Here is a 57,671-nt window from a genome sequence, read left to right on the forward strand (position 1 = left end):
GTGTTTGGCGAGGAAACACTGACCTACGCGCAGCTGGATGCACGCGCCGATGCACTGGCCGATCGCTTGTACACCGCCGGCGTCGGCCTGGAAGACGGCGTGGCGATCCTGATGGAACGCTCGCTGGACCTGGTCGTAGCCGTGCTCGCCACGCTCAAGGCCGGCGGTTTCTATGTGCCGCTGCATGCGCAGTATCCGGATCGGCGCATCGAACAAGTGCTGGCCGATACGCGCTCACGCGTCTTGCTCGCCGACTACAGTATCGAGGCCCGCGGCTTGCTGCATCCTTTGCCGGTGATCCGCATGGACCGGCTGGACAAGCTGGCGCCGGTATCGCCGCAGCCGCGCCTGCCGATATCGCCGCAGCAACTCGCCTATGTGATGTACACCTCCGGCTCCACCGGCCTGCCCAAGGGCGTGGCGGTCAGCCAGCATGCGGTGATCGCATTGGCGCAGGATCGCCGCTACGAACACGGCCACGAATGCGTGCTGCTGCATTCGCCGCAGGCCTTCGATGCGTCGACCTATGAAATGTGGGTGCCGCTGCTGCGCGGCGGCCGCGTGGTGATCGCACCGGCCGGCGAGCTGGATCTGGATCGTCTGGCGCACACCATTGCCGAACAGGGCGTCAGCGCGCTGTTCCTCACCACAGCGCTGTTCAACCTGCTGGCCCAGGATCACCCGCACTGCTTGCGCCAGGTACGCGTGGTGATGGCCGGCGGCGAGGCCGGCGATCCGGCGATGTTCCAGCGCGCGCTGGAACACAATCCCACTACCGCGGTGGTGAATATCTACGGCCCCACCGAATGCACTACCTTCGCCACGGCCTATCCGATGCAGGCACCGCATCGCGTCGGTGCCAGCGTGCCGATCGGCATGCCGATGGACAACAACCGCATCTACGTACTCGACGCGCTGCTGCAGCCGGTACCGCCCGGCGTGCCTGGCGAGCTGTATATCAGCGGCGACGGCCTCGCCTACGGCTATCTCAACCAGCCCGCGCGCAGCGCCGAACGCTTTGTCGCCAATCCGCACGGCGCCCCAGGCGAGCGCATGTATCGCACCGGCGACCTGGTGCGCTGGCTGGCCGACGGCAACATCGACTTCGTCGGCCGCGCCGACAACCAGGTCAAGATCCGCGGCTTTCGCATCGAGCCGGACGAAACCGCGGCGAGCCTGCGCAAACATCCGCAGGTGGCGCAGGCGATCGTGATCGTGCGCGAAGACCGGCCTGGCGAACGCCAGCTGGTGGCCTATGTCGTACCCAGGCAGATGCCGGCCAGTCCGGAATTGCCGGTGGTGCTGCGCCAGTTTGCCGGCGAGCAATTGCCGGGCTATCTGGTACCGGCTGCGATCGTGCTGCTGGAGAGCCTGCCGCTGAACCAGAACGGCAAGGTCGACCGCAAGGCGCTGCCGATGCCCGAACTCGCCGCGCGCAGCTATCGCGCGCCACGCAACGCGCAGGAAGAAATCCTCGCCGGCCTGTTCTGCACGGTATTGCGCCTGCCACGCATCGGCATCGACGACAACTTCTTCGACCTGGGCGGCCATTCGCTGCTGGCCACGCGGCTGGTCAGCCGGATCCGCGCCAGTTTCCAGGTAGAATTGCCGATCCGCGCCGTGTTCCAGCATCCCACCGTCGCCACCCTGGCTACGCAGCTGGCCACCGGCGGCACACTGCGGCCGGCACTGCATGCGCAAACGCGGCCGGCGCTGTTGCCGCTGTCGTATGCGCAGCGGCGCCTGTGGTTCCTGCACCAGCTGGAAGGTCCCAGCACCACCTACAACATGCCGTTCACGCAGCGCCTGCGCGGCAAGCTGGACAGCGTAGCGCTGGAACAGGCGATCGGCGACGTGGTGGCGCGGCACGAATCCCTGCGCACCGTGTTCGACGAGACCGACGGTATCGCCTGCCAGATCGTGCGTGAAGATGCGCAGCTGCTGCTGCATCGGCAGGATATCGATGCGGCCGGCAGCGAAGAGGCCTTGCAGGCCGCGGCCGCACATCGTTTCGACCTGACGCAGGAACTGCCGATCCGCGCCACGCTGCTGCGGCTGGGCGACGATGAGCATCTGCTGCTGGTCAACCTGCACCATATCGCCAGCGACGGCTGGTCGACCTTGTCGTTGTGGCGCGATATCGAACGCGCCTACCGTGCCCGGCTGCAAGGCCGCGCACCGGACTGGGCGCCGCTGCCGGTGCAATACGCCGACTACACGCTATGGCAACGCCAGCTGCTGGGCGAAGAAAACGATCCCGGCAGCGTGCTCAGCCAGCAGCTCGCCTACTGGCGCGCCCAGCTGGATGGCCTGCCCGACGTGATCGCCCTGCCCACCGACCGGCCGCGTCCGCCGGTGGCCAGCTATCGCGGCGATCAGGTACTGCTGCAAATTCCGGCCGAACTGCATGCCGGCCTGCGTGAGCTGTCGCGCCGGCATGGCGCGAGCCTGTTCATGGTGTTGCAGGCAGCACTCGCCGTGCTGCTCGGCCGCCTCAGCGCCGGCGACGATGTCGCCATCGGCAGCCCCGTGGCCGGCCGCACCGACAGCGCGCTGGACGAGCTGATCGGCTTCTTTATCAACACGCTCGTCCTGCGTACGGATCTGTCCGGCGCACCGGACTTCGACAGCCTGCTCGAACGCGTGCGCGAAACCGCCCTGGCGGCGTACGCACATCAGGACGTGCCGTTCGAACGCCTGGTCGAAGCGATCAACCCCGTGCGTTCGCAGGCACACCAGCCGCTCTACCAGGTGATGCTGGTGCTGCAGAACAATGCCGAATGGACCTTGTCGCTGCCGGATCTGCGCGCCGAAAGCAGCCTGCCGGAGCTGGGCATTGCCAAGTTCGACATGACCTTCGGCCTCACCGAGCAATGGCACAACAACCAGCCGGCCGGCCTGATCGGCCAGATCGAATACGCCACGGATCTGTTCGATGCGAACACCATGGACAAGGTGGCCGCGCGCTTCGTCCGCGTGCTGGAAGCGGTGGTGGCTGACCCGTCGCGGCCGGTGCAGCAGATCGAACTGCTCGACGCATCCGAACGCCAACACCTGCTGCAACACTGGAACGACACCGCCCAGCCGCTGCCGGACCAAAACATCGCAGCGCTATTCGCCCAGCAGGCGGCACGCACGCCCGATGCCGTGGCGCTGGTGTTCGGCGAGGAAACGCTGACCTATGCGCAGCTGGATGCACGTGCCGAGGCCTGGGCCGATCGCCTGATCGAAGCCGGCGTGGGCCTGGAAGACGGCGTGGCGATTCTGCTGGAACGTTCGCTGGATCTGGTCGTAGCCGTGTTGGCCACGCTCAAGGCCGGCGGTTTCTACGTGCCGTTGCATGCGCAGTATCCGGACCGCCGCATCGAACAGGTATTGGCCGATACGCGCGCTCGCGTACTGCTTGCCGATCACCGCATCGCATCGCGCCCGCTGACATATCAGGCCACCCTGCTGCGCATGGACCAACCGGCGAATGCACCCGCCAGGCAGGCGCGCCCGACCATCGATGCGCGCCACCTCGCCTACGTGATGTACACCTCCGGCTCTACCGGCGTGCCCAAGGGCGTGGCGGTGTGCCAGCAGGATGTCGTAGCACTGGCGCTGGACCGGCGCTTTGCGCACGGCCATGAATGCCTGCTGCTGCATTCGCCGCAGGCCTTCGATGCATCGACCTACGAAATGTGGGTACCGCTGCTGCGCGGCGGCCGCTTGGTGATCGCGCCGCCGGGCCAGCTCGATGCTGCCGATCTGCAGGCGCTGATCGCACGTCACGGCATCAGCAGCCTGTGGCTTACCGCCGGTCTGTTCCACGAACTGGTCAATGCCGCACCGGGCATGTTCGAAACCTTGCAGCAGGTCTGGACCGGCGGCGATGTGATTGCGCCACATGCCGTGCGCGAACTGCAGTCGCTGCATCCCGCGCTGCGCATCGTCAACGCCTATGGGCCGACCGAGACCACCACCTTTGCGCTGAGCCATGCCGTGCAGCCGCTGGCCGACACGGCAGCCAGCGTGCCGATCGGCGAGGTGGCGCTGGACAATATGCAGGTGCATCTGCTCGATCCGGCATTGCAGCCGGTGCCGCTGAACGTGGTGGGCGAGCTGTATATCGCCGGTGCCGGACTGGCACGCGGCTATATCCATCGACCCGCGCTCAGCGCCGAGCGCTTCGTCGCCAATCCGTTCGCCGCCGGGCAGCGCATGTATCGCACGGGCGATCTGGCACGCCGCATGGCCAATGGCACGATCGAGTTCGTCGGCCGGGTGGATGGGCAGGTCAAGCTGCGCGGTTTCCGCATCGAAACCGGCGAAGTGGAAGCCGCATTGATCCGCGCCGGCTATGCACGCAATGCCGTGGTGGTGCGCGCCGATCCCTCCGGCCACAAGCAGCTGGTGGCCTATCTGGTGGCCGATGCCGTGGACGCGGCAGCCCTGCGCACGGCGCTGTCGGCGGAATTGCCCGACTACATGCTGCCCTCGGCTTTCGTGGCGATGCCGGCGTTGCCGCTGACCGTCAACGGCAAGCTCGACCGCGCGGCGCTACCGCAGCCGAGCCGCGTCGCCGACAGCAGCGAGCAGCCGCGCAACGAGCAGGAACGCATTCTGGCGGGATTGTTCTGCGAAGTGCTGGAGCTGCCGCAGGTCGGGCGTGACGAGAATTTCTTCGAACTGGGCGGGCATTCGCTGCTGGCCACGCGGCTGGCCAGCCGGATCCGCACCGTGATGGAACGCGACGTGTCGATCCGCGCGCTGTTCGATGCGCCGACCGTGGCCGGGCTGGCGATCGTGCTGGAGCAGGCGCCCAAGGCGCGCCCGTCGCTGCGCTCGCTCGCGCAGCGCAACAGGAGTCCCGCATGATTCCATTGTCGTTTGCACAGCAGCGGCTATGGCTGGTGCAGCAGCTGCAGGGGCCCAGCGCCACCTACAACATGCCGTTCGCCTTCCGTCTGCACGGCAGGCTGCAGCCGCAGGCGCTGCAGCAGGCACTGCACGACGTGATCGCGCGTCATGAAAGCCTACGCACGCTGTTCGCCGAAAGCGGTGCCGAGGTGCAGCAGCATATCCTCGCTGCCGAGCAGGTGCAGCTGGCGTTGCCCGTCACGCCAGCTGACGAGGTAACGCTGCCGGACCTGCTGGAACAGGCCGTGCACAGTCCGTTCGACCTGACGCGCGAGATTCCCCTGCGCGCCCATCTGTTCCAGCTGGACGAAACGCAGCACGTGCTGCTGCTCCTGCTGCATCACATCGCCGGGGACGGCTGGTCGCTGCCGCCTTTGTTCGGCGACCTGGCCCAGGCCTATGCCGCCCGCTGCGCCGGGCAGGCACCGTCGCTGCCGCCGCTGCCCGTGCAATACGCGGACTATGCCCAATGGCAGCGCGAACAGCTGGGCGACGCAGCCGATCCATCCAGCTTGCTCGCGCAGCAGCTTGGCTATTGGCAACAGGCGCTGCACGGCCTGCCCGAACAGCTGAACCTGCCGACCGACCGTCCGCGCCCGGCCCAGGCCAGCTACCGCGGCGACGATGTGCAAATCGAACTGGATGCACAGGTGCACCAGCGCCTGCTGGCCGTGGCGCAAGCCAGCCAGGCCAGCCTGTTCATGCTGCTGCACGCGGCGCTGGCGCTGCTGCTGACGCGGCTGGGCGCCGGCCACGACATCGTGCTCGGCACGCCGGTCTCGGGACGCAACGACGAAGCGCTGGACGAACTGGTCGGCTTCTTCGTCAACATGCTGGTGCTGCGCGTGGATACCTCTGGCAATCCGCGCTTCGACGCATTGCTGGCGCGCGCCCGCGCCGCCGACCTGGATGCATATGCGCACCAGGAGCTGCCGTTCGAACAACTGGTCGACGCGATCAATCCGCTGCGCTCGCAGGCACAGCACCCGCTATTCCAGGTCGCCCTGTCCAGTGCCAGCGAGGACGACGGCGAACTGCAGCTGGCCGGCCTTGCGGTCAGCCAGCAAGCACTGGCCTTCAAAGTGGCCAAGTTCGACCTCAGTTTCCATTTCACCGAATGCCATGGCGCCCATCGCGCACCGGCCGGCCTGCGCTGTGCGATCGAATATGCCAGCGATCTGTTCCAGCGCGACACCGTCGCGATGTTTGCGCAGCTGATGGCGCGCCTGCTCGAACACGTGGCACGCGATCCCGCCCAGCACATCGATGCGATCGACCTGCTCGGCGACAACGGCCGCCATGCCCTGCTGCAGGATTGGAACGCCACCGCGCAGGCGATGCCGCCGGCCGATCTTGCGCAGCTGTTCGCGCAGCAGGTGCAGCGCACGCCGGATGCGGTCGCCTTGCGCGCGGGCGAATCCACGCTCAGCTACACCGAGCTGGAGGCGCAGGCCAATCGCCTCGCCCAGCACCTGCTGCAGCACGGCGTCCGCCGCGAAGAACTGGTCGGGCTGTGCCTCGAACGCTCACCCAGCAGCGTGATCGCGGTGCTGGCAATCGTGAAGGCAGGCGCCGCGTATCTGCCGCTGGATCCGGACTACCCCGCCGACCGGCTGGCCTTCATGCTGGCGCAGGCGCAGTGCACGCTGGTGATCACGCATAGCGAATGGCTGGAACGGATTCCCTCCCGCGTGCATCGGCTGGTGCTGCTGGATGTGGATCGCGAGCAGATCGCACAACAGCCGGCCCAGGCGCCGGCCTGCCGCAACCATCCGGAGCAGCTGGCGTACGTGATGTACACCTCCGGCTCCACCGGCCAGCCCAAGGGCATCGCGGTAACCCATCGCAATGTCACCGACCTGGCCTTCGACCGGCGCTGGCGGGGCGATGCGCAGCAGCGCGTGCTGATGCATGCGCCGCAGGCGTTCGACGCCGCCACTTATGAAACCTGGGTGCCGCTGCTGAGCGGCCGGCAGATCGTGATCGCGCCGCCGGGCAAAACCGATATCCACGCGCTGGCCACGCTGATCGAACGGCAGCAGGTCAGCGCGATGTTCATCACCGCGGCGCTGTTCCGCATGCTGGTGGAAGAACGCGTGCACTGCCTGGCCGGCATGCGCAGTGTGTGGAGCGGCGGCGAAGCGGCTACGCCGCAGTCGTTCCAGCAGGCCTTGGACCGCTGCCCGCAGACCGAGCTGGTGAATGTCTACGGCCCGACCGAAACCACCACCTTCGCTACCTGCTATCCGATGCAGGCGCCCTGCCGCATCGAAGGCAGCGTGCTGATCGGCACGCCGATGGACAACACCCGCGTCTATGTACTGGATGCCCTGCTGCGTCCGGTGCCGCCCGGCGTGCCGGGCGAGCTGTATATCGCCGGCTCCGGCCTGGCGCGCGGCTATTTGTGCCGGCCGGCACTGAGCGCCGAGCGCTTCGTGGCCAATCCCTATGGCGCGCCGGGCGAACGCATGTATCGCAGCGGCGACCTGGTGCGCTGGCTGCCCGATGGGCAGATCGACTATGTCGGGCGCACCGATCATCAGGTAAAAATCCGCGGCTTCCGCATCGAGCTGGGCGAGGTGGAAGCCGCGCTGGCCGTGCTGCCGGACGTGGCGCAAAGCATCGTCGTGGCGCGCGAAGACCAGCCCGGCCGCAAGCAGCTGGTCGGCTATGTCGTGGCCGCCGCCGGAGCCGGCATGGATCCCGGCGCGCTGCGCCGCCAGCTGGCCGCACGCCTGCCCGACTACATGGTGCCCGGTGCGATCGTGGTACTGGCGGCGCTGCCGCTCAATGCGCACGGCAAGGTCGATCGCAAGGCCCTGCCCGCGCCCGCTTTCGACAGTGTCGACCGGCGTGCGCCGCGCACGCCGCTGGAAGAAATCCTCGCCGGACTGTTCGCCGAAGTGCTAGGGCTGGAACGAGTCGGCATCGACGATGCGTTCTTCGATCTCGGCGGGCAGTCGCTGCTGGCGACGCGCCTGGTCAACCGCATTCGCAGCGCGCTGAATATCGAGCTGCCGCTGCGCGCACTGTTCGAGCATCCGACCGTCGCCGCGCTGGCGCCGCAGCTGCAGCGCGGCGGCACCGCACGCCAGGCGGTGCGGGCGCAGGCGCGTCCGGCCATGCTGCCGCTGTCGTTTGCGCAGCAGCGGCTGTGGTTCATGTATCAGCTCGAAGGCTCGAGCATCACCTACAACATTCCCTTCGCCCTGCGCCTGGACGGTGCCCTGGACGCGGAGGCCATGCGCGCTGCCGTCACCGACCTGGTCGCACGGCACGAAAGCCTGCGCACGCTCTACGCCGAAGTCGACGGCGTGGGTGTGCAGCGCGTGCTGGCAGTGGAAGCCTTGCAGGTTCCTTTTGAACTACACGACGTAGCAGCCGCCGCACTCCCGGCAGCGATGGCCGAAGCGGCGCGTCATCCCTTCGATCTGGCGCGGGATATTCCCATCCGGGCATGGCTGTTCCGCCTGGCGCCGAAGCAGCATGTGCTGCTGCTCAACGTGCACCACATCGCCTGCGACGGCGACTCGATGCAGCCGCTGGCACGCGACCTCGCCGCTGCCTATGCGGCGCGCTGCGCCGGCCATGCGCCCGAGCTGCCGCCGTTGCCGGTGCAATACGCCGACTATGCGCTGTGGCAACGCCAGTGGCTGGGCAGCGAACGCGATCCCGGCTGCGTGATGCACGCGCAGTTGGCGTACTGGCAGCAGACGCTGGCCGGCATGCCCGAGCAACTGGCGTTGCCGACCAACCGGCCGCGCCCAGTGCAGGCCAGCTATCGCGGCGATGCGCTGCAATTCGCACTGGATGCCGCGCTGCATCGGCAACTGCGGGAACTGGCGCGGCGTCATCAGGTCAGCCTGTTCATGCTGCTGCACGCGGCGGTGGCAGTGCTGCTGGGCAAGCTCAGCGGCGGCACCGACATCGCAGTAGGCACGCCGGTGGCCGGACGCAACGACGAAGCGCTGAACGAGTTGGTCGGCTGCTTTATCAACACGCTGGTGCTGCGTACCGATCTATCCGGCAATCCCAGCATCGAGCAATTGCTGGCGCGCGTGCGCCAGGTGGATCTGGGCGCCTATTCGCACCAGGACATTCCGTTCGAACAACTGGTCGATGCGCTCAACCCGAACCGCTCCACCGCCTATCACCCGCTGTATCAGGTGTTTGTGGTGCTGCACGGCCAGGTTGGCGGCGAGCTGCAGTTGCCCGGCATCGTGGCGAGCCCCGAGGCGATCGCTATCGATATCGCGAAATTCGATCTGATCTTCAACTTTACCGAGTGCCTGTCGGAACACGCGGCGCCGGACGGATTGGTCGGCGATATCGAATTCGCCACGGACTTGTATGACCGATCCACCGTGGCGAACTTCGCGGATTACCTGACGCGCCTGCTGCAAGCCTTCGCCGCGCACCCGCAACAACAGATCGATCAGCTCGATCTGCTCGATGCGCAAGCGCAGCAGCAATTGCTGGTGGACTGGAATGCCACCGCCCGGCCGGTCACGCTGGCGACCCTGCCCAAACTGTTCGAACGGCAGGCAGCCGCCACACCGGATGCACCCGCGCTGCGCACCGAACACGCCGTACTGAGCTTTGCCGAACTCAATGCCCAGGCCAACCGCTTGGCGCATGCGCTGATCGGTGCAGGGATCGGGCCGGGCGAGATCGTTGCCATCGCCTTGCCGCGTTGCGCCGACCTGTTGATCGCCATGCTCGGCACGCTCAAGGCCGGTGCAGCGTATTTGCCGCTGGACCTGGACTATCCGCCCGAGCGCCTGGCCTTCATGCTGGCCGATGCCGCACCGGCGCGCATCCTTACGCAGCATGCGTATGCCGCGATGGCGGGCACGCACCAGACCATGCTGCTGGACCAGCCGGCGCTACAGCAGTCATTGCAGCAACAAGCCGCACATAATCCTGCGGATGCCGAACGCCGCCGCCCGCTGTCGCTGCGCGATCCGGCCTATGTGATCTATACCTCCGGTTCGACCGGGCGGCCCAAGGGCGTGGTGGTCGAGCACTGCAGCGTGGCCAATTATTTTGCGTGGAGTGCGCACGCGTACTACGCCGGTGCCGGCGCAGGTTCGCCGATGACGCTGTCGCCCACCTTCGACGGTTGCGTCACCTTGCTGTTCGGCCCCTTGCTGGCCGGCCAAGCCTTGACCCTGCTACCGCCCGGAAGCGAACTCAGCGCACTGGGCAGCATGGCCGATGGGCCGGCCTACGCGATGGTCAAGCTCACGCCCACCCATCTGAAGATACTCAACCAGACCCTGGCGGCCGGCGACATACCCACGCCGACGCATGGCCTGATGCTGGGCGGCGAAGCGCTGCTGCCGGCGGATCTGGCGTTCTGGCAGCAGCGCTATCCGGACGTGCGCATCATCAACGAATTCGGTCCTACCGAAGCGACCATCGGCTGCATCACGCATACGGTCGACCGGCCCTTGCAGGGCGCGACCAGCGTGCCGATCGGCCGGCCGTTGTGGAATACCCGCGCCTACGTGCTGGATCGCGGCCTGCGGCCGGTGCCCATCGGCGTCACTGGCGAGCTGTATATCGCCGGCGACTGCCTGGCGCGCGGTTATCTGCATCGTCCTGATCTCAGCGCTGCGCGCTTTGTCGCCGATCCGTTCGGCGCGCCGGGCAGCCGCATGTACCGCAGCGGCGACCTGGTGCGCTGGCTGCCCGACGGCACGCTGGACTACCTCGGCCGCAGCGACCAGCAAGTAAAGATCCGCGGCTACCGCATCGAGCTGGGCGAAATCGAAGCGGCCTTGGCGCAGTTGCCGGGTGTGGCACAGGTGGCAGTGGTGGCGCGCGAAGAACAGCCCGGGCAAAAACAACTGGTGGGCTATGTCGTGGCCAGCGACGATACGGCCGATCCGCTGGCCTGGCGACATGCACTGGCCGAACGCCTGCCGGACTTCATGGTGCCGGCGGCGATCGTGCGGCTGGAACGCCTGCCGCTGACGCCCAACGGCAAGCTCGACCAGGCCGCACTGCCCTCGCCCACGCACCAGGCCGCCAATCTGCGCGCACCGCGCAACGAGCGCGAACAGCTCGTGGCGACATGGTTCCAGCATGTGCTCGGACTGGACGCGGTCGGCATCGACGACAGCTTCTTCGACCTGGGCGGCGACAGCATCCGTTCGATCGAACTGATCAGCCATTTGCGCAAGGCCGGCCTGCGCGTTACGCCGCGGGATATTTTCCGCGCCCCCAGCGTGGCGGCGCTGGCGGAACTGGCGGTGCCGATCACGCCTGCCGCAGCGCCGGCCGCCTCGGCGTCGCGCAGCGACAGCATGCAGCTCACCCCGATCATGCAGTGGTTCTTTGCGCTGGGCGATACCGATCGCTACCACCAGTCGATGATCGTGCGTACACCCGCGCGCGCCACGCGACAGTCACTGCTCGCGGCCTTGCAGGCGGTACTCGACCAGCACGATGCGCTGCGCATGCGTTGTTCGATGCCGGCTGGCGAACGGCGGCTGGAGCTGCTGCCGCCCGGCGCCATTGACGTAACTGCATGCTGGTCGGAACAGCCACTGGCGGCGTTCGGCCAGGAACATGTGCAAGCGCAGCTGACCGTACTGGCCGAGGCGGCCGAACGCCGGCTGGACCTCAAGCAGGGCAAACTGCTGCAGGCGGCGTGGCTCGATGGCGGCGAACAAAGCGGCTACCTGCTGCTGATCGTGCATCACCTGGCCATCGATGCCGTGTCGTGGCGCAGCCTGATTCCCGACCTGGCCGCCGCTTATCGCATGGTGGTGCAGCAACAGCGCGTGCAGCTGCCGGCCGTGGAAACCTCGTTGGCACAATGGTCGCAGCGGCTGGCCGCGCATGCCGGCAGCGCGGCGCTGCAGGCGGAATTGCCGCTGTGGGAAGCGCAACTGCGTACGCTCGATCCCTTGCTGGGCCGGCGCGCACTCGACCCGCAGCGCGATCGCCTCGGCACGCAATGCACGCTCAGCCTGAGCTTGCCGGCATCCGCCACCGCGCCGCTGCTGCATGAGCTGCCTACGCGCCTGGGTATCACCCTGCACGAATTGCTGCTGGGCAGTTTCGCCCTGGCGCTGGCGGCCTGGCGTGCCGGCCGCGGCAAGAGCACGCGCAGCGCCGTGCGCATCGATGTGGAAGGCCATGGACGCGAAGCGCTGTTCAACGATGTCGATCTGTCGCGCACGGTCGGCTGGTTTACCAGCCTGTATCCGGTGCGGATCGATCCGCGCGTGCTCGGCGCAGCCGATGCCTACCGCAAGGACGTACCGCTGGCCACGGTAGCCGGCGACATTGCCGCGCAATTGCGCCAGCTGCCCAACAACGGCATCGGCTTCGGCATCCTGCGTTATCTCAGCAGCGAAGGTCAGGCACGGCTGGGCGGTTTCGCGCCGTCGCAGGTGGCGTTCAACTATCTTGGCCGCTATCGCCAGCAGCATGGCGACTGGCAGGCCGCCGAGATCGATGTCGCCCTGCACGGCGATGCGCAGCGCCCGCTGTCGCATGCCATCACGCTCAATACCGCGATCGTGGAAGCGCCCGCAGGCGCGCAGCTGCAGGCCAACTGGTCGTGGGCCGGCGAGTTGTTCGACGAGCACGAACTGCACACGCTCGCGCAGAGGTGGTTCGGCGAGCTTGATGCGCTGGCCAAGGCTGCGCCGCGCGACGATTTCATCACCTCGCTGGCCTCGATCGAATCGGCGGTAGATGCGCTGTGCGAGCAGGCCGATGCACTGGCCAGCCTGGGCGACGAGTTGGCCAACGACTTGTTTCCGCCGGTGCTGCCGATCCGCGCCAGCGGCAACCGGCCGCCGCTGTTCTGCGTGCCGCCGCTGGCCGGCATCGGCATGTCCTACAGCCGGCTGCGCGATGCGCTGCCGGCGGACTATCCGATCTACGCCTTCAATGCGCCCAGCCTTTCCCGCGCCGGACATCCGCCGCAGACGCTGGATGCGCTGGTGGAGGAATACCTGCGCGAAATGAGCGAGATCGATCCGCACGGCCCGTACAACATCCTGGGCTGGTCGTTCGGCGGCTATGTGGCACATCGCATGACCCAGCTGCTGGAGGCGCGCGGCAAGACCGTGGCGCATTTGATCCTGCTCGACGCCACGCCGACCGATGCCACGCATATCTATGGCAGCGGGCCGCAGTCGGAAGCGGAAATCGCCGCGTATATCGACTACGTCGCCGCCACCACCTTTCCGCAGACGATGGCCGAGAGCACGCCCAAGTCGCGCCTGTACACCACCTGCCAGCTCAACACGCAATACCTCAACGCGTTCCGCCGCGCGCCGGTGCGTTCGCAGCTGACCGTGGTGGAAGCCGAGCGCGCCAACGTACCGGCCGATTCGCCGCTGCACATGGCGAACTGGTGGGGCGTGACCGATGCGGCGCGGCACAGCTATCTGAAGATTCCCTATGGCCATCACGACCTGCTCAGCCGCGATGCCATCGCGCGGCTGGGACCGGTCATCACGCGGAGGCTGTCGATGGCCGGCGACCAACGCTGAGCAACGCATCGCCGCCCCCACCACTCGCCAGGACGCCACCATGCCCGCATTCCATGAAGGTCTTCTTACCGCCGGACGGCGCATGCCGTACCTGTTCCAGTCCGACGGCCATGCCGGTGCGCTGGATCGTTTCGTGGCGGAACAGCGCACGCATATTTTGCAGTTGCTGGGCGAGCACGGCGCGATCCTGTTCCGCGGCTTCGGCACCACGCATGCGCAGGCGTTTGCCGACTTCGTGCAGGCGCTGGGCATCGAGACGCTCGACTACGTCTACCGCTCCACCCCGCGCACCAGCCAGGGCAAGGGCCTGTATACCGCGACCGAATATCCGGCCGATCGCGAAATTCCGATGCACAACGAAAATTCCTATCAGCGCATCTGGCCGCGCAAATTGGCGTTCTGCTGCGTGAAGGCCGCCGAGAGCGGCGGCGCCACGCCGCTGGCCGACATGCTGGAAGTGCAACGCTTGCTCGATCCGGCGGTGCTGGACAAATTCCGTCGCCTGGGCGTGCGCTACGACCGCGTCTTCCACGGCCATATCGATCTGTCCTGGCAGGAAGTGTTCCAGACCGAGGATCGCGCCCAGGTCGAAGCCTTCTGCGCACTCAACGACATCCGCTGGCAGTGGCTGGACGACGATGTATTGAAAACCTCGCAGACCTGCCCGGGGGTGGTGCGCCATCCGCAGCGCGGCGAAGATTTCCTGTTCAACCAGGCGCATCTGTTCCATCCCTCTGCCATCGGCGAGGAAACCCTGGCTTTCATGCTGGATGCGTTCGGGCCGGAGTTGCTGCCGCGCAATGCCTGCTATGGCAATGGCGAGGAGATCGAAGCCGCTACGCTCGCCGCGGTGCGCCATGCCTTCAGCGCGGCCGCGGTCGACCTGCAATGGCAGGAAGGCGATGTGGCGCTGATCGACAATATCCAGGTTGCGCACGGTCGCCGCAGCTACCGCGGCCAGCGCAAGCTGCTGGCATCGCTGCTGGAAGCCAATCAGACACCGGCGATAGCGGAACTGGAAACAGCGGGAGCAGCGCATGGATGAGTGGCAGCAGCGGCCAGTACGCGAACTGGCCGAAGCGATCGCGGCCGGTACGCTGACCCCCGCACCGGTGCTGCAGGCCTGCCTGCGCAAGATCGACGCACGCGAGCGCACCCTGGCCGCCTGGGCTCATGTCAATCGTGCGGCAGCGCCGGCGATTCGCGGCGATGCGCTGGCTGCGGCACCGTTATGCGGCATTCCCATCGGCGTGAAAGACATCATCGATACCGCGGATATGCCGACCTGTTATGGCTCGGCCATCTACGAGGGCTTTCGTCCTGCCGCCGACGCCGCGTGCGTGGCGCTGGCGCGCGCCGCTGGCGCGGTGGTTCTCGGCAAAACGGTTACCGCCGAATTCGGCCTGTCCAGTCCCGGCGCCACGCGCAATCCGCACAACGAAGCGCATACGCCGGGCGCGTCTTCCAGCGGCTCGGCCGCGGCGGTGGCCGCGGGCATGGTGCCGCTGGCGCTGGGTACGCAGACCGGCGGCTCGATCATCCGGCCGGCCAGCTACTGCGGCATCGTCGGCTACAAGCCCAGCTTCGGCCTGATCGACCGCACCGGCGTAAAGCCGCTGGCGCACAGCCTGGATACGATCGGCGTGCTGACCCGCACGGTGGACGACGCGCAATACTTCGCCGGCGTGCTGGCCCGGCGCGAGCTGGCCATGCCACTGCATGGCGCACTGCGCATCGGCCGCTACGGCGCGCAGCACTGGGGCAATCTGTCCGCCGCGGCGCAGTCAGCCCTGCAGCAAGCCGACGAAGCCCTGCTGCTGGCCGGCGCCGTCATCGGCGAGCGGCCGCTGCCCAGCTGGCACGACGAACTGCAGGCCGCCTTCTCCACCATCGTGTTGTGGGATGTTGCCGCCACCCTGGCTTTCGAGAAACTGCAGCATCTGCCGCGCCTGCGCGAGGAAACGCGCAAAGTGCTCGGCTACGACACGCCTGCGCCGGCCGAATACGACGAGGCGCTGATACAGGGCGAGACCTGGCGCGCCGCGCTCGATGCACTGTTCGGCGATTGCGATGTGCTGTTGGCGCCAGCGGTACCCGATGTCGCGCCGGAAGGCATCCTGCATTCGGGCGATCCTTCGTATTGCGTGCCGTGGTCGCTGCTGCATACGCCGAGCCTGGCAGTGCCCGTCACCACCGGCGCGCGCGGGCTGCCGATCGGCGTGCAGCTGATTGCGCGCATCGGCGACGACGCGCGCCTGCTGGCGGTGGGCCGGCTGCTGGAGTCGACCCTGCAGGCGATGCGCGCCAGCCAGGACCAGGCGGAGCCGGCATGATGCGCGCCGAGCGGCAGACGGAGAAGATGCGTGCAATGCAGTAAGGCATGCCGCCTTGTGCTGCGGCCCTGCGCGATATTGCTGCTGGCAGCCGGCGTGCTGGCAAATGCCGGCTGCATGCTGGGGCCAGACTACCAACGTCCGGCGCTTACTCCGCCCACGCGCTATACGCAGCAGCCACCAGTGACGGCAACTGCCACGGCCAACGTTGCCGGCGGCGGCACGCAGCTGCTGGACCAGCAGCGCGATATTCCAGGCGACTGGTGGACACTGTTTCATTCACCGGCCATCGATGCGCTGGTAAGCCAGGCACTGCACGACAATCCCGGCCTCGATGCGGCCAATGCCACGCTGCAGCAAGCCAGGGACCTGGCCTATGCACAGCAAGGCACGCTATGGCCATCGCTGAGCGCCACCTTGGGCAGTTCGCGCCAGGCCACGCCCCAAACCTACGAATACGGCAGCACCACGCCCGCGCTGGTCTACAACGAACAGAATGCGCAGTTGAATCTGTCGTATACGCTGGATTTCTGGGGCGGCCTGCGGCGTGCCGTGGAGCAAAGCCATGCGCAGGTCGACTACCAGCGTTTCCAATTGGAAGCGGCCTACCTGACGCTGACGGCGCAGGTGGTCGGCAACGCGATTCAGCTCGCTTCGCTGCGGCAGCAGATCGATGCGCAGCAGGCGCTGGTCGGTTTCGAGCAACAGCAATTGCAGACCGTGCACGGCCAGTTCGAGATCGGCGCCGCCACCGCCAGCGACCTGGCCCAGCAGCAGGCGCAGCTGGCGCAAGCGCAAGCGATCGTGGTGCCCCTGCAGACGCAGCTGGCGCAGACGCGCGATCAGCTTGCAGCCTATCTCGGCCGTGCGCCGGCCGACACCGCGATTGCGGATATCGATCTGGATGCGCTGAACCTGCCGGCAGATCTGCCGCTCACCCTGCCCTCCACGCTGGTGGAACAGCGGCCGGATATCCGCGCCGCCGAAGCCATGCTGCATGCGCAGACGGCAGCGCTGGGCGTGGCGATTGCGCAGCGCTTTCCCAACATCACGCTCAACGCCGCCTACGGTTCCGAGGCCGCCAGCGTGGGGCAATTGTTCACCCCCACCAATGTGCTGTGGTCGGCCGCGGCACAGGCGGTGCAACCGATCTTCGATGCCGGCCAGCTCAAGCACAAGCAACTGGCGCAGCAGGCACAGGTACGCGCGGCCGCGGCGCAATGGCGCAACCAGGTGGTACTGGCGTTCCAGAATGTGGCCGATACGCTGGTCGCATTGCAGAACGATGCGCGCAATCTGCAATACGTGCTGACCGCCAAACAGGCGGCCGAGCGCAGCCTGCAGCTGGCCAGCGAGCAGTACAAGCTGGGCGGCGTTTCCTATCTCAACGTGCTGAGTGCCGAGCAGACCTATCAAAGCACCCTGCTGGCGCTGATCCGCGCGCGCACCGCGCGATTCACCGACACCGTCGCGCTGTACCAGGCATTGGGCGGCGGCTGGTGGCATCGCCAGGACGATGTACCGCTGGCCATGGAACAACGATGAACCTGCTACCTGCTTCCGCTCCGGGATACCGCACCGCATGACGCCACGACGCCTGCGCCTGATGTTGTTCTGCGCCGCCGCCTGCATTGCGCTGGCGGTCTGGCATTTGCTGTCCGGTGGCGGCCATGCCAGCGCGAAGGCGGCGGCCAGCGACGATGACGATAGCGCGCTGACGGTATCGGCCATCACCGTGCAGGCCTCGCCCTGGCAAGGTCAGGTAAAAGCCTTCGGCCAGCTGCGCGCGGCGCAGGGTTCCGATCTGTCGGCCGAAGTGTCCGGCATCGTCGACAGTATCGATTTCAAATCCGGCCAGAATGTGCAGGCAGGCACCGTACTGCTGCGCCTGCGTCCGAACGACGACGATGCCAAGCTGGCCGCCCTGCGCGCCAATGCCGAATTGGCCGCGGCCAATCTCGCGCGCGACCGTCAGCAATACGCGCTGAAGGCGATCAGCCGCGCCACCCTCGACCAGGACGAAGCCAACGAAAAGAACGCGCACGCACAAGTTGCCGCGCAGCAGGCGCAGATGGCGGAGAAAGTGGTGCGCGCGCCCTTCAGCGGCCAGCTCGGCATCCGCATGGTGGATCTGGGCCAGTACCTGACGGCCGGCACGCCGATCGTCAGCCTGCAGGCGCTCGATCCGATCTACCTGGATTTCAACTTGCCGCAGCAGCAGCTCGGCCAGGTGCGCCCCGGGCAAAGCGTCGACGTCGCCGTGGACAGCTTTCCCGGCAAGCTGTTCAAGGCGCAGGTGATGGCCGTCGACAGCCGGGTCGACGCCGCCAGCCGCATGGTGGCGGTGCGGGCGGACCTGGACAATCCCGGCCACGTTCTATTGCCTGGCATGTTCGCCACGGCACGCCTGAGCGTGGGCCAGCCCGAGCAGGTATTGGCGATTCCGCTGGCCGCGATCAGCTTCAGCCCACATGGCGACTATGTCTATGTGTTGACACCCAAGAGCGGCAGCGATCATTTGCAGACGGCCAGCATGCGCGCGCTGCACGTGGGCGAACAGCATGGCGACCGCGCCATCGTGCTGGATGGGCTGACGGCCGGCGAAGTGGTGGTGACTGCCGGTCAGATCAAACTGCGCAACGGCGCCACCGTGCAGATCAACAACAGCGCGCAGCCGTCGGATCGCTGGCATCCGGACGCGGCGGAAGAATAAGCAGGTGCAGCCATGCGCATAACCGATCTTTTTATCCAGCGTCCGGTGCTTTCCTGCGTGCTGTCGCTGTTGGTGCTGGTCGCCGGCCTGCGCAGCATGCAGTCGCTGCCGGTGGAACAGTTCCCGCACACCGTCAGCGGCACGGTGGAAGTGGTTACCCAGTATTACGGCGCCGACCCGGCCACCGTGGCCGGCTTCGTCACCACGCCGCTGGAAGCGCGCATCAGCCAGGCCGAAGGCATCGACTACGTCGCCTCCAATTCGAGCCTGGGCGTATCCGACATCACCGTCTATCTGAAGCTCAACGTGGATCCGGCCCGCGCACTGGCCGAAATCCAGTCGTATGTCACCGCCGCCACTTCGCAATTCCCGCCCGGCGTGCAGGCCTCCTCGATCACCGTCAGCTCCGGCACCGGCGGCGTGATGAACGTGACCATGGACAGCGATGTACTGAGCACCGGCCAGGTCAGCGACTATGCGCAGCGCGTGGTGAAGCCGCGCCTGCAGGCCGTGCCGGGTGTGCAGGTGGTGAATATCCAGGGCGCGCCGCAGGTGGTGATGCGCGTATGGCTGGATCCGGACCGGCTCGCCGCAGTGGGCATGACGCCGGCCGATGTACAGAACGCACTGGCCAATAACAACTTCGTCTCCGGCGCCGGCCAGACCCTGGGCGCGATGACCTTCGTCAATCTGGATATCACCTCGGGCCTGCATACCGCGGCCGAATTCGGCGAGCTGATCCTGCGCCAGGATGGCGGCCGCATCATCCGCCTGGGCGATGTGGCGCGCGTGGAACTGGGCAAGGATCCCGATACCTTGCAGGTGTACAGCAACGGCCGGCCGGGCGTGTTTATCCAGATCAAACCTACGCCTTCGGCCAATGCGCTCACGCTGACCCGCGCGCTGGCCGAACGCATCGAGGAAATCCGCAAGCAGATGCCGCCGGGATTGCGGCTGTCGATCCTGCACGACACCGGCGGTTTTATCCGCACGTCCATCCGCGAAGTGATCGCCACGCTGTTCGAGGCCTTGCTGATCGTATCGCTGGTGGTGTTCGCCTTTCTCGGCTCGCCGCGTTCGATCCTGATTCCGCTGATTACCATCCCGCTATCGCTGATCGGCACCTTCGCGCTGATGTCGATGCTGGATTTCTCCATCAACCTGCTGACCTTGCTGGCACTGGTGCTGGCGATCGGGCTGGTGGTGGACGACGCCATCATCATCGTGGAGAACGTGAACCGCCATCTGGCTGCCGGCATGGCGCCGATGCGCGCCGCCTCGGTGGCGGTGCGCGAACTGGCGATGCCGATCCTGGCCATGACGGTGGTGCTGGTAGCGGTATACGTGCCGCTCAGCCTGCAAGGCGGCCTTACCGGCGCCTTGTTCACCCAGTTCGCCTTTACCCTGGCCGGTGCAGTCACCATCTCGGCCCTGCTGGCGCTGACCCTGACACCGATGATGTCCTCGCGCCTGCTGCTTACGCGCCAGGAGGTGATGTCGGCGCGCACCTTCGCCGAACGCCTCGAGCAAGCCACCGACCGCCTGCTGGAAAAGCTGCAGGCGTATTACCTGCACAGCTTGCGGCGCACCCTGCAATTGCAGCCGCTGGTGCTGCTGGTCGGCGCGCTGGTGCTGGTCAGCATCTTTTTTCTCTACACCGGTTCCAAGAGCGAACTCTCGCCGCGCGAAGATCGCGGCGTGCTGGTGACCAGCGGTGAAGGCTCGCCCAACAGCACCTCGGACGGCCTGGCAATCTACAGCCGGCAAATCCAGGATGCGTATCGCGCCATTCCCGAAATGCACAGCTACTGGCATATCGTGGATGCACCCGATGTCGAAGGCGGCCTGGTGCTGAAGGACTGGTCCGAGCGCAAGCGCAGCGCGTTCGCCATCGGCAACAAACTGCAGGACACGCTGCAGAACGTCGCCGGCCTGGATATGGCGGTGTACGAGCCGCCCTACCTGCCCGGCTCGCAAGGCCTGCCGGTCGGCTTCGTGCTGCAGAGCTCCGGCGATTTCGAACAGCTCGATACGGTATCCGATGCATTCCTGGCCAAGGCCAAGGCCAGCGGACTGTTTTCGTATGCCGAAAAAGACCTGCGCATCGACCAGCCGCAATCGACCATCGTGGTGGACCGCGCCAAGCTGTCCACCCTCGGCCTGACCATGAACGACCTGGCCACCTCCTTGAACACCATTCTCGGTGGCGGCTTTGTCGGCTTCTTCTCCAACGACCAGCGTTCCTACAAAGTGGAACCGCTGGCCGCACGCCGCTTTCGCCTGAATGCGGACCAGGTGCTGGATTATCCGATCGCCACCATCAAGGGCGTGCCGGTGCCGCTGCGTTCGGTGGCGCATATCGTGAACAGCACGGTGCCCGAATCGATCTCGCACTTCCAGCAGCTCAACGCCACCACCATCAGTGCCATTCCGCGTCCCGGCATCACCCAGGCAGACGCCTATCGCTACCTGCAACAACTGGCCGACCAGATGCTGCCGGCCGGCTTCGGCACCGATACGGTCGGCTCGCTGCGCCAGTACGTGCATGAAAGCAGCGGCTTCGTGGCCACCTTCGCGCTGGCCATGGTGGTGGCCTATCTGGCCCTGGCGGCACTGTTCGAAAGCTTCCGCGCACCATTGATCATCCTGGTATCGGTGCCGATGTCGATTGCCGGCGCACTGCTGTTCGTCTGGCTGCGTGTCGGCGGCGTCAGCCTCAATCTGTTTACCGAGGTGGGACTGGTCACGTTGATGGGATTGATCAGCAAACACGGCATCCTGATCATCGCCGTCACCCAGCGCGAACAGGCCAGCGGGCATTCGCGGCAACAGGCGATCGAGCTGGCCTGCAGCCAACGCCTGCGCCCGATCCTGATGACCACGGCCGCGATGGTGCTGGGCGTGACACCGCTGATGTTCGTGCATGGCCCCGGCTCCGCCTCGCGCTTCGCGATCGGCCTGGTGGTGGCGGCCGGCCTTTCCATCGGCACGCTGTTTACCCTGTTCGTGCTGCCGTCGGTGTATCTGTTGTTCGCCGCGGCGACGGCGCGCGAGCATAGCGGCGGATTGAACGAAGCGATGGGCGTGCCCGGTCCATAACGGACTGGAATCAGGTCCGGCAGCCGTGTCTTGCCGGCACGACTCAGTTGCGGCCGGCCATCACGCCGCCGTCCACGTCCCAGATCGCACCCGTCACCCAGGCTGCCTGGTCGGAAAGCAGAAAACTCACCACCTCGGCGACATCCCGCGGTGTGCCGACGCGGCCGATCGGATGGAAGCTGTTGAACCCCTGCAAGGCGCTGTGCACGTCCGCCTTGGGAATAAAGCCTTCGTAGATGGGCGTCTGCACTACGGCGGGAGACACCGCATTGACGCGGATATGTTGGGGCGCCAATTCCATCGCCAGATGCTGGGTCAGCGAATGCAAGCCGGCCTTGGCCATGGAATACGCCGACGACGGCGTCGCCGCGATCGCCTGCCGCGCCCACATCGAGCCGATATTTACGATGGCGCCGGCACGCCCGGCGGCCAGCAGATTCGCCGCTACTTTCTGCGTAATAAAAAAGAATGCCTTGTTCAGCGCCATGTACTGGTCGTAATCGGCATCCTGGTGTTCCAGAAAGGGCTTGGGAAAGAACACACCGGCGGCGTTGACGAGCAGGTCGATGTCCGGATGCCGGTCGAGCGCCGCCAGCAGCGCAGCGAGCCCCGTTTCGCTGGACAAATCGGCGGTCAGCGCCGTCACCTGCCCCAGTGCAGCCAGCTCTTCGCGTGCCGCCTCGGTCTTCTCCGGGCGGTGGCCCACGATCACCGCGCTGCCACCTTCGGCGAGCACCATCCGGGCCGTTTCCAGGCCCATGCCGCTGCTGCCGCCGACGACCAGCAGCTTCCTGCCTTCGAATCGATTGCTCATAAAGAATCCTCGCTGTCTGTGGAGGCGGCGCCACGCCTGCGGCGCGACCGCCCGGAATTGCATAGGTGGGTAGAAAATCTTTGCTATGCCGTCAATGGCCGATGGCGCATTGCTCGATGCCATGCCTGGCCATAACGGCCTTTTGCGAGAAAATTGTTAGTCGATTCCTTTTCCCCGGCAAACGATTTAATGTGTCGATAGCTAAAAGAAAAACTATCTCCATGAAGTCACCCGTCCATCTCAATGCACTGCGCGCCTTCGAGGCCAGCGCCCGTCTGCAGAGCTTTTCCGCCGCAGCGGCCGAGCTGCACGTGACTCCCGCGGCGATCGGCCAGCTCGTACGCGGACTGGAAGAGTGGCTGGGTACGCCGCTGTTTCACCGGCAGGCGAGCGGACGCGCACGCCTCACCCCCACCGAAGCGGCGGAGCGCGCGTTGCCGGATATCCGCGCCGGCTTCGACCGGTTATCGCTGGGCCTGAGCCGGCTGCGCGATGGATCCAGGAGCGGCGTGCTGACCGTAGCCGTCAGCCCGGCCTTCGCCGCCAAATGGCTGCTGCCGCGGATCGAACATTTCCATGCCCTGCATCCGCAAACCGATGTGCGCCTGGATACCAACCTGAAGCCGGTGGATTTTGTCGCCCAGGGCATCGATATCGGCGTGCGCTACGGCCGCGGCACATGGCCGGGACTGGTGGCGGAACGGCTGCTGGACGAGCAGATTTTTCCCGTCTGCTCTCCTGCATGGCTGGCCAGGAACAAAGATCTGCAGTCTCCGCACGACCTGACCAACAAAGCCTTGATCCATGACTTGTCCGTCGATACGCATATCGGCTTTGCGTCGTGGCACGACTGGCTGCAGCGCGCCGGCGTCAGCGAGGTCGATGCCAGCCGCGGCATGCAGGTCAATAATTCCGATGCCGTGCTGCAAGCGGCGATTGATGGCCACGGCGTTGCCCTGGCGCGCAGCGTGATGGCCGCTGACGATGTCGCCGCGGGCCGGCTGGTCCGGCTGTTTCCGCAGCTGAGCCTGTCCTCGCAGCTGGCTTATTACGTGGTGTACCGCGCCGAATGCGCTTCGCTGCCCAAGATAGTGGCATTCCGCGCCTGGTTAATGCATAAGGCTACGGCACTCGGCTGACACCCGCGCCCATGCGGGCCATGCCTTGGCCAGATAGGTCCTGCGCTTTCAGTGCATCCGGATGGGATGAAACACATGAGCCAGATCGGAAAACCGCCTTGCGAAGAAGGCATCGTGCTGGAAGGTGCAACGCCTGCACCCTGTTCGATCCGCTTGCGTCGCTGGACCCTGGTGGCGGCGATTCTCGGTTCCAGTCTGGCCTTTATCGATGGCACGGTCGTCAACGTCGCGCTCCCTTCGATCCAGCGCGACTTGAACGCCACCACCGCCGACGCGCAGTGGGTGATGGAGTCTTACGCGCTGTTTCTGGCCGCATTGTTGCTGGTGGGCGGCGCGCTGGGCGATCGCTTCGGCCGCAAGCGTGTATTCCTGATCGGCGTAGCACTGTTCACGCTGGCTTCGATCGGCTGCTCATTGTCGCCGGCCATCGAACCGTTGATCGTCGCGCGTGCGGTACAAGGCGTGGGTGCCGCGTTGCTGGTGCCAGGCAGTCTGGCCTTGATCAGCGCAACTTTTCCGCAAGCGGAACGCGGCGCCGCCATCGGCACCTGGTCCGCATTCAGCGGCATCACGGCGGCGATCGGGCCCGTGCTGGGCGGCTTTTTGGTCGAGCATTTCTCCTGGAAGTGGGCGTTCCTGATCAATGCTCCCATGGGCACCATCCTGTTTGCGCTGTGTCTGGCGAAAGTGCCCGAGAGCAAGGGCGCCATGCATGGCAGTGGCGTTGATAGCGCAGGCGCCATTCTCGTTACCGTAGGTTTGGCCGGACTGGTCTTCGCCTTTATCGAAGCGCCCGCGCGCGGCTGGTCGGCGCTATCGGTATGGGGAGCGCTGCTTGCGGGCGTTGTCGCGCTGCTGTTGTTCGGCGTGGCCGAGGCGCGCGTCGCTTCGCCCATGCTGCCGCTGGCGCTGTTTCGCGAGCGCAATTTTGCCGGCGCCAATGCACTCACCTTGCTGTTATATGCGGCCCTGGGCGGCAGTCTGTTCTTTTTGCCTTTGAATCTGATCCAGGTGCAAGGCTATGGCGCGACTGCCGCAGGTGCTGCGCTGCTGCCGTTTATCGCGATCATGTTTCTGCTCTCGCGCTGGACCGGCAGCCTGGTCGATCGATTCGGGGCCAAGCTGCCACTAGTCTGCGGACCGGTGATTGCCGCTGCAGGCTTCGCCATGTTCGCGCTGCCATCTCTGGACGGCAGCTACTGGACCACCTTCTTTCCCGCCATATGCGTGCTCGGCCTGGGCATGAGCGTGACGGTGGCGCCATTGACCACCACCGTCATGAACAGCGTGGCCAAGGACCTGGCGGGCACCGCCTCGGGTGTCAACAACGCGGTATCGCGTGCGGCGGCGTTGCTGGCGATTGCGGTGTTCGGACTGATGCTTACGCTGATCTTCAATGCGCGCCTGCACAGCGAGCTGCAACCACTGCACCTGCCGGCCAAGCTCGCTGCCGCGGTGCTGGCGCAACGCCAGAAACTCGCCGGCATGGTATTGCCCGATGGTTATCCGCAGGCAACGCTCGCGGCGCTGAGGCACGCGGTGAAAGCGGCCTTTGTGGCGGGCTTTCGCTGGGTGATGCTGGTATCCGCCGCGCTGGCGCTGTTGAGCGCAGCCAGCGCGTGGATCTTCATCGATGGCAAGGCACGGCAGAAGCCCCGGGCGGAGCCGCTGCCGTCCTGAACTTACGCAATGCGATACGTATCGCTAGAACGAATACTTGGCCGTCAGCAGCGTCGTCATGCCCGAATCGACTACATCGGACAAGGCCAGGTTGTTCTTGCCTACGTGCGCCCAGTACGAGTAGTTCTTGGTCAGGTTGGAAATGGAAAGGTCCAGCTGGAAGCGACGGCTGAAGGCATAGCCCACGTGCAGGTCGATCCGCTCGGTGGGCCGGATCCACAGATCGTCCCAAGCCGCACCCTGGCCGAGATAGTCGTAGGTGGAAAGGTAGGAACCCGCGTAGTGGTAACTGAGGTTTACCGAGAAGTCGTTCTTTTCATAGAACAGCTCGGCATTCGCCATCAGGTCCGGTGCATTCTGGATACGCTCGTGGTTGAAACCGGCCATGCCCAAGTCCACCGACGTACGCTGCGCCGTGGCGTTGACGGCCACGCCGAAACCGTCGAGCGGTGCCGGCAAATCCTGGAATTTCTGCCGTACCGCGGCTTCCACGCCATACACGCGGCCAGCGCCGCCATTGCTCGGGCGGATGTATTGAATCGAGCCGGCATCCACCGTCGCCGCGTTGACCGGATTGGTGCCGGCTTCGTAGATGTAGTTGGAAAGCTTCTTGTAGAAACCGGCGAGCATGGCGTGGCCGCCGTGCTGGTTGTTCCATTCGCCGGAGAAATCGATGTTCAGCGCCTCGATCGGCTTCAGCTCGGGATTGCCTTCGGTAATGGTGGTGAGGCCGTCCGCCGACACGCTCACCTGCGAGCCGCCGCCGAGCTGCACGAAGGCCGGGCGCGTATAGCTGGTCCAGATGCTGCCGCGGTAGACCGCATTGTCGCTGGGGCGATAGTTGATGAAGATACTCGGCAGCGGTTCGTCGTAATGCGTGTAGTTCCGGGCGAAATAACCCGGGATCTCGTTGCCCTGCGCGTCCTGCGGAATCACCCAGAAGGTATTGCGAATGTCGGTGTGCTCGAAGCGCAGGCCGGGAATCACTTCCAGGTCGCCCCACTTGAGCGTCGCCATGGCGTAGGCCGCACTGACCGCCTCGTTGGCGCGCTGCGTATCGCAGTTCCAGTTATTGACGTAGAGGCTGCTGCAGGTATCCAGGTCGGCGGGCACTACATTCGCCGCGATCAGGCGCTTCAGCGCCGCCTGGTCGATGGTCGGCGCGGCATAGCCGTACACGCCGGGGAACACCGAGGAATAGTAGCCGTCGATCAGGCCCAGCGAACCGAAGCTGCGGCCGTCGGTGTATTTGCCGGTGGTCCAGTCGCGGTCGCTCATGTCGCGGTCGCTGTCGACGTATTTCACGCCGAGCTGGATCGAGCTGAGCGCGCCATCGTCGAAATCGTAGCGCGCATCGAACTTTGCGCCGCCCTTGCGCTGGCCGCTATAGGTTTCGGTCAGCTCGCCGGCACGGCGCGCATACATCGTGGCCACACTGTTCAGTTGTGCGCTCATCGCCGGGGTCAGCAGCGGATAGGCGAAGCCGTTGGCGCCGTAGGTCATTACCGTGCTGGCGCCGTAGGGGAAATTGGTGGACGTGTATTCGTCGTTGCGCGCGGAAATTTCCACGTGGTCCGGCCGATCGTTGTCGCCGTAGCTGTAGAAGATATTCGGCGACAGGGTCCAGCCGCCCAGGGTCTTGTCGGCGCCCAGCTGGAAGGTGGCCAGATCGGCCTTTTCCGGATTGGTCTCGTACCAGAAGCGCGTGGCGATGCGGCCGATCACCGGCTGGTATACGCCGGTATTGCCGATCGGACTGTAGCTGACGTTGGCCGGGATCAGCTGCAGGTAGGTAGTGTCCTGCTCGGTCTTGGCGTAGGCGTAGGTCATGCGCGCATAGGTGTGCAGGGTGTCGTCGACCTTCCAGTCCAGCGAGACATTGCCGCCGTAGCGATGGGTGTAGCCGGACGACGTGCCCAGGTACATGCCCGTGCTTTCCAGATTGTGCTGCGGATCGATCCCCGCTGCGTTTGCGCCGCTGGCTGTGGTGCGGGCGAATTCCCAGGCACCGTCGCCAAGCGCGGCGGTGGCGCCGGCCATTTCGCTGTTCACGTAGCTGCGGCTGTCGTAATAGGCGCTGGCATAGATACCGAACTGATGCGCGTCGCCGAACTTGGTCTGGAATTCGCCGGCCGCGCCGCCGCCGAGGCCGTCGTCGCCATAGTCGCGCGCCCTGCTCTCCATTCGCCCGCTGGCGGTGATGCTGCCGCTGGTCGGGGCGCTGAAATCGAATGCGGTAGGGGTACGGAAATCGATGGTGCCGCCGATCGCATCGCCGTCCATGTCGGCGGTAGACGTTTTGTTGAGCACGATCGTCTGCAGGCCGGACGGCGGCAGCAGGCTGAGCTGTACGCCGCGGCTGTAGGGCATACCCTGGGCCACTTCCACGCCATCGATCAGATTGACGTTGTACTCGGCGTTGAGGCCGCGCACCGAGGTAAACATGCCCTCCCCGCGCGACGCGCCATCGATGCCCGCGAAATACGACTGTCCGGTATTGAACACATTCACGCCGGGAAACAGGCCCAGCGCCTCGGCCACGTTATGCACGGCGGTGTATTTGAGGTCATCTGCCGACAACACGTTGACCGTATTGACCGCATCCATCTGCAACTGGCTGGCGTCGTAGCGGTTGGCCGCCACGGAAATCTTGCTCAGCGAGGCGATGCTGCTGAAGTTCGCCTGCACCGAGCCTTGCGCCGGCACTTCCACCGTCGCGGACAGCGCATGCGCAGCCGAGGCGTTCGCGGTGAGCAGGTAATGCCCAGCCGCAAGGCCGGTCAGCTGGAAATGGCCGGATGCATCCGTCTTCACCGTCTGTCCCGTGGCGGCAACGGTTACCGCGACGCCGGCAAGCGGATTGCCTGTTGCCGGATCGGCGATCTCGCCGCTTACATCGCCGGCATGCGCCGCCGGCACGGCGGCAAGACAGCCGATGGCGGCCACGATGGCATAAGCAAGTACATGCTTTTTCACTACGAACATATCGACGCGCTCCCTTGGCGCAAGGCGGTGGTTCCAACGCTTGCCCGCACCACGGGAAAGCAAGAGCCGGCGACGCTAGACAGCACGCATGAAATTTCGGTGGCAGCGAAGTGACATCTTGCGTTTGAGGCTAAAACAATGCTTTTGTATGTCACGACAGCCCCATTTGGACGGCCAAATGGCCCGTAATGACAGCCACCCGTCCGTCATGTAAGCGAAACATTTTTAACGAAAAATGACCCAGATAGATCGATTGAAATGAAATACGTCCGACGGGGAGCCAGCTTGCATGCATAAGCTTTTGCAGTGCGCGCGCGTATTGCGCCGCCAGCAACTATCTGCGCCGCGCGCACATATCTGTGCATGGCTGGTGTTTGCCGGCCTGCTGGTGTTGTGCTCGGCACCAGCCAATGCACAACAGGCCGCAGCGCTGCGGCTCAACCAGCTGCAATACATCGGCAGCCACAACAGCTATCACGCCGGTCTTGCACCCGGCGAGGCCACCGTGTGGAAGCGCACCGATCCGGCAACCTTCGCCATGATCGACTACGCCCATCCCAGCCTCAGCCGACAACTCGACGACGGCGTGCGGCAGCTGGAGCTGGATGTTTATGGCGATGCCAAGGGCGGCCGCTATGCCCATCCGGCCATCGTCGGACAGGTGCGCGCGGCGGGATTGCCGCCGGATCCGCCTTTCGCCGATCCCGCCGTGATGCAGCGGCCCGGCTTCAAGGTCATGCATATCCAGGACATCGACCAGCGCAGCAATTGCCAGCCGTTCACGGCTTGCCTGGCCGAGATCCGCACCTGGTCAAACGCGCATCCGCGGCATCTGCCGCTGTTTATCCTGGTCGAGACCGTGCGCTCGAAACTGAGCCTGCCCTTCCCAACCGTAACGATGGAGCCGTTCGACCGCCGTGCGCTGGATGCGCTGGACGCGGAAATCCGCTCAGTGTTCGCGCCCGGCCAATACCTCAGCCCCGACGATGTTCGTGGCCGTTTCCGCACGCTCAATCAGGCGATCCGCGCGCAGGGCTGGCCCACGCTGGAGGCCGCGCGCGGCAAGGTCATTTTTCTGCTGGACCAACGCTGGGTAGGCGCCGCCTATCTACAGGGCCACCCTTCCCTGCGCGGGCGCGTGCTGTTCACCAATGCCGTTCCGGGTACCGATGACGCGGCCTTCACCGAGCTCAACGATGGCGATGCCGATAGCATTGCGCGCCTGGTGCGCCAGGGTTATCTGGTGCGCACCCGCGCCGATGCGGATTTGAAAGAACCGCCCCGCAACGACACCAGGCGCCGCGATGCAATGATCGCCAGCGGCGCGCAGTTGATCAGCACCGACTATCCGTTTGCGGAAGCGGCAGCATCGGGTTACAGCGTGAGCTTTCCGGGACATCTGATTGCCCGCTGCAATCCGCTGTTTGCGCGGGCACTTTGTTCGCAGGCAGATCTTTCGCCGTGATGCGCACCTGCGTGCAACTGCTTTGTCTGATCCTGCCTGCGCTGTTTGCGACGCCAGCCACGGCGAGTGCCCCGGATCAGCTGCAACTGGAGCGTGTCATGCTGCTCTACCGGCACGGTGTGCGTACGCCGTTGCCGGGCGAGATCCAGCTGCAGGAAGCGAGCGGCCGGCCGTGGCCGGCGTGGTCCGAACCGCCCAGCGAACTTACGCCGCACGGTGCCGCCGGTGCGCGGCTGATGGGGCGCCATGACCGGCAGCGCCTGACGGCTGCCGGCCTGTTTCCGGCACAAGGCTGCCCGGCACCGGGGCAAGTGTGGTTCTGGGCCAATACCGATCAACGCACCATCGCCAGCGCGCAGGCCCTTGCTGAAGGCTTTGCACCGGGCTGCCGCGTTGACATCGGGCACCGCCCCGAGGGCAGCGACGATCCGTTGTTTCATCCGATCGAAGCAGGCGTGGTTGATTGGGACACGCAACAAGCCGTGCGTGCCATACAACAAAGCACCGGCGGCGCGGATGCGCTGACCGCTCCGCACCGCGACGCACTGAGCGCAATGGCCAGCATCCTGGGCTGCGATGCGCAGCATGGCATGCAGGCATGCAGGCCCGAACACTGGCATGGGGGGCTGAGCGTATCGCCGGATGGACACCATCTGGTGCTGACCGGGCCGATTGCCGATACCTCCGGTACTGCCGAGGCGATATTGATGGCCTATGCGGAGGGACGCCCGATGCGCGATGTCGGCTGGGGCCGCACTTCCGCTGCGCAACTGGAACAGCTATCGCAGCTGCATGCCTTGCTGTTCGGTATCTATGCGCGCCCGGACTACATGGCCGAACGCGTCGCCGCCGTGATGAGCGGCCGGATCATCCAGCTCCTGCAGGATCCGCAGGCGCCGCGGCTGAGTGTGCTGGTCGGCAGCGACAACAATATCGTTGCACTGGCATCGGTATTGGGGCTGCATTTCAAGCTGCCCGGGTATGCCGAGGACGATCCGCCGATCGGCGGGGCGCTGGCTATCGAGCTTTGGCGAGATCGAAGCAGCGGGCAGCGCTACGTGCATATTTTCTATCAGGCACAGAGCCTGGCGCAGTTGCGGGCATTGCAGCAGGCACCGCCGGTGCAACTGGATTTGCAGGTTGCCGCTTGTGCTGCCGGCCACAAAAAGACGTTGTGTCCGCTGGATCGTGTGGTGGCAGCGCTGAAGCGGGCGGATGCTCATGCTGTGCAGCGATGAACATGCGCTGCTGATGCGAATGCAGTTTCGCTAAGCCACCCTCCCCGCGGTCAGCAACCCGCCATGGCAGCCCTTCTAGTCGTCATTCCCGCTTTCGCGGGAATGACGGCTTAGGCGATGACCGCCGGCCACTTTCACTTGGAGTGACGGCTTAGGGAATTACGCGATAACACGCGCCACCTTCATTGGTAACGACGCCTGAGGGCACTGCGCGGCAGCCCCTCAACCATGCGCCAACGCATAATCCACCGCCGCCCGCGCAGCCGCTACCTGCGCCTGGATGCACTGTTCCGGCGTTGCCTGCGGGCTGTCGGGATAGACCTCGGTGGTGGTGGTGTAGCGGGCGCCGGTGATGCTGGCGCACAAACCCAGCTTTTTCAGCGCGTATTCGATCACGCCCGGCGCCACCACCGGCGAACCGATGATCTCGCCGTGTGCGTCGGCCGGGGCGATATGCGTCACTTTCTCCACCGCCGCCAGCACCGTCTGCTGGAAGGCCGGCTGCGGGTTTTCGGTATCGTCGACCAGATAGAAGCCATCCGGGATTTCACCCCGCTCGAACACCTTGCCATCGCGCGCGGCCAAGGCCAGGCGAAATTCGCTTTCGTCGCTGTCGGTGGTTTCGTGCAGGTCGATATGCATCAGGAAACGGCCAGGCAAGGGCGCGACCAGCTGCAGCAAGGCGGCCGACTCGCCCGCCGGACTGTTCGCGTAGAACGAGCGGTTCGGATCGATGGCATCCGGATTCCAGCGCTGGATACGCTCGTAGGCCCAGGGGCTGACGCATGGGGCGACGAGTATATTGGCGCGCCCGGCATAACCGGCCGCATGCTGCTCCGCAAAACGAAGCGCACCATGGACACCGCTGGTTTCGTAACCATGGACACCGCCGGTGACCAGCATGACCGGCAGTTCGTCCCGCCAGTCCCGGCTGCGAATGGCCAACAATGGGAAGCTGCCGTCCGCATAATCCAGCCGGCCATATTCGGATACGTCCAAGCGCGCGCGCAAACCATCGATAGCGCTGAGCACGTCGCTGGCATAGCTGCGCTGGCGCACCTGCCGCGCCAGCCAGGCCGCCTTTTCTGCCTTGCCCCAGGGCTGGCCTGCTTCGCCGATGGGATAAGCGGTGTCGCTGCTACTCATGTTTTTTGTCCTGGGGCCTGCCTTACCGGCATGGAACGGCATGTTACCGAACGCCCACCACCGGCGGAATGTGCGGATCGGCGCGGACCCGGCGCGTGCTTCCGTTTGCCGCGGCCACCCATTATCGTCCATACGCTGTATCGCAGCTGCCCTCACTAAGGACGAAGCATGAAGCCGATACTGACCACGCTTGCGGCCGTGTGTGCGGCGGCCTGTTTGATGACACCGGCTACACAGGCCGGTGCCCCCAAAGATCCCAACCAGAAATACATAGAAGTCTGCAATAATTTCAGCAACCAGACGCTCTGGCTGACGCTGTCGGCCACCCCACCCGGCAGGCCGGAAGTGCGCTGGCTCAGCGGCAAGTCGATTGCCCCCAAAACATGCTTCGAGTCGCCTGCGTTGAGCTCCGACCAATGGAGCGCGGGGCGTGCTTATATCTTTCTGGCCGATCCGGCCAAGCTGACCAACCCGTACGCCATAGCCGGCAATTATCAATTGGTGGAATACATCTTCCGCGGGCCGGCCGGCAGCGGGGGCACCCATGGCGAAGGTGTCGGCTATGACTTTTCGGCGGTGGACAGCGTGCACAGCGGCCTGCCCCTGGCGGTGGAAGCGGCCGACGACGATGGCGATCCGGCCAGCGCCATGCCGTATACCGGCATTCCGATGACTGCCGACTATGACGAAGACACCAACAAGCTGCGCGCTGTTTTTGAAAAATTCATCGACGCCGGATGGCCTTATTTCAAGGATTCCAGCGTGTCGGGCATGTATTACAAAATTCCCGGCGGCTACAATCTGTTCGCCGAAGCGAACGTGCACGCGTATGTCTACGCAAAAACGGCGGCCAAGCCCATCACTCCGGTCAGCCTGGCCAATCGTTGGCTGTATTGGCTGGGCACTCCCGTCGACCAACTTTGCCCTGCGCAAAGCGCACCCAGTCAGGCGTTCTGCAAGGACTACCAGCACTCTGTCGTTACGGTATGGAGCGCCTTCGCGACCAATGCGCGCAGCAATGGCGTGCTTGATCCCTCCGCGCTCGATATGGCCGAGCACATTATCGGCTTCGTGCCGTTCGGCAACGGCAGCAACTGGAGCGGCATCGATGCGCAGATCGGGCCGCTATGGGCCGCGCTCGCCTCCGGCCTGCCCTCGTCGACATATATGCAGGATCCGCAATACGCGGCCTTGAAATATCCCGCTTACGACAGCCCCTACAACCTGGATCCCTACGTAACAGCGGTGCACAAGGATTTCGGGCTGAATATCTACGCCTTCTCGATCGACGATGCACTGGGCTACTTCGACGCACCTACCCAGAACAAATTGTTCATTGCCGTAGGCGGCCTGCATGGCTTGCCGAATAAAACCCAGGCCAAGCCGCCGGCGCATTCGCCTTATCACGCCAATACGGTGCCGGCTGGAGCTCGGTGACTGCCTGCGGCGGCGCCACGCTCGATGCGGCGAACGGTTCAAGTACACCGTTGATGATCGATCAGCACAAGACCTGCGGAATCACTTAGCAGGCCAAGCACGCGCATTCGGTGTATTTCAGCGTGCCGCAGGGCGCGAACAAAGCATTAGCGTTCCGATCGGCGCGGACCCGGCGCGTACTTACGTTCACAGCGTCCGCCCATCATCGTCCATACGCTGTATCGCAGCTGCACTCACAAAGGACGAAGCATGAAGCCGATCTTGACCACGCTTGCGGCCGTGTGCGCGGCGGCCTGTTTGATATCGCCGGCTACCCAGGCCAGCGCCTCCAAGGATCCCGACCAGAAATACATTGAAGTCTGCAATAACTTCAGCCACCAGACGCTCTGGCTGACGCTGTCGGCCACCCAGCCCGGCAAGTCGGAAGTGCGCTGGCTCAGCGGCAAGGCGATTACCCCTAAAACATGCTTCGAGCCGCCTGCGTTGAGCCCCGACCGGTGGAACGCGGGGCGCGCTTATATCTTTCTGGCCGATCCGGCCACCTTGAGCAACCCGTACGCTGTAGCCGGCAATTATCAATTGGCGGAATACACCTTCCGCGGGCCGGCCGGCAGCGGGGGCACCCATGGCGAAGGTGTCGGCTATGACTTTTCGGCGGTGGACAGCGTGCACAGCGGCCTGCCCCTGGCGGTGGAAGCGGCCGACGACGATGGCGATCCGGCCAGCGCCATGCCGTATACCGGCAATCCGATGACCGCCGACTATGACGAAGACACCAACAAGCTGCGCGCTGCTTTTGAAAAATTCATCGACGCGGGATGGCCTTATTTCAAGGATTCCAGCGCGCAGGGCAAATATTACAAAATTCCCGGCGGCTACAATCTGTTCGCCGAAGCGAACGTGCACGCGTACGCCTACGCAAAAACGGCAGCCAAGCCGATCACCCCGGCCAGCGTGGCCAATCGTTGGCTGTATTGGCTGCAAAGTTCCGTCGACCAGCTATGCCCCGCGCAAAGCGCTCCCAGCCAGGCGTTCTGCAAGGACTACCAGCACTCCGTTGCCACGGTATGGAGCGCTTTCGCCGCCAATGCGCGCAACAATGGCGTGCTCGATCCTTCTGCGGTCGATATAGCCGAGCACATTACCGGCTTCGTGCCGTTCGGCAACGGCAGCAACTGGAGCGGCATCGATGCGCAGATCGGGCCGTTATGGACCGCGCTCGCTTCCGGCCTGCCCTCGCCGACGTATATGCTGGATCCACAATATGCGACATTGAAGTATCCCGATTACGACAGTCCCTACAACCTGGATCCCTACGTAACAGCGGTGCACAAGGATTTCGGGCTGAATATCTACGCCTTCTCGATCGACGATGCGCTGGGCTACTTCGATGCGCCCACGCAGAACAAACTGTTCATTGCCGTGGGCGGCCTGCATGGATTGCCGAATAAAACCCAGGCCAAGCCGCCGGTGCATTCGCTCTATCACGCCAATTTCGGCGCCGGCTGGAGTTCGGTGAGCGCCTGCGGCAACACCACCGCACTCGATCCAGCGAACGGTTCAAGCACGCCGCTGGTGATCGATCGGCGTGTGGCCTGCGAAATCACCTACCAGGACACGCACGCGCATTCGGTACATTTCAGCGTATCGCTGGGCGCGGACAAGGCATTGACGCTGAGTCCCTGCGCAGGCGACAAGCAGGTCTGCCAGGCCATCTATGTGGACGGCGACGACGTGCAGGGGCCATCTGACCCGTAGCAGCCGGCGTGCTTTAGCGGATATCCAGCACCGTGACGGATTTCGCCGGCAGCGCCGCGGTAATCACGCCATCCTTGAGCACCGCATGTTCGAACGCCACCGGCTCTACGGCATGCGGATGCTCGAAGCTGTTGATCGAGGTGATCTGCGGCGCGGTCAACATCCTGCCCTGCACCTTCGTACCCTGCACACCGTCCAGGCGGATGCGCACCGTGGTGGCCTGGTGCGGATCGAGATTGACCAGGGCCACATGCACCACGCCCGCCCGGTCGCGGCCGGCCGTAGCGTGGATGCCCGGCACGCTGGCATCGGCATAGCGATACGCCGGTGCCTGCACATCGATCGGCAAGTAGGTGGCGCCCTGGAATACCTGGTACAGGTCGAACACGTAGTAAGTGGGCGTCAGCACCATCCGCGACTGGTCGGTAAGAATCATCGCCTGCAGCACATTCACCATCTGCGCGATATTGGCCATGCGCACGCGGTCGGCATGGGCCTGGAAAATATCCAGGGTGACGGCGGCGGAAAGCGCATCGCGCAGGCTGTTTTGCTGGTAGAGCGCGGCATCCGGCGCGGACGGATCCTGGTCCATCCAGTTGCCCCATTCATCCACGGCCAGCGCCACGCGCTTGTGCGGGTCGTATTTGTCCATCACCGCGCTATGCCGGGCGATAAGATCGTCCATGTGCAAGGCGCCCTGCAGGGTGGACATCCACTGCGCTTCGCCGAATTGCGTGGCCGAACCCTTGTGCTCCCAATTTCCGGTAGGAATGGTGTAGTTGTGCAGGCTGATCGCATCGATCTGGCTGCCGGCCGCGGCCATCACTGTGTCAGTCCAGGCCACATCGTCGGCATTGGCGCCGCTGGCAACGCGCGTGATCGGCGCATTCGGCGGCGCGTGCACAAAGGTGGCGTATTGGCGATAGACATCCGCATAGAACGAGGCGCGCATCGAACCGCCGCAGCCCCACATTTCGTTGCCGATGCCCACGTAGTCGAGCTTCCACGGTTGCGCGCGCCCGTTCGCGCGGCGCTGCTGTGCCAGACTGGAATGGCCATCCGCGGTGATGTACTCGATCCACTGGCTCATCTCCCGCGGCGAGCCGGTACCGACATTGATGCTGAGATAGGTCTTGGCACCGATCAGCTCAGCAAAATCCATGAACTCCTGCGTGCCGAACTGGTTATCGTCCTCGCCACCCCAGGATGCGTTCATGCGCACGGGACGCTGATTGCGCGGACCGATGCCGTCGCGCCAGTCGTATTGATCGGCAAAGCAGCCGCCGGGCCAGCGGATCACCGGCACCTTGATCGCCTTCAGCGCCTCGACCACATCCTTGCGATAGCCCCTGATATTGGGAATGGACGAATGCTCGCCCACCCAGATACCACCGTAGATGCCGTGTCCGAGCTGCTCGGCGAACTGGCCATAGATTTCCGGATGAATCAGCGCACCGGGCCGGTCCGCATGCACGGTGACCTGCGCGGCCGGCGCCGTCTGCGCGCAAACCTGGCCCGATAGCAGCACTGCCAGTGCCACGCCCAAACCACCCCATACCCGCCGCCCTGCCTTCATGGAAGCCCCCGCGTACCCGTCAGCAATAACCGTTGATTATGCGAAAAGCGCAAGGCCATTCGAGCAACGATTTCCCGGGATGGCGTTTACGATTTTTCTCAGCATCGCGGCAGCGGCGACCCGCGGCAAGCGCCGGCCCTCGCCTTCGCCCCCTTCACGGCATCATTGGTTATATTCGCTGCCTGTCGAAGTCTGGAATCGGGACCGATGCTCCAATCCTTGCTGCGCCACCGCTTCACTGTTTCCGCCCTGGCCATGCTGCTGATCTCAGCTTCAGCACCAGCTGCCGATACCGGCCCAAGCGTGGATATCGCAACCGGCACGCTGCTGGGCGTGCACGATGCCAAAAGCGGCCTGGATGAATTCAAGGGCATTCCGTATGCCGCGCCTCCGGTCGGCCCGTTGCGCTGGAAGCCGCCGCAAGCCGCAAGCACCTGGACCGGCGTGCGCAAGGCCGAGCACTTCGGCCCACGCTGCATGCAACGCCCCATCTACAGCGATATGGTGTTTCGCTCCGACGGCATGAGCGAGGATTGCCTGTATCTCAATGTGTGGACTCCGGCACAGGGTGCGAACAAAAAGCTGCCGGTGCTGGTGTACTTCTACGGCGGCGGCTATACCGGTGGCGACGGTTCGGAATCGCGCTATGACGGCGCCAGCCTGGCGCAACGCGGCATCGTTACCGTCACCGTGAATTACCGCCTGGATGTATTCGGCTTTCTGGCGCTGCCGGCACTGGCCGCCGAGTCGCCCGCACACGCCACCGGCAACTACGGCTTGCTCGACCAGAACGCCGCCCTGCGTTGGGTACAACGCAATATCGGCGCCTTCGGCGGCGATCCGAACCAGGTGACCATCGGCGGCGAATCGGCCGGTTCGATGTCGGTATCAGTACAAATGGCCTCACCGCTTTCCAAAGGCCTCGCACAGCGTGCGATCGGCGAAAGCGGCGCCATGCTGGCCAATCTCAGGCCGCAGCCGCTGGCCGATGCCGAGCATCAGAGCGAAGATTTCGAAAAGCGTGCCGGCCTGCCATCGCTGAAGCAATTGCGCGCGAAGAGCGCAAGCGCGCTGCTCGATATTGCGGGCCAGAAAGATTTCCCCGAATTCCGCCCGACCATCGACGGCTATTTCCTGCCTGAATCGCCGGAAGCCATCTACCGCGCCGGCAAGCAGGCGCACATTCCGTTGCTGCTGGGTTCGAACTCGCAAGAGGGCTATTACAAAAATCTGTTCGACAACCAGGCCCCCACGCCGGCCAACTATCGTGCCGCGATGACCAGGGAGTTGAAGGAGCATGCCGCCGAGGGCCTGAAGCTATACGCAGGCACCGGCGAGGCCGCGATCAAGGCCGCCGCCACCGCCTATGAAGGCGACCAGTTCATTGCCCTGTCGACCTGGCAATGGATGCAGCAACAGCACGAGACCGGCGGTGCGCCGGTGTATTACTACTACTTCACCACGCCGCGGCCAGCCAAGCGCGACGGCAGCGCCGGTGCGGACGATGGCGCCGTGCACAGCGGCGAGATCGAATACGCGCTCGGCAATCTGGGCGGCAATAGCGTGTATGCGTGGGGCCCGGCCGACCAGCATGTGTCGGAGATCATGCAGGGGTATTGGGCCAACTTCATCAAGACCGGCAATCCCAATGGGCCTGGTCTGCCGGATTGGCCGGCTGTCGCGGCCAGGGATGGCGGCTTGTTGCGCCAGGTGATTGGAACCGATACGCACACGGTTGTGGACAGGAATGCGGCGCGCTACCAGTTTTTGCAGCGCGTGGATGCCGACCAGCATCTCTGAGCTGCCGTAACCGCCAGGCTGTCATCCGCATGAAAACGGAAGGTGCGGCGGTCCTCAATCCAGCTCGACATCGAAATCCGGATCCACAGCATCTTTTAAGATGCGCTTATACAGGGCCGCCAACTGGCCGCCCTGCGTGGATTGTTCGGTTGCCGGCACGTACGCCCAATAGCTGTCGGTGCCGCCTTGCATCGTTGATGCATAGGGAAATTCATCGCGTGAAAGCCCCTGAGCATGTGACTTCGATTTACCGTCCAGCTGCACGCCTTTAGTCAAGGCTGAATTTCGATTCACACTATGAAGATCGACCGGACGATAGGTTTTGTCACCCTTCTGTTCTTGCGCGTGGCTTTTATGGACGATGTTTCCCAGATCGTCCTGCACATAGACCTCTGAATTCTTGTTGATAACATAAGTCAGCGTTGTCGGGGCCCCTTTGTCGATCGCCTGACTGGTGAATTCATGAATATACGGTGTAGAAGCCCTGCTTATCTTGTGCTTCTCCCTTAATTGCACGGTTTGCACGGATGGCCGCCTGTCTGCCAACTGCTGCATGGCGCTCCCTCGCGTAACCTGCTCGCTATCGTTGGCAAGCTGCTGCACCCTTCTCTGCTCCGCGGCTTTCGGAGACTCACCTCGAAGCTTAAAGGCAGAAGGGCCGCCCTTCCCTGCACGGGACAACGCAGCACTTTCGTTTTGCTCCGCGCCTTGCTGCAAATCATTGGCATGAGCGCGCATTTTCAATCCCTGTACAAGTCAAGCTGCGCGCCTGCGCAGGCTGATTAAACGAAAGTCTCGACAAAATCATCGACGGAGCCGTCATCCACCTCCGCCTCGTACTGGGCTGGCGCGACGCTTATGTGCGCCGGATCGCAAACGAGGATCACCTGGTCACATAGCGAGGGCGGAATTACCGCCTCGGCCGTTCCGAAAGAGTAGTAGGCGATTTCATTGTCTTCACGAGCTGCTTCCAGCGTTTCCACATTGTCGCCATCGCCGGCCGAGCGAAGGCGAGCAGCAGCAGGAAGGAATACACCCACATAGTTGCTGCCCCAGGAGAACAGTGACTCCCTCAGGCTCTTATTGAGATTGCCCAAAGTAGGAATGATGTACAGCCCCTTGCCTTTACCGACTCCATGGCCGGATCCGAACCGGGCTGCCGACACCCCTTCCTTGACCAATCCGCCGATATTTTCGATCGAGGTGGCATGTAAGCCGACGAATTTGTGGCTGCCGATCCTGTTGAAGACTTTTTCTACTGCCTCGTCATATTCTTCCTTGGGTATTTTTCGGCGAAAACGCTTGGGCTCATTGTCCTTGCCCCAAATACCGTCTTTCCATTTTTTTTTGTCGAACGAACTACTGGTTTTTTCGTCGACTTTGCGAACCGCGGCCCAGGTCTGACTCGGACTGATCACCTCCTGGTATTCCTCCAGCAACTCCATGACGGCGCGCAACGTCTCGGGTGCAGCATAGGAACGCGGCATGTCCTTCGCAGCGATCGGGTGGCTGACAAGCCAGATCAGCAGATCTGAGGTAGTGCGGATAACGTCGACCCCGGCCTCGGTGTTGCCAATCACCAGCCGTGGCTTGGTGGGGACGGCTTCTTCCCAGCTGGCATAACTGTGCTGGCGATTGTCCAGCGCCATGGCGCGCAATTCCGCCATGACCTTGAAACGCTCGGCAAGCCCCAGTCTGCCCAGTGCCTGGTCGAGCCCCGGCGCGTCGCGGGCGCGTTCGCCGGCGTTGATGATCTGGCCCGAAGAGATCGACTTGGCATTAACCAGAAGAAAGCGCTGCGCGACCCCGGCCGCTGGAGGCGTCGTTGCAGAAGATGCCGCCGGCATTTGCTGGACGGGTTTCGTACTGGCATCAAGTGCGCGACTTCCCATCACATCCGCTTCGCTTTCCAGCCGTCGATCATCGTTGACCGGCGTACCGTCGGCAGATGCCATGGTGGGCCGGACACGGCCCTGCCGCTGCTGCACGATGTGCCAGGCTTCGTGCGGCAAATGCCGCTCCTGTCCCGGACCAAGGTGGATCTCGCTGCCCTGGGCATAGGCAAGGGCATTCATCTGCGCCGGTTTGGCGGAGTTCCGATGTACGGCGACATCGCCTATATCCACGCCGGACAGCGCTTCGATGCCTGTGCGCAACGACGATGGCAGGCCATTGGACCCTGACCCCGCCGTCGTTTCCTGCAGTTGGGTCAGGCGGCTTTTCTGGGCACTCTGGCGCGGGCTGGCATCGATCTTTTTCTGCATGGGATGCCCGATGGCGTCGCCGTGCTGGGCTTCTTGCTCAACAGCGGTCTTCGCAGGCTGGATGGAATCGCTTTGCTTCATGGCCAGGGACCCTGTCACATTCTAACGATGATGAATGTTCGCGCCGCATCAGCCATGGCTTCAGGCCTGCGCCGGAATGCCAGTCTGGCGACGCATCAGAACGGTGAAGTCATCCACCACATACCCCGTCACCAGCTCCGCCGCCGGATCGAGCGTGCGACAAAACGCCAGAATCGCCTCCGGATCCTGCCCACACAGCACGCTGCCGGGCGGAAACACGCGCGCATCGAGCAGATTGAAGGCAATGCCGCGTTCGGCTGCATCCCACATCTGGCGGATCAGGTTGTACGGATACAGCGCATTGCTGCAGCGGTAGCTCATGGCGCCCGATGCCAGCACGTAGTCCACCGCCGGGAACACCGCATTGAGGATATCGGCCTGCACGAATCCGGTACGCGGCAAATGCCCATGACGGCGGCGCGCCTCCTCGATGAATTCCGGCATATGGTCGATGCCGAGATAGGCGACATCGGCGAATCGCTGGTCCAGGAACGGCTTCAGGTCGCCGTAGCCGCATCCCAGGTCCAGCACCTTGCTGCCGCTCAGGTCGCCGACACGGGATAACGCATCGAATCGCAGGCGCTGGCTGTCGACGGTGCGCCAGCCCAATGCGCAGCGCCCGGGATCGCCGAGCCGACGGCGGTGGTATTGCAGTACGGCAGCCTTTTCGAGCAAGTGCATCATGGAGGCGATCTCTGTTGCGCGAATGCGTTACTTGCCCTTGCCTTTCTTCGGCGGCGGCGCCTTGGCCTTCGGCTTGTCGTCGCCCTTCAGTTGCGCGATATGCGCCGCCTCGCCCGCCTGCCGCGGTGTGGCTGCCACCCTGCGCTGCAGCGCGCCGGCACCTGCGTTTTGTGCGGCTGCCGGTTCGGCGGCCAGTTTGGCTTGCATCGGCTTTGGCGTTTTCATGGTCTCTCCACCCGTGGTTTGAGCATGTGATAGGCAACCGTGGCGATCAGCGCCACCAGCAACAGGGCCAGCAAGGCATTGCCCTGGCGCACCCGGACCAAGGCGGGATCGCCGGCCAGCAGCAGCGCGCCCAGCAGCAGGAACGCGATCGCGCCAAGCAGCAAGCCCAGTTGGTAAGGCAGGCCGAGCTGGCGCATGCGGCAACTGGATTGGTAGATCAGGAAAGCGATCAACCACACCACCAGCAGTGCTTCGGCGGCCATGCGCAGCGGCCAGCGGTATTCGCAGATCCAGCCATTCAATTGCTCTGCGCGCGGCGTGCGCGGCATAAAGCTGCCGCGGATACGCGCGGCGGTCATCGTGCCCGGATCCTGCCCCAGCGTCGGTGCGGTCCAGAAGCCGGCACCGCCGAAGTTGTCGGAGGCGTAGGCGAGATCCTCGGCCAGCGCCTGTTCGGTGGAGGCACCGGTGGAAACGATCGGAATCACCCGGTGCAGCAAGATCCGGCACACTTCTTCGTCGATATCTTGGTTGTGGTCGATGGCCGACACCACTTGTCGCATGCTGCGGTCGGTGGGCTGGGTGAGCAGCACCAGATAGCGCAGGGTGAGATTGGTGCTGCTGCGCACACGCGCGTTTTCGCTGGCCACGGTATCGCCCAACGGATCGATCGCCTCGGCCTGGTGCAGGTATTCGGCCATATGCTCGACCTGCCAGACCCCGCCCGCGGCGGTGAGGTCGGTATCGCGCAGCACGATGTTGAGCACGTATGGGCGCTGGCGTTTGCGCAGCTCGCTGATCAACGCCAACACTTGCTTGTTCAGATAGCGCGCGAACACCGGGCGCAAGGGATCGTCAGCCGCCGGCAACTGGTCCAGATACAGCGTCAGGCCATTCCCGTAGCGTTCGGTATTGGCAAATCCAGGCACCCAGGCATGACTGCGCGAAGCCAGGTCGGTGAGCGGCGTATCGATGAAGTTGGCCGCCTGCACGGCCAGGCGATTGGCGATGCGTGCGAGGTCGTCATCGCCGAGGTCTTTCAGGAAGTGCCAGTCGTTGTGATAAAGCGTGTAGTCGATGGCGGTGCGGTGTTGATGCGCTTCGCGGATAAAGCCGCTGTCCTGCGGTTGGCTCCAGTTCGGCTCGCGCAGGTCGCCGTTGTCCATGAACCACAGTCCGAATACGCTTACACGCGAGAGCAGGCTGAAATCCAATCGCTGCGGGCTGTCGCCGTTATGCCAGTACGGATAAAACCCGTAGATTTCGCCACTGAGCTGGCGCACGCAGCCGCAGCCCTTGCCGATCCATTGCGGCGCGGGCGGATTGAGCAACGAATACGACTGCCGCGCCTTGTCGATCAGCAGGGCACGCAGCGCCGGGCTCATCAGCCATTGCGGCACCTGCTTCCACGGCAGCGGGTCGGCCGGCACGTAGTCGTCCTGCCCGGCCAGCTTGCTCCAGTCGGGCGGGCAGTCTGCCTTGTCGAACGTCGGCGCGGGACGGCCCTGCTTGCTCGCTGCCGCCTCGACCAGCTCGTTGGAGAAATTGCACAAGCGCGTGTCGAGCGCAGCGGTAAACAATTCTCGCTCCGGATACTCCACGCCAAGCAGCGGTTGCAGCAGGCGCTGGAATTGCGCCTGCGCATCGGCCTCGATGGCGGGATCCGCCGGCTGCCTGGCGTCCTGGGCGGGCGCGCTGTCCTGGTCATCATCTTTGGCGGAGTCGTCCTTGGGTGTGCTGTTTTTGGATGCGCCACTGTCGCTCACCGCGTTGTTGTTGGCGGAGTCGTCCTTGCCGGCCGGCGCATCCTTGTCGTTGCCGTCGGGGTCATCCGCCGGTGCTTCGGCACCGGCCGTAGCGGCGCTGGCGGACATCTGCTTGAGCATGGCAAGCACGTCCTTGTCCTTGAAAATCGACGCGCTCAGCGCATACACGTCCATCGCCGATTGCGGCGACGACGGCGCCGCCAGCGTGTCGGACAGCGGCAGCGTGGACAGCGGCGTGGGTGGCAAGGGCTTGGGTGCGGGTTTCGGTGCCGGCGGCGGCGGTGGCAAGGGCTTGGGCGCGGGCAGCGGTTTCGGTGCCGGTGCAGGCGCCGGTTGCCACGGTGCTGTGATGGCCAGCTTGTAGGTCTGCTGTGCTGTGCAGCCATGCTGGTCGCGTACACCGGCCACGAACACTGCGATCAGCGGCAGCGAACTGGGCATGCCGGACAACACGCCACTGCTGCTGATCGCGATGCCTGGCGGCAGGCTGCCGGCGTGATAGGTATACGGCGGCGCGCCACCGTTGGCGTGCAAGGTGTACTGGTAAGGCTGGCCGACCGTGCCGGGCGGCAGGGTCACCACACTGCTGCCAAGCTGCAGGGGCTGCATGCCAGCGCAAGACACGGCATGCGCCACGTTCGGCACGGCGACCAGCAGCAGTCCACAACAGCGCAAGAGCATGGAAACGACGGCATGCGCGAACGGCTTCATCCCACCGTCCTCCCTTCCTTGCCCAGTTCCTTGGCCAGGGCGCTGCGCAGATGCGCCGTACCGATCTGGTTCGCGCCGCTGCGCGCGGCCTGCAGCACGGCGAAGCGCAGCACGTTCACGATCGCGCCGCCGGACAGCACATGCTGCTCGGCAATCGCTTCCAGGTCGACCTCGGGCGCTACGCGCGCAACCTGCGGCAACAGGCTGCGCCATAGCCGCAGGCGCTGCTCGGCATCGGGCATCGGGAAATACACCATCGATTGGAACCTGCGTGAAAACGCCTCGTCGAGATTGCCGCGCAGATTGCTGGCCAGGATCACCACGCCGGGAAAATCCTCCACCCGCTGCAGCAGATAAGCGATTTCCTGGTTGGCGTGCCGATCGTTGCTGTTTTGCACGGCGGCGCGTTTGCCGAACAGCGCATCGGCTTCGTCGAAGAACAACACCCAGTGCCGGTGTTGCGCCTGATCGAACACGCGCGCCAGATTCTTCTCGGTTTCGCCGATGTATTTGGACACCACCATCGACAAGTCGATGCGATAGACATCCACCCCGGCGCTTTGTCCAAGCAAGGTGGCGGTAAGCGTCTTGCCGGTACCGGGCGGTCCGTAGAACAGGCTGCGATAGCCGGGTTTGACCGTGCGCGCCAACCCCCAGTCCTGCATCAGTGCCGCGCCCTGCTCCATCCAGGTCTGGATCACCGCGATCTCGTCCATCACCGAGGGTGTCAGCACCAGGTCTGCCCAGCTCAGCGCAGTGGTGATGCGCTTGGCCGGAAACTGGATGTTGTAGTCGGGCTTGTGCGCCACCCCGGTCTGCAGGCGTTGCAGTGTCTCCGCGCCTACGCCGAGCGCGCCGCTGAGCTGCGGCTCGTTACCGGCCGCTTCGCAATCCAGGCGCAGGATGTCGCGCACGATAAACGGATGCTGCGGATCGAACAGGTCGACCAGGGCAATGCGCCGCGCCAGGTCGTCGCCGGCCACCAGGAACGCCGCGGTTTCGCCGGTAGGCAGAAAGCCGCCGTGGCGCTGCGCCTTCCAGCCGCCGAATTCGGTGAAGCCGCGATCGAGGTTCTGGTTGCGCACAAACAGCAGATCGAGTGCACCGGGGCGCAAATGCGGTGCCAACGCCAGCGCCAGCACGGCACGCTCGGCCGGTTGTAGCGCCAGCTCGCTCACCAGTTCGTCCAGGGCACTGCCCTCCGGCAGCGACGGCGGCGGCGGCGCGGCATCGAAGCCCTGTGCGTGTTGCTGGAAATGCTGCTCCAGCCGCAGATTGAGCACGGCATCCAGCCAGTCCAGCTCCTGGCTGAGTGCGGCGGCGTGCAGTGCGTAGCGATCGTCAACGCCAGTCGACATGGATCGCCCCTTTCATCCACGGCAGCTTGATGGTGCTGTAGCCCCACGGCAGCCGGTCCAGCAGCACGTCGAAAGACAGCGGCTGCACTTTCATGCGCCAATGCTCGCCTTCGTAGGATTCGTGCTCGACCAGACGACCGATGCGGCGCAAAAAAGTTTGCTGCAGACCTTCCGGCGACGTGCTGCCCAGACCCTTCCAATGCAGGATCACCGCGGCCAGCAGGCTGTCGAGCACCGGCTTGATTTCATCCAGCGATCCGGCCGGCGGCAGCGGCTCTTCGATCGAGGCACCGCAGAGCAATTTGTTGAGCACCCATTCGTGCTCTTCGCTGCCGGTATGGCCGTCGCTGAGATAGACCAGACAATGCACGGCGCGCTGACGCGCCGCTTCATTCACAAAAGCATTGCCGTCCAGCAAGCCGAGTGTCCTGAACAGATGCGGGGTAAAGTTAGCCAGCAAAACCAGGCCAGCATTGGCGATATAGATCGCTTCGTTGTCGGGGTGATCGTCGGCGGGCGAAACCGTGCCGTCGCTGTTGCGGCGATTGCGCAGCTGCGGTCGTTCGCCGTGCATGGGCCGCCTGGTCGAGCGGCCCCGATCGTCCAGAACATCCACGCTGTCTTCTGCACCGGACCGCACCAGCGCGAGCAAGGCGTTGTTCCATACCTGTTGCCAGGCGACATGATCCTGCGGCACACGTTCGGCCTCATGCAGATAGGCCACGCTGTAGTCGAGCACATACAGCTGCAGCGGCGACAAACCCAGGCCGGCCGCGCGCACTGCCGGATCGTACTGATGCAGCAGCGCGAACTGGCGCAGCGATTCCTGCCATGCGGCAGTGAGCACCACGTCGCTGGCCTGCTCGCCGGCAGCGCTTTCGCTGGCGGCATGCTGTTGCGATGTGCGCGCATCGCTGCGCTGGGTATGCGACCGCTCACCGAGCAGACGCGCCTGCACACCCAACAGCAGGTTGCGCTGCAAACCGGTGCTGGCCCAGGCCGGCGATGCAGCATCCAGCCAGTCACCGAGCTGCGATGCGCCGCTCTCGCCCAGCTGCGCCAGCAAGCTATTGCCCACGGCACTGAGCAGGCGTTGCATGCGCGCCACACCCAGGGCGCTGCTGCCCTGTCCCCATAGCGCCTGCAGCCCGGCCACGCGCCAGGCCTGACGCACCTGCGCCAGCTGGTAGGCACTCAAGCGCCCTTGTGCGCGCAGCGGTTCCAGCACGGCGTCGTCCAGCTGATCGAGCGCCTGCGCGAGTTCACTGTGGCGCAGCGCCAGCAAGGCCTGCAAACCGTGGCATGGCGTGATGTGGCTGAGCCGGCGCAAGCTGCGATCGGCATGCGGCAAACGCTGCAGGGCGGGCCACAGGCGCGGGCCGGTTTGCCGCGCCAGGCGCGCCAGCCAGTCGGCCATGCCGCCACTGGCCAGCGGCGGCATCGACCAGTGCAGCCGGCCGTGTTCGAGGTAATACAGGAATTGCTCCAGCTCGCGCTCCTGCGCACGGCCGATGCGCAACGCGGTCGGCGCGCGTACGCGCAACGCCGTGTCCTGCTGACGCAGACGGCGCAGCTCGGTATCCAGCACCTGTTCCAGCCTGTGCGCCAGTTCGTCGGCATGCGTATCGGCAGCCAGCTTGCCCAGGTCGATCTGCAGCTGGTCGATGCGCCACACCTCGCCCTGCGCTGACAACTGGTCGAACACGTTTTCCAGCACGCGCGCGCCGGGACCGTGCAGAAAGGCACTGATGCTCTGCTGCGCCAGCGCCGGTTGCCGCTCGCTGCCGCGGCAGTGCCATTCCAGCGTCTCGATCACGTGGCGGCTCATGCACCCGCCTCCGGACTGTCGGCACCCAGATGTCGCCACAACAGCCAGCGCAGCATGCGGGTCCAGTCTTCCAGCCGGTGGGTAGCGGCATCTGCGCCATCCGCGGCAAGCATGGCGGCGCAATGCAGCTGTTTGGCTTCCAGCCACGCCGCATAGCAGCGCTCGAAACGCTGCATCGCCGCGGCATCCAGCCACAAGGTCTGGATGCGCAGATGCGCGGGCGCGTTGAGCGCCAGGGTTTCCTGCGCGACGCGACGAAACGATGCATCGTGTCCGCGCGCGGTCCAGGCCGGGAATACCGCGGTAAGGCGGTAGGCGTAGAAATCGTCGGTGATATCCGGATCGCTGCCAGCCAGCGGTCGCAGCAGCACATGCTCAAGCACATGCATGCCTTCGCATTCCAATTGCAGGCGGCAGGCGAATTCATGCAGGCAGATCGCCGCCGCTTCCGCCGGTACGCGATTCGAGCGCAGGCGCAGGCGCCAGCAGCTCTGCTTATCGTCGCCACCCAGCCAGACCGAGCCGGCGTCGATATGCCGGTAACGCTCTGCATGCACCGCGCTGCGCAGCAGGGCCGGCGGCAACGCATGTGGATCCAGGTCGGAGAAATGCAGGGCCAGTGCGCGTGCGGCGCTGGCCAAGTCCGTACCCATGCCGTCGACCACGCGGCGGCGGCGCGGACTCCACAGCGTGGGCGGCTGCAGCGACGAAGGCAATTTGTCGGTGTCACCCGGCACATGGTTTTCGGCCGCCAGGGCGAGCTTGGCATCGCGCAGCGGCGCCATCAGCAAACGGCTGTGCCGGTACTTGAAGGCCAGCAGCAGGCTTACACGCTGCTGCAGGGCCGAGGTGTTGTTGCGCCGCCCGAGGGAGCGGCGGCTGTAGTCGATCGCGCCGTAGCGATCACGGGTAAGCGCCGCCACACAGCGCAGCATCAATCGCTTCTGCTCGAACAAATGCACCGGCCACAGCGCGGCGCTGAAATACCAGCCGAATGGGCGGATGCTGCCCTGCCAGCAGCCTTCGCCATACAGCGCCAGCAAATGATCGAGTACGCGCCCGCGCCGCTCCAGCGTGGCATCCGCCGCCGCGAACACCGCTTCGCGCACCTGTTCGCGGCCACTGACATAGAGCTCGCCCAGGTCGGGAATATGCTCCTCGCCCAGCACCTCCCAGGCATAGCTGGCGCGCGGCTGCGGGCGGGTGGTGTACAGCTCGCGCAGGTAATGGGTCTGCGCATGGCCGTGCGCCAGCCATTGTTCCAGCAGCGCCAGGTAGGCGCGCAATTGCGCGGCATCGGCGGCGTCGGCCGCATTCATGGTCAGGTCGAAGCGTTCGCGGTAAATGCGCGGCAATTGCCGGAACAGCGATACGTAGACATCCGGCGACAGGTACTGGCCTTGCGGCCGCAGCAAGGGCGAACCCGCCATCTCCGGTGCACTGTCGGCAGCCGCGCGTCCACCGGTATTGCGGCGCAGATCGTCCAGGCGATGCAGCAATGCATCTTCGGCTACGCCAATCGGGTTGCCGCGCCGCTTGATCTGCCATGCCTGCATCGCCTCGTGCCGATCCGGCCAGCGCAAACGCAAGACCCAGCCGTCGCCGCGGCGCGGCAAGGCGCCGCCGGAACTGTCCAGGCCGTCCGCCTTGAGGCTGATGCCGCTGACTTCGGCGACGCCTTCCACGGTCAGCGCAAGGCGCGCCAGATCGCCGAAATACACCCGGCTGTCCAGGTCGCGCTCCAGGCTGCCGGTATCGATCCAGCCCAGGCGCAAGCGCGGGCCGTCCAGCAGCTCGGCCAGCGCACTGCCTGCGTCTTGCGCGTTGAGGCGCTCCATCAGCGAATGGCGCCGCGGTGCCGCATCGACATGTTCGGCACATAGCGCAACTACGTCGGCGAGGATTTCTTCCGGCGCACGTACGCCCTCGATATTCAGATCGAGCTGCAGCGTGCACCAGCACGGCTGCAACACGTCGGGCCAGGCTTGCAGATCTTCGCCGAGGTTGCGTTGCGCCCAATAGGCGCGCGCTGCGGCGGCATGAGCGCTGTCGGCCTGCTCGGTGATCACTTCCATGCTCATGTGCCACAGACCGTTGCCGGCCGGCATATCGGCATGCGCCTGCAACGCGCCCGGCACGCGGTCGAGCAGCCAGCGCATATAGTCCATGCGGGTGCAGGCGCGGCTGGGCAGGATTTCCTCGGCGGCGTGCAGTCCCACGCTGCGGTAGTGGATGCGGCCGTCCGGTGCGGCGAGCAAGTCCAGCAAGGGCTGCTGCGCACCGAACAGATCTTCGGTCAACGCAAAGCACAACGCATCGAGCAAGGTGACGCCGGGATCGTGGTAGTTGTAGTCGGTCCAGTGCTCGCCGCTGAGCGATTGCAGCGCTGCGAGCGCCTTGGCGCGCAAGGCTTCGTAGGCGAATGGATCGTCGCCGCGATGCCGTTCGATCACCGCCGGCAACGGCGCGGCGAACGCAGGCGGGAGACCCGTACCGGCTTCGATCCGCGCGTTCATGGCTGCCCCTTTTGCATATGCGGGTCGAACCACAGCTGGGTGACATGCGCGTTGATCGCGATGCCGCTGCCGTAATCGCAGCCGCTGCGGATTTGCAGCCGATAGCTGGCGTTGCGGCCGCTGCTGCCCTGCCAGCGCAATTGCAGGCGGTCGCAGCGGCGTGCGTAGAACGCATCGGTGCTGCGGATGCCGCGCTTGCGATTGAGGAAATTGAGAATGCCCAGGGTGGGGTTATAGGTATTGAGCGCGACCGCATGCACCAGCGCAAAACTACCCTTGCCCTGGTGGCCGGCGCCGGCGGTTACTTCGAATGCCTGGCAGCCATCCAGATCGTCGGTAAGATCCTGCCACTGCCCATTGGCCAGCAGCGGCACGGCGTGAGCGCGCGCATAGCTGCCGCTGCGCCCCTTGCTGCGCAGCATCCCGTCGATATCGAGGGCGGCGGCCGGACTGGCGTTGCGGATACCGATCCGTCCGGACGGATCCAGGCACAGCAAGGGCGGCCTGGTATCGGTTTCGCCGTCGGCTGGAGGCTCGCCGTTGGCGCGAATCAGCAACTGCCCTTGCGCGCCGCCGAACAGCACCGACCACAGCGGCAGGTCCGGATCCTGGTCGCGGAAGAAGCTCAGCAGCGCCTCGTAGCCGGCCGCTGCGGAAATTTCGAAACCGCGCTCGACCGATTTGCGAAAGCCCTCGTCGCTCATATTGAGCATCGAATCGATCAAGTCGGCGAAGTGCTCCTGCGTCGGCAGCGCACCGTCGCTGAAGTAGCTGCGCAGCGATTCGCGGTTGCGGATAGTCATGGCGCCACCTGCCCCGGTGCCGCCGGCACGCCGCCCACGATAAAGGTACCGCCGATTTCCAGCTTGCCTACGCCGGTGGCCTGCGCACCCTGAGTCGAAGGCACGCCGATCAGTTCGATCAGATGCCGCGGCGTCGGCAGTACCAGGCTCCATGGCTGCACCGGGCGCACCTGCCGCACCGGCTTGCCGTCGCGGGTACGTGCCGTATCCAGCAGCTGGTAGGTGTTGCTGTCGGTGCGCACGATATGCAGCAGGGACATTGCGCAGACCACATCTACTTCATCCAGTTCGCGCAGGCGTGCTTCGATCGCCTCGGCGCGCACGTCCCAATTGAAAGTGGGCCGGCAGCCGTCCGCATGCCAGGGCGACAGGAACTCGACGATGGCCTGGTTGATGCGGATCATCGCCGCGCCCGGATGCACGCCGCGCGCCAGGCGCAATGCACAGCGCACCTGGATGCGCTCGTAGACCGCATTGCGCACCACCAGCTGCAGACCCGGCGCGCTGCGTTCGCGTAGATGGACGGCCATTTGTTCCAGCACCGCCGCATCGAAGCGCGGCGCCTCGGTGCTGTGGAACAGCACGCCCTGCCGCGGCGCCGGCACCACTACTACCAGCACGCCGCCCGGCTTGCCGGCGATCGCCGCAGTGGGGGCTTCGCCATTGACGAAACACTTCACCTTGAACGCTGCGGGAAACGCATCCAGCAGCAGGCGTTCGTAGTCCCACGGTGTGCTGGCGCGGTCCTTGTGCCGCAGCCGCTCGGCGCTGCGCACGCGCAACATGCCGGCCGCCTCCGGCTGGCCCAGACCATACGATGGGCCGATCTGCTGGATCGCGCGCAGGCCGCCGATTGCATGCAAGGGTGTGCGCACGGTCGCCGGCGGCAGCGGCGTGCCGGCTTCATCCGCGCCGCGCGGCTCGACTCGGCGCGCGGTCACTGCCTGGGTGTAGACACCGTACAGGCCGGCCAGCCGCTCCAGCACGCCGTCGGCACTCAGCCGCAGCCAGTACAGGCCGCCGGGTAGCTGCGGACAATCGCGCGTCATGCCGGCCGGCAGGTCGAGCACCACGATGCCGTTGCGCAGAAAACCCAGCGTGCCATCCGACAGGGTGCGATCGGTTTCCAGCGCACGCCAGCCGTGTTCGCCCCACACCGCCCAGCGAGCTTGCGGCAGCGCCGCCTGCCAGCATTCGGCGGCGCTCTCGGGGCGCAGATGGAAATACAAGCTCAAGGCGCCGCACGGATCGGAGCCGGACAGGCCCACATATAAATTGCCGTCGTAGAAATAGCGCGGCAGCAGCGGCACGCCGTCCATGCCGGGCCGCGCACGCGGCGTGTCATGCCCGAACGGATGCAGGTGAAACAGCTGTCCGGATGCAGCGCCATCGGTACCCGACCTGAGCGAGATGCGCTGGCTGGCAAGGTAATCCAGCGAGAGCTGCTCCACCGTCGGCGTGTACGGCTCCTGTGGCAGCGGCAGCGCAAGCTTCGCGCGCTTCAACCGCGCATTGGCAGTAAGCGCTTCGGACAGCAGGCGCGGATACAGGCTGTGGCCGAAAGCCGTGCCGGGCGCGGCCAATTCCAGGCGGAAAAAGCCGTTACGGGTGGTGGTGCCGTAGACGAGCGGCTCCGGCGCGCGCGCCTGTGGGCGGTGATACAGCGCGAGATCGGTTTCCGGCAAGACCAGGCTGATTGTTTCGCGCAGACGGCGTTCACCCTGAAACAAGCCCAGGTTGCCACCGCTGCCGCCGCGCCATTGGCCATCGCGCAGAATTTCCGGCCGCACCTGAAAGCCGGCCGCCGGCCAGTTGCCGGGATAAGCGTGATAGCGCGCCGCAAAGCCGCCTTCTTCAGTGGGCAGTTGCCCCCAGCGCAGATTGAGGCGCAGCGCGCGCAAGGGTTTGCCGGCCAGCTCCTCATTGCCGAACAGACAATAGGCGCCCAGTGCCGGCAGCGGCCCGAATGGCTGGAACGGCTTGCCGGCATCCAGCCGGCCCAGCTGGTTGTACAGCACGATGTCGCGCACACCCGTCACGTTCACCGACAACACCACATCGTGCAGGATGATTTGCTGCAGCAAGCTGTACGCGTACAGGCGTGTGCGGTTCTGCAGGGTCAGCCGCAGCATCGGCTGCGGCGGACAGTCCGCACCATGGATGACCGGCTTGCAGGCCACCACCGACGGCCGCTCCAGTCCCAGATGCATGGACAATTCGATGCAGCCGCCGAGACCGAAACCATCGCCATCGCGCCGGCGCGCCAGTACGTCGCCGGGCACCAGCCAGCCGCCGGCCACGCTGAACTCGGCCTGCCACACACCGCGGAACACGCGCTCGAAAATCAGCACGCGATCCGGCAGGCCATGCCCGGCGGCATGTGCGTCGGCGTGTTCGTGCGGATAAATCAGGATCAGCGGATCGTCGATCTCGACCGCCTTCGGGCCATCGCAGCCGGGCAGCGCCGCGGCATGCTTGCGCAAGGCCTCGACATCGAGCGGATGCAGCTCTTCGCTGCCGGCGATCAGCCACACCGCAAACAAACGGCCGAGGCTGGCGCGAAACGCTGCATTGTCGCCGACGGCCAGGCAGCGGGCGGTCAAATAGCACAAGCGCACATCGCCTTGCGTGCGCGGCGCGCGCGCCCACGCGGAGGCGGCAAGCTGTTCGGCACTGGCCGCACTCAGCGGTACGCCATGGCTGGGATGATGCCGCGCTTCGGCACGGTCGAGCCGCGCAAACACCTGGCCCAGCCACGCGGCGTCGCGCTGCCCGTTCGTGCGGCGCATCAGCGTCGCCAGCATTTCGTCGTCATTGGCCGGATGCGACAGGCGCAGCGACAGGCGCACGCGCCGATCGCCTTCCTTCAGGGCCAGCATCGGCGATGCCACCGCAAAGCCCAGCCTGGCATGTTGCGCATCGGCCGCCGAACTCTTGGCCTGCCCGCCCAGCAGCGGCCACCACGGCGGCTCTTCCGCATACGCCGCATCTGGCGCCAACAAGGGAATGGACTGCGACATCACGCGCGTGGCATAGCCGAATTCGCGCTCAGGCGAGATCAGCGGATCGCGTTCCAGGCGCAGGCTGTACAGCGCGGCGACTTGGTTGTCGGTCACCTCCAGCGCCTGCTCGGCCGCGAATTCGATCGCCTGCCCGGCGCGGTCCTTGCCGCCGATAAAGCGCGTGCCGAGCGCCACTTGCACCGGCGCAACGTAGCGCGGATCGCGCTCGAAACGCAGATACACGCGCTCGTGTCGCGGCCGGCGCGGCTGCATGCGCAATAACTGCAAATAATAGAAATCGGTCAGCCGCTCGGGAAAACGGTTCACCACCGCGCGCGTGTCCTGATACAGCTGCAGCCCGGCCAGCAGCAGGCCCATCGCCGGCTCGTGCGCACCGCTGGCGAGGCTGGCCGGCAATTGCGCCTGCGCCAGCGGCCGCAGCCGCGCGATGGTGACGCACAGCGCACCCCACAGGCGCCGCAGCAGTTGCCGGCGTCGCGCAATGTCGGCCGGTGCGTCGGCCACCTGCCCGGCCTGTGCGCCGACGCGCCAGGCCGGATGCACGCGCCGGGCTTCGGTCGCATCGAGGCCGAAGCACCCCACGGCCTCCTGCACCAGCTCGCGCAGATTGCTGCCGATCGCCGCCATCATCGCCTGCAAGACCTGCACCGCCACCGGCGTGTCGTGCCAGGCCAGCCATTGGCACCAGCTGTCGAAGCGCGACATCAGCTGGCGTACGCGCCACCACAGATGGCGCTCGTCCGCCCACGGCCATGCTTCGGCGAAACCTTCCTGCGCCGTGGTCAGCGGAAACGCGGCGATATCGGCCAGCAGCACGCTTTCATCGCGCAGCAAAGCCTCGTCCCAGCAACCGGCCTCGGCGCCATCGCCGCTGGCAAAGCGCAGCTGCGCGGCATAGCCGAGCGTCAGGCGGATACGCTCGGCCAGCGTGAACTCCTCCGGCACGATGTAGCCGGGCCGGAGCGCAGCAGCGAGGCGTTGGTCTTGTTGCGTGCCAGCGTTCATGACATGGGAATGCGTCAGCTCCGCACCGGATCGGTGGCCTGGTGCAGATAGAACGGATAGACGAGGTTGTGCCGCGTATTGGTGCTGCGGATGGTGTAGTCGATGACGATCTCCAGCCGCCCGCTCAACGCATCCACCAATTGGGCATCCATGCTGTTCACGCTGATGCGCGGCTCATAGAACAGGATCGCCTTGCGGATCATTTCCTTGATCTGGGTAACGGTCTGTTCGCTGGCTTCTTCGAACACCATGCGGCGCAGCGCGCAACCGTAATGGGGCAGCATCACCCGCTCGCCCGGCTGGGTGGACAGCAGGATGCGCAGGCTTTCGGCGATGTCCTCGCTGTCGGCCACCATCACCGCTTGTTTGGTGCGCGGATCGAAGCGCGGCGGAAAGCTCCAGCCCCGGCCAAGAAAGTCGGCCATGCTCAGCCCCCGATAAGCACGGTAGGCAAACCCAGCACGATGCTGCCGCCGTGCGCCGTGGTATCGCCGATGCGCGCGGCCGGACGGCCGCCGATCATCACCGTGGATGAGCCTTTGACGATCGAATCCGGCGGCCCGACGCAGGTGAGCATGTCGCCGACCACCGCCGCCGGCAGCTTGCCGATCAACACGGTCGGCACGCAGGGACCGATAATCGGACCGCCGACATGCGGTATCGGCGGCAGCCCGGGCGTGACCATCGGGCAGGTATGCATGTCAGTAATACGTGCGGCTGGCGGCATGAGTGTTTCCCCTGGATCTGCGCCGGTTAATTGATCATGACCATCGCGCCCTTCACCGTGGTCTGCCCGGCGGCGGACAGTTCGGCGGTGGCCGAGCCCTTGCCGGCAAAGCCCACCTGCGCTTCGCAGTTGACGTTCATGCCGGTGGCTTTGAGGTCGGCGGTGGCGTTGATGTTGATGGCCGCATTGGCGGTGATCGTCACATTGCCCTGCGCGGTGAGCTTGATGTCGGACTGGCTGGTCAAGGCGATGCCGGCGCTGGACAGCTTGATACTGTTGTTGTGCTGGTCCTGCACGGTGATCGCCTGCGCCTTGTCGTCGAGCACCACCTGGTTCTTGCCCGGCGTGATCACGGTGATGATCTTGTCTTCCTCGTTGAACTCGATCTTGTGCAGGCAGCGCGTAACGATCGCCTTGGTGTTGTTCTTTGCCTCCAGCGCATACGGCGGTTTGCGCGCGCTGCTGTACAACGAGCCGAGCACTACGGGGTGGCTGGGATCGTCGTTCAAGTAACCGAGCAGCACCTCATCGCCCACTTCCGGCAGAAAGAACGCGCCGAATGCACTGGAAGCATAGAACTGCAGCAGGCGTGCCCAGATACCTTGCGCCTGCGCCTGCAGCACCGGCACCTGTACCTGGATGCGCTGCTCACCTTCCGGGTCGCCGTCGAGTTTCATCACCACGCCGATCTGCAAGCCGTTCACGCCCGGCAGCAGGCCGCCGTTGAGCGGCGCCACCACGTCTTCGCGCTCCATGTGCCAATCCGGCCGCAGACCGAACTCGACATGGGTAGTCCAGTTGCCGCTGCTGAAATCGTGCTCCACCGCCGACACATAAACCGAGCCGTTGAAGCGGCTGCCCACCCCTTTGACCTCGATCACACTGTCGGGCACGGCGAGTGCGCTGCCACAGAAACTCATCCGTCCGCGAATGCGCGCCAATGCGGATTTCTGCTGCGCCGCCTTGGCCCAGTCGGTCAAGGCAGCCATCGGCTGGGTGGCGCCGGTCTGCAGGGTATAGGTGTCGGGGCCCGCCACTTCCGCCAGCGTGGCGCCGTCCAGATTGCCTTGCTCGTTGAGCTTGACCGGTACCGCCGGACTGCCCTGCATCACGGCTTGCTGCTTGGGATCCCAGGACACGGCCTGCACCGAACTGTACTGGCTGCGCGCGTCCATATCCGCCTCGAACGCGATCAGGCTGTCGCCCCAGGTCACCGTCAGCACCGCGGGCGTGGATGCGCCCGGCGGCGCCACTTTCACCTTGGCGGCGTCCACCGTCACCACCATGCCGTTGGCATCGGCACGGGCCAGCATGAAATCCCAGTCACTGCTGTAGAACTGCACCAGTTCGTCGTACTGCGTCGAGGTGCTGGTAACGGTGGCCGACAAGCCGTGATTGCCGATCAAGGTCGAGATGATGTCGCTGTCTTTGGCCTGCAGATAGTTCGCGTTGTTGCGCCCGATCGTCATCTTGGCGGCTTTGTCGCGGCACTCCAGCACCAGGCGCGAACTGTTGTCGTTATCGATCTTCAAGCTGTGCCGCACCACGATGCCGCTGAAGATCTCCGCGCTCTCCTCGCCATAGCCGGCGCTGATGCTTATTGCGGCGCCCGGCGCAAAGGTGGCCTCGTCACTGTAGACAAATTCGCCGGTGGTCATATCGCCATCGGTCAACACGATCTCGGCCCAGGGAATGCGGTTGACCGCGCGGCGCACGGTGAGCGACACGATTGGCGCGCTGGACAAGGCCTGGCCGCCGGCGCTGATCACCACGCGAATCACGCCGCCGTTAATGGGATTGGGAGAAGTGGCCATGGCTCAACTCAGTGGCGGAAAATGCAAGGTCGTGCCGGGCCTGAGCGCACGGAACGCGTGCAGGCCGTTGAAGCGCGCCACATCGACGTAATAGCTGCTGTCGCCGTAGATGCGATGGCACAGCAGCGGCAGCGTGTCGCCTTCGGTGACCACCACCGAGTGGCTCAGATCGGGCGAGGACATGTTCGCCTCCAGCGTCGCTTCCTGCGGATTCTTGTAGCCCTGGAAGCTCAGCTTTGCTTTGGCGCGCAGCGGCGCGCCG

At 65.0% G+C, this 57,671-nt stretch carries 32 protein-coding genes (1 of these 32 running past the window's edge); 14 read left to right on the forward strand and 18 right to left on the reverse strand.

Going from position 1 to position 57,671, the window contains the following annotated elements; genetic code table 11:
* The 7 genes from IGX34_RS09640 to IGX34_RS09670 form a co-directional block, all read left to right on the forward strand.
* Positions 1 to 4,860 (forward strand): non-ribosomal peptide synthetase (locus IGX34_RS09640; protein WP_192555513.1); only part of this gene is annotated, 4,860 nt, incomplete at its 5' end.
* On the forward strand, positions 4,857 to 13,421 hold the full coding sequence (locus IGX34_RS09645; RefSeq protein ID WP_192555514.1) for a non-ribosomal peptide synthetase: 8,565 nt from the start codon (positions 4,857 to 4,859) through the stop codon (positions 13,419 to 13,421). The genes IGX34_RS09640 and IGX34_RS09645, both read left to right, overlap by 4 nt.
* A gap of 40 nt (positions 13,422 to 13,461) precedes the next feature.
* Positions 13,462 to 14,466 (forward strand): TauD/TfdA family dioxygenase, encoded by a 1,005-nt coding sequence (locus tag IGX34_RS09650; RefSeq protein ID WP_192555515.1) that lies wholly within the window; start codon positions 13,462 to 13,464, stop codon positions 14,464 to 14,466.
* Positions 14,459 to 15,754 (forward strand): amidase, encoded by a 1,296-nt coding sequence (locus tag IGX34_RS09655; RefSeq protein WP_192555516.1) that lies wholly within the window; start codon positions 14,459 to 14,461, stop codon positions 15,752 to 15,754. Before IGX34_RS09650 ends, IGX34_RS09655 begins: the two co-directional genes overlap by 8 nt.
* A gap of 57 nt (positions 15,755 to 15,811) precedes the next feature.
* The gene (locus tag IGX34_RS09660; RefSeq protein WP_192555517.1) at positions 15,812 to 17,299 is read left to right on the forward strand and encodes an efflux transporter outer membrane subunit; all 1,488 of its coding nucleotides are present in this window, start codon (positions 15,812 to 15,814) and stop codon (positions 17,297 to 17,299) included.
* Positions 17,300 to 17,336: 37 nt separating this feature from the next.
* Positions 17,337 to 18,467, forward strand: a complete 1,131-nt coding sequence (locus tag IGX34_RS09665) for an efflux RND transporter periplasmic adaptor subunit (protein WP_192555518.1) — start codon at positions 17,337 to 17,339, stop codon at positions 18,465 to 18,467.
* A gap of 12 nt (positions 18,468 to 18,479) precedes the next feature.
* Positions 18,480 to 21,566 (forward strand): efflux RND transporter permease subunit, encoded by a 3,087-nt coding sequence (locus IGX34_RS09670; protein ID WP_192555519.1) that lies wholly within the window; start codon positions 18,480 to 18,482, stop codon positions 21,564 to 21,566.
* A gap of 43 nt (positions 21,567 to 21,609) precedes the next feature.
* Here the strand turns inward: IGX34_RS09670 and IGX34_RS09675 are convergent, their stop codons facing one another.
* The gene (locus tag IGX34_RS09675; RefSeq protein ID WP_192555520.1) at positions 21,610 to 22,380 is read right to left on the reverse strand and encodes an SDR family NAD(P)-dependent oxidoreductase; all 771 of its coding nucleotides are present in this window, start codon (positions 22,378 to 22,380) and stop codon (positions 21,610 to 21,612) included.
* A 221-nt stretch (positions 22,381 to 22,601) separates the two neighbouring features.
* Between IGX34_RS09675 and gcvA the strand changes: the two genes are divergently transcribed.
* Positions 22,602 to 23,519 (forward strand): transcriptional regulator GcvA, encoded by a 918-nt coding sequence (gcvA, locus tag IGX34_RS09680; RefSeq protein ID WP_192555521.1) that lies wholly within the window; start codon positions 22,602 to 22,604, stop codon positions 23,517 to 23,519.
* Positions 23,520 to 23,594: 75 nt separating this feature from the next.
* Complete coding sequence (locus IGX34_RS09685) at positions 23,595 to 25,199, forward strand: MFS transporter (RefSeq protein WP_192555522.1); 1,605 nt, start codon at positions 23,595 to 23,597, stop codon at positions 25,197 to 25,199.
* 24 nt (positions 25,200 to 25,223) lie between these two features.
* On the opposite strand, the gene IGX34_RS09690 is transcribed toward IGX34_RS09685, so the two are convergent.
* Positions 25,224 to 28,184 (reverse strand): TonB-dependent receptor, encoded by a 2,961-nt coding sequence (locus IGX34_RS09690; RefSeq protein ID WP_192555523.1) that lies wholly within the window; start codon positions 28,182 to 28,184, stop codon positions 25,224 to 25,226.
* Between the two features lie 289 nt (positions 28,185 to 28,473).
* On the opposite strand from IGX34_RS09690, the gene IGX34_RS09695 reads away from it, so the two are divergent.
* Both IGX34_RS09695 and IGX34_RS09700 read left to right on the forward strand, forming a co-directional pair.
* On the forward strand, positions 28,474 to 29,649 hold the full coding sequence (locus tag IGX34_RS09695) for a phosphatidylinositol-specific phospholipase C1-like protein (protein ID WP_192555524.1): 1,176 nt from the start codon (positions 28,474 to 28,476) through the stop codon (positions 29,647 to 29,649).
* An 11-nt stretch (positions 29,650 to 29,660) separates the two neighbouring features.
* Positions 29,661 to 30,887 carry a histidine-type phosphatase gene (locus IGX34_RS09700; protein WP_192555525.1) on the forward strand — a complete coding sequence of 409 codons (1,227 nt, stop codon included), beginning with the start codon at positions 29,661 to 29,663 and terminating at the stop codon, positions 30,885 to 30,887.
* Between the two features lie 222 nt (positions 30,888 to 31,109).
* Here the strand turns inward: IGX34_RS09700 and IGX34_RS09705 are convergent, their stop codons facing one another.
* Complete coding sequence (locus IGX34_RS09705) at positions 31,110 to 32,033, reverse strand: M14 family metallopeptidase (RefSeq protein ID WP_192555526.1); 924 nt, start codon at positions 32,031 to 32,033, stop codon at positions 31,110 to 31,112.
* 168 nt (positions 32,034 to 32,201) lie between these two features.
* Between IGX34_RS09705 and IGX34_RS09710 the strand changes: the two genes are divergently transcribed.
* Complete coding sequence (locus IGX34_RS09710; RefSeq protein ID WP_192555527.1) at positions 32,202 to 33,470, forward strand: hypothetical protein; 1,269 nt, start codon at positions 32,202 to 32,204, stop codon at positions 33,468 to 33,470.
* 249 nt (positions 33,471 to 33,719) lie between these two features.
* Entirely contained in the window at positions 33,720 to 35,228 is a 1,509-nt protein-coding gene (locus tag IGX34_RS09715; protein WP_192555528.1) for a hypothetical protein, read from the forward strand.
* A gap of 13 nt (positions 35,229 to 35,241) precedes the next feature.
* Here the strand turns inward: IGX34_RS09715 and IGX34_RS09720 are convergent, their stop codons facing one another.
* A complete protein-coding gene (locus IGX34_RS09720; protein ID WP_192555529.1) occupies positions 35,242 to 36,804 on the reverse strand; it encodes an alpha-N-arabinofuranosidase in 1,563 nt (520 codons plus the stop codon).
* Positions 36,805 to 37,011: 207 nt separating this feature from the next.
* On the opposite strand from IGX34_RS09720, the gene IGX34_RS09725 reads away from it, so the two are divergent.
* Positions 37,012 to 38,604, forward strand: coding sequence for a carboxylesterase/lipase family protein (locus IGX34_RS09725; protein ID WP_192555530.1), 1,593 nt, complete (start codon positions 37,012 to 37,014; stop codon positions 38,602 to 38,604).
* Positions 38,605 to 38,658: 54 nt separating this feature from the next.
* Here the strand turns inward: IGX34_RS09725 and IGX34_RS09730 are convergent, their stop codons facing one another.
* The 14 genes in view from IGX34_RS09730 to IGX34_RS09795 are tightly spaced (at most 60 nt apart) and all read right to left on the reverse strand, a layout consistent with a single transcriptional unit that may run on beyond the window.
* A complete protein-coding gene (locus IGX34_RS09730; RefSeq protein ID WP_192555531.1) occupies positions 38,659 to 39,342 on the reverse strand; it encodes a NucA/NucB deoxyribonuclease domain-containing protein in 684 nt (227 codons plus the stop codon).
* Positions 39,343 to 39,386: 44 nt separating this feature from the next.
* Positions 39,387 to 40,949: an eCIS core domain-containing protein gene (locus IGX34_RS09735; protein WP_192555532.1), complete on the reverse strand. Its 1,563-nt coding sequence runs from the start codon at positions 40,947 to 40,949 to the stop codon at positions 39,387 to 39,389.
* Between the two features lie 60 nt (positions 40,950 to 41,009).
* Positions 41,010 to 41,633: a class I SAM-dependent methyltransferase gene (locus IGX34_RS09740; RefSeq protein ID WP_192555533.1), complete on the reverse strand. Its 624-nt coding sequence runs from the start codon at positions 41,631 to 41,633 to the stop codon at positions 41,010 to 41,012.
* A 27-nt stretch (positions 41,634 to 41,660) separates the two neighbouring features.
* Positions 41,661 to 41,858: a hypothetical protein gene (locus IGX34_RS09745; protein WP_192555534.1), complete on the reverse strand. Its 198-nt coding sequence runs from the start codon at positions 41,856 to 41,858 to the stop codon at positions 41,661 to 41,663.
* Positions 41,855 to 44,335, reverse strand: coding sequence for a hypothetical protein (locus IGX34_RS09750; protein ID WP_192555535.1), 2,481 nt, complete (start codon positions 44,333 to 44,335; stop codon positions 41,855 to 41,857). Before IGX34_RS09750 ends, IGX34_RS09745 begins: the two co-directional genes overlap by 4 nt.
* Positions 44,332 to 45,693 carry an ATP-binding protein gene (locus tag IGX34_RS09755; RefSeq protein ID WP_192555536.1) on the reverse strand — a complete coding sequence of 454 codons (1,362 nt, stop codon included), beginning with the start codon at positions 45,691 to 45,693 and terminating at the stop codon, positions 44,332 to 44,334. Before IGX34_RS09755 ends, IGX34_RS09750 begins: the two co-directional genes overlap by 4 nt.
* Positions 45,677 to 47,521, reverse strand: coding sequence for a contractile injection system tape measure protein (locus IGX34_RS09760; protein WP_192555537.1), 1,845 nt, complete (start codon positions 47,519 to 47,521; stop codon positions 45,677 to 45,679). The genes IGX34_RS09755 and IGX34_RS09760 overlap by 17 nt, the downstream gene beginning before the upstream one ends.
* On the reverse strand, positions 47,518 to 50,037 hold the full coding sequence (locus IGX34_RS09765; RefSeq protein WP_192555538.1) for a hypothetical protein: 2,520 nt from the start codon (positions 50,035 to 50,037) through the stop codon (positions 47,518 to 47,520). The genes IGX34_RS09760 and IGX34_RS09765 overlap by 4 nt, the downstream gene beginning before the upstream one ends.
* Positions 50,034 to 50,840, reverse strand: a complete 807-nt coding sequence (locus IGX34_RS09770) for a hypothetical protein (protein ID WP_192555539.1) — start codon at positions 50,838 to 50,840, stop codon at positions 50,034 to 50,036. The genes IGX34_RS09765 and IGX34_RS09770 overlap by 4 nt, the downstream gene beginning before the upstream one ends.
* Positions 50,837 to 54,868 (reverse strand): hypothetical protein, encoded by a 4,032-nt coding sequence (locus IGX34_RS09775; RefSeq protein ID WP_192555540.1) that lies wholly within the window; start codon positions 54,866 to 54,868, stop codon positions 50,837 to 50,839. Before IGX34_RS09775 ends, IGX34_RS09770 begins: the two co-directional genes overlap by 4 nt.
* A gap of 14 nt (positions 54,869 to 54,882) precedes the next feature.
* Entirely contained in the window at positions 54,883 to 55,293 is a 411-nt protein-coding gene (locus tag IGX34_RS09780; RefSeq protein ID WP_192555541.1) for a GPW/gp25 family protein, read from the reverse strand.
* A 2-nt stretch (positions 55,294 to 55,295) separates the two neighbouring features.
* Complete coding sequence (locus IGX34_RS09785; protein WP_192555542.1) at positions 55,296 to 55,595, reverse strand: PAAR domain-containing protein; 300 nt, start codon at positions 55,593 to 55,595, stop codon at positions 55,296 to 55,298.
* 26 nt (positions 55,596 to 55,621) lie between these two features.
* Positions 55,622 to 57,409, reverse strand: coding sequence for a type VI secretion system tip protein VgrG (gene vgrG / locus IGX34_RS09790; protein ID WP_192555543.1), 1,788 nt, complete (start codon positions 57,407 to 57,409; stop codon positions 55,622 to 55,624).
* A gap of 3 nt (positions 57,410 to 57,412) precedes the next feature.
* A protein-coding gene (locus IGX34_RS09795) for a CIS tube protein (protein ID WP_192555544.1) crosses the window boundary here: on the reverse strand, positions 57,413 to 57,671 show its final stretch. It continues 434 nt past the right edge of the window; the window shows 259 of its 693 coding nt (coding positions 435–693); the start codon falls outside the window, past its right edge; its stop codon occupies positions 57,413 to 57,415.

The organism is Dyella acidiphila, assembly GCF_014863405.1.
GTDB classification, from domain to species: Bacteria; Pseudomonadota; Gammaproteobacteria; order Xanthomonadales; family Rhodanobacteraceae; genus Dyella_B; species Dyella_B acidiphila.

Coding starts and splice junctions, on each gene's coding strand:
- IGX34_RS09685 (WP_192555522.1), top strand. CDS start 23,595: ATGAGCCAGATCGGAAAACCGCCTTGCGAAGAAGGCATCGTGCTGGAA.
- IGX34_RS09645 (WP_192555514.1), top strand. CDS start 4,857: ATGATTCCATTGTCGTTTGCACAGCAGCGGCTATGGCTGGTGCAGCAG.
- IGX34_RS09745 (WP_192555534.1), bottom strand. CDS start 41,858: ATGAAAACGCCAAAGCCGATGCAAGCCAAACTGGCCGCCGAACCGGCA.
- IGX34_RS09765 (WP_192555538.1), bottom strand. CDS start 50,037: ATGAACGCGCGGATCGAAGCCGGTACGGGTCTCCCGCCTGCGTTCGCC.
- IGX34_RS09715 (WP_192555528.1), top strand. CDS start 33,720: ATGAAGCCGATCTTGACCACGCTTGCGGCCGTGTGCGCGGCGGCCTGT.
- IGX34_RS09755 (WP_192555536.1), bottom strand. CDS start 45,693: ATGTCGACTGGCGTTGACGATCGCTACGCACTGCACGCCGCCGCACTC.
- IGX34_RS09740 (WP_192555533.1), bottom strand. CDS start 41,633: ATGATGCACTTGCTCGAAAAGGCTGCCGTACTGCAATACCACCGCCGT.
- IGX34_RS09650 (WP_192555515.1), top strand. CDS start 13,462: ATGCCCGCATTCCATGAAGGTCTTCTTACCGCCGGACGGCGCATGCCG.
- IGX34_RS09720 (WP_192555529.1), bottom strand. CDS start 36,804: ATGAAGGCAGGGCGGCGGGTATGGGGTGGTTTGGGCGTGGCACTGGCA.
- IGX34_RS09780 (WP_192555541.1), bottom strand. CDS start 55,293: ATGGCCGACTTTCTTGGCCGGGGCTGGAGCTTTCCGCCGCGCTTCGAT.
- IGX34_RS09710 (WP_192555527.1), top strand. CDS start 32,202: ATGAAGCCGATACTGACCACGCTTGCGGCCGTGTGTGCGGCGGCCTGT.
- IGX34_RS09675 (WP_192555520.1), bottom strand. CDS start 22,380: ATGAGCAATCGATTCGAAGGCAGGAAGCTGCTGGTCGTCGGCGGCAGC.
- IGX34_RS09770 (WP_192555539.1), bottom strand. CDS start 50,840: ATGACTATCCGCAACCGCGAATCGCTGCGCAGCTACTTCAGCGACGGT.
- IGX34_RS09775 (WP_192555540.1), bottom strand. CDS start 54,868: ATGAACGCTGGCACGCAACAAGACCAACGCCTCGCTGCTGCGCTCCGG.
- IGX34_RS09725 (WP_192555530.1), top strand. CDS start 37,012: ATGCTCCAATCCTTGCTGCGCCACCGCTTCACTGTTTCCGCCCTGGCC.
- IGX34_RS09670 (WP_192555519.1), top strand. CDS start 18,480: ATGCGCATAACCGATCTTTTTATCCAGCGTCCGGTGCTTTCCTGCGTG.
- IGX34_RS09785 (WP_192555542.1), bottom strand. CDS start 55,595: ATGCCGCCAGCCGCACGTATTACTGACATGCATACCTGCCCGATGGTC.
- IGX34_RS09665 (WP_192555518.1), top strand. CDS start 17,337: ATGACGCCACGACGCCTGCGCCTGATGTTGTTCTGCGCCGCCGCCTGC.
- IGX34_RS09690 (WP_192555523.1), bottom strand. CDS start 28,184: ATGTTCGTAGTGAAAAAGCATGTACTTGCTTATGCCATCGTGGCCGCC.
- IGX34_RS09730 (WP_192555531.1), bottom strand. CDS start 39,342: ATGCGCGCTCATGCCAATGATTTGCAGCAAGGCGCGGAGCAAAACGAA.
- IGX34_RS09655 (WP_192555516.1), top strand. CDS start 14,459: ATGGATGAGTGGCAGCAGCGGCCAGTACGCGAACTGGCCGAAGCGATC.
- gcvA (WP_192555521.1), top strand. CDS start 22,602: ATGAAGTCACCCGTCCATCTCAATGCACTGCGCGCCTTCGAGGCCAGC.
- IGX34_RS09695 (WP_192555524.1), top strand. CDS start 28,474: ATGCATAAGCTTTTGCAGTGCGCGCGCGTATTGCGCCGCCAGCAACTA.
- IGX34_RS09760 (WP_192555537.1), bottom strand. CDS start 47,521: ATGAGCCGCCACGTGATCGAGACGCTGGAATGGCACTGCCGCGGCAGC.
- vgrG (WP_192555543.1), bottom strand. CDS start 57,409: ATGGCCACTTCTCCCAATCCCATTAACGGCGGCGTGATTCGCGTGGTG.
- IGX34_RS09750 (WP_192555535.1), bottom strand. CDS start 44,335: ATGAAGCCGTTCGCGCATGCCGTCGTTTCCATGCTCTTGCGCTGTTGT.
- IGX34_RS09705 (WP_192555526.1), bottom strand. CDS start 32,033: ATGAGTAGCAGCGACACCGCTTATCCCATCGGCGAAGCAGGCCAGCCC.
- IGX34_RS09735 (WP_192555532.1), bottom strand. CDS start 40,949: ATGAAGCAAAGCGATTCCATCCAGCCTGCGAAGACCGCTGTTGAGCAA.